This is a genomic window from Bacillus sp. FSL W8-0848 (assembly GCF_038007805.1).
GTDB lineage: Bacteria > Bacillota > Bacilli > Bacillales > Bacillaceae > Bacillus > Bacillus glycinifermentans.
The window spans coordinates 980,001-1,031,962 of the sequence record NZ_JBBOYB010000001.1 but is presented as its reverse complement, the minus strand read 5'-3'; the positions used below and the strand labels follow the sequence as shown (position 1 = coordinate 1,031,962).

General features: G+C 43.0%; 74 protein-coding genes, 16 tRNA genes, 2 rRNA genes and 3 pseudogenes (2 of these 95 cut by a window edge). 12 read left to right on the top strand and 83 right to left on the bottom strand.

Annotated elements, in window-relative coordinates:
* The 9 genes from NSQ39_RS05545 to NSQ39_RS05505 form a co-directional block, all read right to left on the bottom strand.
* Nucleotides 1–317, bottom strand: partial view of a sigma-70 family RNA polymerase sigma factor gene (locus tag NSQ39_RS05545; protein ID WP_175076314.1) — the 5' portion only. Its footprint begins 187 nt before the window's first position; only the first 317 of its 504 coding nucleotides appear in the window; it begins with the start codon at nt 315–317; its stop codon lies off the left edge, out of view.
* A gap of 116 nt (nt 318–433) precedes the next feature.
* A complete protein-coding gene (locus tag NSQ39_RS05540) occupies nt 434–643 on the bottom strand; it encodes an XtrA/YqaO family protein (protein ID WP_175076315.1) in 210 nt (69 codons plus the stop codon).
* Nucleotides 634–975, bottom strand: a complete 342-nt coding sequence (locus NSQ39_RS05535) for a hypothetical protein (RefSeq protein ID WP_175076316.1) — start codon at nt 973–975, stop codon at nt 634–636. Before NSQ39_RS05535 ends, NSQ39_RS05540 begins: the two co-directional genes overlap by 10 nt.
* A 100-nt stretch (nt 976–1,075) precedes the next feature.
* On the bottom strand, nt 1,076–1,246 hold the full coding sequence (locus NSQ39_RS05530; protein ID WP_175076317.1) for a hypothetical protein: 171 nt from the start codon (nt 1,244–1,246) through the stop codon (nt 1,076–1,078).
* Nucleotides 1,246–2,046, bottom strand: coding sequence for an ATP-binding protein (locus NSQ39_RS05525; RefSeq protein ID WP_216899182.1), 801 nt, complete (start codon nt 2,044–2,046; stop codon nt 1,246–1,248). Before NSQ39_RS05525 ends, NSQ39_RS05530 begins: the two co-directional genes overlap by 1 nt.
* Nucleotides 1,946–2,785, bottom strand: a complete 840-nt coding sequence (locus NSQ39_RS05520) for a phage portal protein (protein WP_175076319.1) — start codon at nt 2,783–2,785, stop codon at nt 1,946–1,948. The genes NSQ39_RS05525 and NSQ39_RS05520 overlap by 101 nt, the downstream gene beginning before the upstream one ends.
* On the bottom strand, nt 2,782–2,952 hold the full coding sequence (locus NSQ39_RS05515; RefSeq protein WP_175076320.1) for a hypothetical protein: 171 nt from the start codon (nt 2,950–2,952) through the stop codon (nt 2,782–2,784). The genes NSQ39_RS05520 and NSQ39_RS05515 overlap by 4 nt, the downstream gene beginning before the upstream one ends.
* On the bottom strand, nt 2,949–3,092 hold the full coding sequence (locus NSQ39_RS05510; RefSeq protein ID WP_164918146.1) for a hypothetical protein: 144 nt from the start codon (nt 3,090–3,092) through the stop codon (nt 2,949–2,951). The genes NSQ39_RS05515 and NSQ39_RS05510 overlap by 4 nt, the downstream gene beginning before the upstream one ends.
* A 16-nt stretch (nt 3,093–3,108) precedes the next feature.
* Nucleotides 3,109–3,345, bottom strand: coding sequence for a helix-turn-helix transcriptional regulator (locus tag NSQ39_RS05505; protein WP_175076321.1), 237 nt, complete (start codon nt 3,343–3,345; stop codon nt 3,109–3,111).
* Between the two features lie 174 nt (nt 3,346–3,519).
* Between NSQ39_RS05505 and xre the strand changes: the two genes are divergently transcribed.
* Nucleotides 3,520–3,873 (top strand): HTH-type transcriptional regulator Xre, encoded by a 354-nt coding sequence (xre, locus tag NSQ39_RS05500; RefSeq protein ID WP_046131145.1) that lies wholly within the window; start codon nt 3,520–3,522, stop codon nt 3,871–3,873.
* A 212-nt stretch (nt 3,874–4,085) separates the two neighbouring features.
* The gene (locus tag NSQ39_RS05495) at nt 4,086–4,706 is read left to right on the top strand and encodes an ImmA/IrrE family metallo-endopeptidase (protein WP_419761774.1); all 621 of its coding nucleotides are present in this window, start codon (nt 4,086–4,088) and stop codon (nt 4,704–4,706) included.
* Between the two features lie 2 nt (nt 4,707–4,708).
* On the opposite strand, the gene NSQ39_RS05490 is transcribed toward NSQ39_RS05495, so the two are convergent.
* Nucleotides 4,709–5,338, bottom strand: coding sequence for a poly-gamma-glutamate hydrolase family protein (locus tag NSQ39_RS05490; RefSeq protein ID WP_175076323.1), 630 nt, complete (start codon nt 5,336–5,338; stop codon nt 4,709–4,711).
* A 322-nt stretch (nt 5,339–5,660) separates the two neighbouring features.
* On the opposite strand from NSQ39_RS05490, the gene NSQ39_RS05485 reads away from it, so the two are divergent.
* On the top strand, nt 5,661–6,344 hold the full coding sequence (locus NSQ39_RS05485; protein WP_341014386.1) for a hypothetical protein: 684 nt from the start codon (nt 5,661–5,663) through the stop codon (nt 6,342–6,344).
* 147 nt (nt 6,345–6,491) lie between these two features.
* On the top strand, nt 6,492–6,812 hold the full coding sequence (locus NSQ39_RS05480; RefSeq protein WP_341016872.1) for a YolD-like family protein: 321 nt from the start codon (nt 6,492–6,494) through the stop codon (nt 6,810–6,812).
* A 23-nt stretch (nt 6,813–6,835) separates the two neighbouring features.
* On the opposite strand, the gene NSQ39_RS05475 is transcribed toward NSQ39_RS05480, so the two are convergent.
* Nucleotides 6,836–7,066 (bottom strand): DNA-binding protein, encoded by a 231-nt coding sequence (locus tag NSQ39_RS05475; protein ID WP_268372378.1) that lies wholly within the window; start codon nt 7,064–7,066, stop codon nt 6,836–6,838.
* A 251-nt stretch (nt 7,067–7,317) separates the two neighbouring features.
* On the bottom strand, nt 7,318–7,461 hold the full coding sequence (locus NSQ39_RS05470; protein ID WP_268372376.1) for a hypothetical protein: 144 nt from the start codon (nt 7,459–7,461) through the stop codon (nt 7,318–7,320).
* A gap of 191 nt (nt 7,462–7,652) precedes the next feature.
* Here NSQ39_RS05470 and NSQ39_RS05465 point away from each other — a divergent pair, with 191 nt between their 5' ends.
* A complete protein-coding gene (locus NSQ39_RS05465; RefSeq protein WP_341014385.1) occupies nt 7,653–9,302 on the top strand; it encodes a ribonuclease YeeF family protein in 1,650 nt (549 codons plus the stop codon).
* Between the two features lie 11 nt (nt 9,303–9,313).
* Nucleotides 9,314–9,730, top strand: coding sequence for an immunity 70 family protein (locus tag NSQ39_RS05460; RefSeq protein ID WP_048355050.1), 417 nt, complete (start codon nt 9,314–9,316; stop codon nt 9,728–9,730).
* 34 nt (nt 9,731–9,764) lie between these two features.
* Here NSQ39_RS05460 and NSQ39_RS05455 read toward each other — a convergent pair.
* From NSQ39_RS05455 to NSQ39_RS05310, 30 genes and pseudogenes are all read right to left on the bottom strand, one after another.
* Nucleotides 9,765–10,058 (bottom strand): annotated as a pseudogene (locus NSQ39_RS05455) (peptidoglycan-binding domain-containing protein); the annotation flags it as partial.
* 72 nt (nt 10,059–10,130) lie between these two features.
* Nucleotides 10,131–10,760, bottom strand: a pseudogene (locus NSQ39_RS05450) (peptidoglycan recognition protein family protein); the annotation flags it as partial.
* A 137-nt stretch (nt 10,761–10,897) separates the two neighbouring features.
* Nucleotides 10,898–11,161, bottom strand: a complete 264-nt coding sequence (locus NSQ39_RS05445) for a phage holin (RefSeq protein WP_216899085.1) — start codon at nt 11,159–11,161, stop codon at nt 10,898–10,900.
* A gap of 17 nt (nt 11,162–11,178) precedes the next feature.
* Nucleotides 11,179–11,448, bottom strand: a complete 270-nt coding sequence (locus NSQ39_RS05440; RefSeq protein ID WP_341014384.1) for a hemolysin XhlA family protein — start codon at nt 11,446–11,448, stop codon at nt 11,179–11,181.
* 61 nt (nt 11,449–11,509) lie between these two features.
* Nucleotides 11,510–11,692: an XkdX family protein gene (locus tag NSQ39_RS05435; RefSeq protein WP_341014383.1), complete on the bottom strand. Its 183-nt coding sequence runs from the start codon at nt 11,690–11,692 to the stop codon at nt 11,510–11,512.
* On the bottom strand, nt 11,689–12,006 hold the full coding sequence (locus tag NSQ39_RS05430; protein WP_268365884.1) for a hypothetical protein: 318 nt from the start codon (nt 12,004–12,006) through the stop codon (nt 11,689–11,691). Before NSQ39_RS05430 ends, NSQ39_RS05435 begins: the two co-directional genes overlap by 4 nt.
* 13 nt (nt 12,007–12,019) lie before the next feature.
* Nucleotides 12,020–13,516 carry a phage baseplate upper protein gene (locus NSQ39_RS05425; RefSeq protein WP_341014382.1) on the bottom strand — a complete coding sequence of 499 codons (1,497 nt, stop codon included), beginning with the start codon at nt 13,514–13,516 and terminating at the stop codon, nt 12,020–12,022.
* Between the two features lie 12 nt (nt 13,517–13,528).
* Nucleotides 13,529–16,093 (bottom strand): peptidase G2 autoproteolytic cleavage domain-containing protein, encoded by a 2,565-nt coding sequence (locus NSQ39_RS05420; protein ID WP_341014381.1) that lies wholly within the window; start codon nt 16,091–16,093, stop codon nt 13,529–13,531.
* Nucleotides 16,094–16,127: 34 nt separating this feature from the next.
* Nucleotides 16,128–17,840 carry a phage tail protein gene (locus NSQ39_RS05415; RefSeq protein ID WP_341014380.1) on the bottom strand — a complete coding sequence of 571 codons (1,713 nt, stop codon included), beginning with the start codon at nt 17,838–17,840 and terminating at the stop codon, nt 16,128–16,130.
* A gap of 13 nt (nt 17,841–17,853) precedes the next feature.
* The gene (locus NSQ39_RS05410) at nt 17,854–18,690 is read right to left on the bottom strand and encodes a phage tail family protein (protein WP_341014379.1); all 837 of its coding nucleotides are present in this window, start codon (nt 18,688–18,690) and stop codon (nt 17,854–17,856) included.
* On the bottom strand, nt 18,690–23,156 hold the full coding sequence (locus NSQ39_RS05405; RefSeq protein ID WP_341014378.1) for a phage tail tape measure protein: 4,467 nt from the start codon (nt 23,154–23,156) through the stop codon (nt 18,690–18,692). The genes NSQ39_RS05410 and NSQ39_RS05405 overlap by 1 nt, the downstream gene beginning before the upstream one ends.
* A gap of 208 nt (nt 23,157–23,364) precedes the next feature.
* A complete protein-coding gene (gene gpG / locus NSQ39_RS05400; protein ID WP_216899697.1) occupies nt 23,365–23,721 on the bottom strand; it encodes a phage tail assembly chaperone G in 357 nt (118 codons plus the stop codon).
* A 56-nt stretch (nt 23,722–23,777) separates the two neighbouring features.
* On the bottom strand, nt 23,778–24,395 hold the full coding sequence (locus NSQ39_RS05395) for a major tail protein (protein WP_216899695.1): 618 nt from the start codon (nt 24,393–24,395) through the stop codon (nt 23,778–23,780).
* Nucleotides 24,396–24,409: 14 nt separating this feature from the next.
* Complete coding sequence (gp17, locus tag NSQ39_RS05390) at nt 24,410–24,793, bottom strand: tail completion protein gp17 (protein ID WP_216899693.1); 384 nt, start codon at nt 24,791–24,793, stop codon at nt 24,410–24,412.
* Entirely contained in the window at nt 24,790–25,188 is a 399-nt protein-coding gene (locus tag NSQ39_RS05385) for an HK97-gp10 family putative phage morphogenesis protein (protein WP_216899691.1), read from the bottom strand. The genes gp17 and NSQ39_RS05385 overlap by 4 nt, the downstream gene beginning before the upstream one ends.
* Nucleotides 25,188–25,496: a phage head closure protein gene (locus NSQ39_RS05380; RefSeq protein WP_216899689.1), complete on the bottom strand. Its 309-nt coding sequence runs from the start codon at nt 25,494–25,496 to the stop codon at nt 25,188–25,190. The genes NSQ39_RS05385 and NSQ39_RS05380 overlap by 1 nt, the downstream gene beginning before the upstream one ends.
* Complete coding sequence (locus NSQ39_RS05375; RefSeq protein ID WP_216899687.1) at nt 25,486–25,788, bottom strand: head-tail connector protein; 303 nt, start codon at nt 25,786–25,788, stop codon at nt 25,486–25,488. Before NSQ39_RS05375 ends, NSQ39_RS05380 begins: the two co-directional genes overlap by 11 nt.
* 20 nt (nt 25,789–25,808) lie before the next feature.
* On the bottom strand, nt 25,809–26,228 hold the full coding sequence (locus tag NSQ39_RS05370; RefSeq protein ID WP_216899685.1) for a collagen-like protein: 420 nt from the start codon (nt 26,226–26,228) through the stop codon (nt 25,809–25,811).
* A gap of 24 nt (nt 26,229–26,252) precedes the next feature.
* Nucleotides 26,253–27,536, bottom strand: coding sequence for a phage major capsid protein (locus NSQ39_RS05365; protein ID WP_341014377.1), 1,284 nt, complete (start codon nt 27,534–27,536; stop codon nt 26,253–26,255).
* A 38-nt stretch (nt 27,537–27,574) separates the two neighbouring features.
* A complete protein-coding gene (locus tag NSQ39_RS05360; protein ID WP_175076748.1) occupies nt 27,575–28,306 on the bottom strand; it encodes a head maturation protease, ClpP-related in 732 nt (243 codons plus the stop codon).
* On the bottom strand, nt 28,251–29,534 hold the full coding sequence (locus tag NSQ39_RS05355; RefSeq protein WP_175076775.1) for a phage portal protein: 1,284 nt from the start codon (nt 29,532–29,534) through the stop codon (nt 28,251–28,253). Before NSQ39_RS05355 ends, NSQ39_RS05360 begins: the two co-directional genes overlap by 56 nt.
* A gap of 28 nt (nt 29,535–29,562) precedes the next feature.
* Nucleotides 29,563–29,754, bottom strand: a complete 192-nt coding sequence (locus NSQ39_RS05350) for a DUF1056 family protein (RefSeq protein ID WP_057957701.1) — start codon at nt 29,752–29,754, stop codon at nt 29,563–29,565.
* An 11-nt stretch (nt 29,755–29,765) separates the two neighbouring features.
* A complete protein-coding gene (locus NSQ39_RS05345) occupies nt 29,766–31,475 on the bottom strand; it encodes a terminase large subunit (RefSeq protein WP_175076749.1) in 1,710 nt (569 codons plus the stop codon).
* Nucleotides 31,472–31,987, bottom strand: a complete 516-nt coding sequence (locus NSQ39_RS05340) for a phage terminase small subunit P27 family (RefSeq protein WP_175076776.1) — start codon at nt 31,985–31,987, stop codon at nt 31,472–31,474. Before NSQ39_RS05340 ends, NSQ39_RS05345 begins: the two co-directional genes overlap by 4 nt.
* 227 nt (nt 31,988–32,214) lie before the next feature.
* Nucleotides 32,215–32,589 (bottom strand): HNH endonuclease, encoded by a 375-nt coding sequence (locus tag NSQ39_RS05335; protein WP_175076750.1) that lies wholly within the window; start codon nt 32,587–32,589, stop codon nt 32,215–32,217.
* Nucleotides 32,590–32,616: 27 nt separating this feature from the next.
* Nucleotides 32,617–32,931 (bottom strand): hypothetical protein, encoded by a 315-nt coding sequence (locus tag NSQ39_RS05330; protein WP_175076751.1) that lies wholly within the window; start codon nt 32,929–32,931, stop codon nt 32,617–32,619.
* Complete coding sequence (locus NSQ39_RS05325; RefSeq protein WP_175076752.1) at nt 32,928–33,482, bottom strand: hypothetical protein; 555 nt, start codon at nt 33,480–33,482, stop codon at nt 32,928–32,930. The genes NSQ39_RS05330 and NSQ39_RS05325 overlap by 4 nt, the downstream gene beginning before the upstream one ends.
* A gap of 377 nt (nt 33,483–33,859) precedes the next feature.
* Entirely contained in the window at nt 33,860–34,042 is a 183-nt protein-coding gene (locus NSQ39_RS05320) for a hypothetical protein (protein WP_175076753.1), read from the bottom strand.
* 231 nt (nt 34,043–34,273) lie between these two features.
* Nucleotides 34,274–34,951, bottom strand: a complete 678-nt coding sequence (locus NSQ39_RS05315; RefSeq protein WP_202049364.1) for a hypothetical protein — start codon at nt 34,949–34,951, stop codon at nt 34,274–34,276.
* 4 nt (nt 34,952–34,955) lie between these two features.
* Nucleotides 34,956–35,681: a hypothetical protein gene (locus NSQ39_RS05310; RefSeq protein ID WP_175076754.1), complete on the bottom strand. Its 726-nt coding sequence runs from the start codon at nt 35,679–35,681 to the stop codon at nt 34,956–34,958.
* 146 nt (nt 35,682–35,827) lie between these two features.
* Between NSQ39_RS05310 and NSQ39_RS05305 the strand changes: the two genes are divergently transcribed.
* Both NSQ39_RS05305 and NSQ39_RS05300 read left to right on the top strand, forming a co-directional pair.
* Nucleotides 35,828–36,010: a type II toxin-antitoxin system HicA family toxin gene (locus tag NSQ39_RS05305; protein WP_048356389.1), complete on the top strand. Its 183-nt coding sequence runs from the start codon at nt 35,828–35,830 to the stop codon at nt 36,008–36,010.
* Between the two features lie 59 nt (nt 36,011–36,069).
* Nucleotides 36,070–36,486, top strand: coding sequence for a type II toxin-antitoxin system HicB family antitoxin (locus NSQ39_RS05300; RefSeq protein ID WP_043054106.1), 417 nt, complete (start codon nt 36,070–36,072; stop codon nt 36,484–36,486).
* Nucleotides 36,487–36,792: 306 nt separating this feature from the next.
* On the opposite strand, the gene NSQ39_RS05295 is transcribed toward NSQ39_RS05300, so the two are convergent.
* The 18 genes from NSQ39_RS05295 to NSQ39_RS05215 form a co-directional block, all read right to left on the bottom strand.
* Nucleotides 36,793–36,981 carry a hypothetical protein gene (locus NSQ39_RS05295; protein WP_175076755.1) on the bottom strand — a complete coding sequence of 63 codons (189 nt, stop codon included), beginning with the start codon at nt 36,979–36,981 and terminating at the stop codon, nt 36,793–36,795.
* A 234-nt stretch (nt 36,982–37,215) separates the two neighbouring features.
* Complete coding sequence (locus tag NSQ39_RS05290) at nt 37,216–37,758, bottom strand: site-specific integrase (RefSeq protein WP_046129154.1); 543 nt, start codon at nt 37,756–37,758, stop codon at nt 37,216–37,218.
* Complete coding sequence (locus NSQ39_RS05285) at nt 37,758–38,198, bottom strand: ArpU family phage packaging/lysis transcriptional regulator (protein WP_046129153.1); 441 nt, start codon at nt 38,196–38,198, stop codon at nt 37,758–37,760. Before NSQ39_RS05285 ends, NSQ39_RS05290 begins: the two co-directional genes overlap by 1 nt.
* Nucleotides 38,199–38,213: 15 nt before the next feature.
* Nucleotides 38,214–38,342, bottom strand: coding sequence for a hypothetical protein (locus NSQ39_RS05280; protein WP_099047076.1), 129 nt, complete (start codon nt 38,340–38,342; stop codon nt 38,214–38,216).
* A gap of 114 nt (nt 38,343–38,456) precedes the next feature.
* Entirely contained in the window at nt 38,457–38,591 is a 135-nt protein-coding gene (locus NSQ39_RS05275) for a hypothetical protein (RefSeq protein WP_269081994.1), read from the bottom strand.
* A 33-nt stretch (nt 38,592–38,624) separates the two neighbouring features.
* A complete protein-coding gene (locus tag NSQ39_RS05270) occupies nt 38,625–39,434 on the bottom strand; it encodes a DNA adenine methylase (protein ID WP_046129152.1) in 810 nt (269 codons plus the stop codon).
* Between the two features lie 73 nt (nt 39,435–39,507).
* The gene (locus NSQ39_RS05265) at nt 39,508–39,759 is read right to left on the bottom strand and encodes a hypothetical protein (RefSeq protein ID WP_175076756.1); all 252 of its coding nucleotides are present in this window, start codon (nt 39,757–39,759) and stop codon (nt 39,508–39,510) included.
* Between the two features lie 6 nt (nt 39,760–39,765).
* On the bottom strand, nt 39,766–40,089 hold the full coding sequence (locus NSQ39_RS05260) for a hypothetical protein (protein ID WP_175076757.1): 324 nt from the start codon (nt 40,087–40,089) through the stop codon (nt 39,766–39,768).
* Complete coding sequence (locus NSQ39_RS05255; RefSeq protein WP_175076758.1) at nt 40,086–40,388, bottom strand: hypothetical protein; 303 nt, start codon at nt 40,386–40,388, stop codon at nt 40,086–40,088. The genes NSQ39_RS05260 and NSQ39_RS05255 overlap by 4 nt, the downstream gene beginning before the upstream one ends.
* Complete coding sequence (locus NSQ39_RS05250; RefSeq protein ID WP_175076759.1) at nt 40,385–40,618, bottom strand: hypothetical protein; 234 nt, start codon at nt 40,616–40,618, stop codon at nt 40,385–40,387. The genes NSQ39_RS05255 and NSQ39_RS05250 overlap by 4 nt, the downstream gene beginning before the upstream one ends.
* A gap of 34 nt (nt 40,619–40,652) precedes the next feature.
* Nucleotides 40,653–40,853, bottom strand: coding sequence for an XtrA/YqaO family protein (locus NSQ39_RS05245; RefSeq protein WP_175076760.1), 201 nt, complete (start codon nt 40,851–40,853; stop codon nt 40,653–40,655).
* Between the two features lie 72 nt (nt 40,854–40,925).
* Nucleotides 40,926–41,075, bottom strand: coding sequence for a BH0509 family protein (locus NSQ39_RS05240; RefSeq protein ID WP_128748284.1), 150 nt, complete (start codon nt 41,073–41,075; stop codon nt 40,926–40,928).
* A 104-nt stretch (nt 41,076–41,179) separates the two neighbouring features.
* Nucleotides 41,180–41,728 carry a hypothetical protein gene (locus NSQ39_RS05235; RefSeq protein ID WP_175076761.1) on the bottom strand — a complete coding sequence of 183 codons (549 nt, stop codon included), beginning with the start codon at nt 41,726–41,728 and terminating at the stop codon, nt 41,180–41,182.
* On the bottom strand, nt 41,725–41,883 hold the full coding sequence (locus tag NSQ39_RS23045) for a DUF6906 family protein (RefSeq protein WP_445662405.1): 159 nt from the start codon (nt 41,881–41,883) through the stop codon (nt 41,725–41,727). The genes NSQ39_RS05235 and NSQ39_RS23045 overlap by 4 nt, the downstream gene beginning before the upstream one ends.
* Nucleotides 41,880–42,038, bottom strand: a complete 159-nt coding sequence (locus tag NSQ39_RS05230; RefSeq protein WP_017475015.1) for a hypothetical protein — start codon at nt 42,036–42,038, stop codon at nt 41,880–41,882. The genes NSQ39_RS23045 and NSQ39_RS05230 overlap by 4 nt, the downstream gene beginning before the upstream one ends.
* A 13-nt stretch (nt 42,039–42,051) precedes the next feature.
* A complete protein-coding gene (locus NSQ39_RS05225; protein WP_175076778.1) occupies nt 42,052–42,885 on the bottom strand; it encodes an ATP-binding protein in 834 nt (277 codons plus the stop codon).
* Nucleotides 42,869–43,744 (bottom strand): phage replisome organizer N-terminal domain-containing protein, encoded by an 876-nt coding sequence (locus NSQ39_RS05220; protein WP_175076762.1) that lies wholly within the window; start codon nt 43,742–43,744, stop codon nt 42,869–42,871. The genes NSQ39_RS05225 and NSQ39_RS05220 overlap by 17 nt, the downstream gene beginning before the upstream one ends.
* Nucleotides 43,737–43,955: a hypothetical protein gene (locus NSQ39_RS05215; protein WP_175076763.1), complete on the bottom strand. Its 219-nt coding sequence runs from the start codon at nt 43,953–43,955 to the stop codon at nt 43,737–43,739. The genes NSQ39_RS05220 and NSQ39_RS05215 overlap by 8 nt, the downstream gene beginning before the upstream one ends.
* Before the next feature lie 53 nt (nt 43,956–44,008).
* On the opposite strand from NSQ39_RS05215, the gene NSQ39_RS05210 reads away from it, so the two are divergent.
* Entirely contained in the window at nt 44,009–44,383 is a 375-nt protein-coding gene (locus NSQ39_RS05210) for a DUF2513 domain-containing protein (RefSeq protein WP_175076764.1), read from the top strand.
* Nucleotides 44,384–44,385: 2 nt separating this feature from the next.
* Here the strand turns inward: NSQ39_RS05210 and NSQ39_RS05205 are convergent, their stop codons facing one another.
* From NSQ39_RS05205 to NSQ39_RS05185, 5 genes are all read right to left on the bottom strand, one after another.
* On the bottom strand, nt 44,386–44,622 hold the full coding sequence (locus NSQ39_RS05205) for a hypothetical protein (protein ID WP_175076765.1): 237 nt from the start codon (nt 44,620–44,622) through the stop codon (nt 44,386–44,388).
* A 1-nt stretch (nt 44,623) separates the two neighbouring features.
* Nucleotides 44,624–44,869 (bottom strand): hypothetical protein, encoded by a 246-nt coding sequence (locus NSQ39_RS05200; protein WP_175076766.1) that lies wholly within the window; start codon nt 44,867–44,869, stop codon nt 44,624–44,626.
* A gap of 70 nt (nt 44,870–44,939) precedes the next feature.
* On the bottom strand, nt 44,940–45,644 hold the full coding sequence (locus NSQ39_RS05195; RefSeq protein ID WP_175076767.1) for a Rha family transcriptional regulator: 705 nt from the start codon (nt 45,642–45,644) through the stop codon (nt 44,940–44,942).
* Between the two features lie 19 nt (nt 45,645–45,663).
* Nucleotides 45,664–45,984 carry a DUF771 domain-containing protein gene (locus NSQ39_RS05190; protein ID WP_175076768.1) on the bottom strand — a complete coding sequence of 107 codons (321 nt, stop codon included), beginning with the start codon at nt 45,982–45,984 and terminating at the stop codon, nt 45,664–45,666.
* Nucleotides 45,960–46,217: a helix-turn-helix transcriptional regulator gene (locus NSQ39_RS05185; RefSeq protein ID WP_106071054.1), complete on the bottom strand. Its 258-nt coding sequence runs from the start codon at nt 46,215–46,217 to the stop codon at nt 45,960–45,962. The genes NSQ39_RS05190 and NSQ39_RS05185 overlap by 25 nt, the downstream gene beginning before the upstream one ends.
* A 199-nt stretch (nt 46,218–46,416) precedes the next feature.
* Between NSQ39_RS05185 and NSQ39_RS05180 the strand changes: the two are divergent.
* The 3 genes and pseudogenes from NSQ39_RS05180 to NSQ39_RS05170 all read left to right on the top strand — a co-directional run.
* Nucleotides 46,417–46,632: pseudogene (locus tag NSQ39_RS05180) on the top strand (helix-turn-helix domain-containing protein); the annotation flags it as partial.
* Between the two features lie 136 nt (nt 46,633–46,768).
* Nucleotides 46,769–47,209: an ImmA/IrrE family metallo-endopeptidase gene (locus tag NSQ39_RS05175; protein WP_175076769.1), complete on the top strand. Its 441-nt coding sequence runs from the start codon at nt 46,769–46,771 to the stop codon at nt 47,207–47,209.
* A gap of 14 nt (nt 47,210–47,223) precedes the next feature.
* The gene (locus NSQ39_RS05170; protein ID WP_175076770.1) at nt 47,224–48,342 is read left to right on the top strand and encodes a tyrosine-type recombinase/integrase; all 1,119 of its coding nucleotides are present in this window, start codon (nt 47,224–47,226) and stop codon (nt 48,340–48,342) included.
* Nucleotides 48,343–48,502: 160 nt separating this feature from the next.
* Here the strand turns inward: NSQ39_RS05170 and NSQ39_RS05165 are convergent.
* The 18 genes from NSQ39_RS05165 to NSQ39_RS05080 all read right to left on the bottom strand — a co-directional run.
* Nucleotides 48,503–48,584 (bottom strand) — tRNA-Leu (locus NSQ39_RS05165).
* Between the two features lie 12 nt (nt 48,585–48,596).
* Nucleotides 48,597–48,685 (bottom strand) — tRNA-Leu (locus NSQ39_RS05160).
* Between the two features lie 10 nt (nt 48,686–48,695).
* Nucleotides 48,696–48,766, bottom strand: a tRNA-Cys gene (locus tag NSQ39_RS05155).
* Nucleotides 48,767–48,786: 20 nt separating this feature from the next.
* Nucleotides 48,787–48,861, bottom strand: a tRNA-Gly gene (locus NSQ39_RS05150).
* Nucleotides 48,862–48,916: 55 nt separating this feature from the next.
* A tRNA-Gln gene (locus NSQ39_RS05145) sits at nt 48,917–48,988 on the bottom strand.
* Between the two features lie 14 nt (nt 48,989–49,002).
* Nucleotides 49,003–49,075: transfer RNA gene (locus NSQ39_RS05140), tRNA-His, on the bottom strand.
* 20 nt (nt 49,076–49,095) lie between these two features.
* Nucleotides 49,096–49,169, bottom strand: a tRNA-Trp gene (locus tag NSQ39_RS05135).
* A 7-nt stretch (nt 49,170–49,176) separates the two neighbouring features.
* Nucleotides 49,177–49,261 (bottom strand) — tRNA-Tyr (locus NSQ39_RS05130).
* 7 nt (nt 49,262–49,268) lie between these two features.
* Nucleotides 49,269–49,341: transfer RNA gene (locus NSQ39_RS05125), tRNA-Thr, on the bottom strand.
* A 3-nt stretch (nt 49,342–49,344) separates the two neighbouring features.
* Nucleotides 49,345–49,420 (bottom strand) — tRNA-Phe (locus NSQ39_RS05120).
* A 10-nt stretch (nt 49,421–49,430) separates the two neighbouring features.
* Nucleotides 49,431–49,507: transfer RNA gene (locus NSQ39_RS05115), tRNA-Asp, on the bottom strand.
* 72 nt (nt 49,508–49,579) lie between these two features.
* A tRNA-Met gene (locus tag NSQ39_RS05110) sits at nt 49,580–49,656 on the bottom strand.
* A gap of 23 nt (nt 49,657–49,679) precedes the next feature.
* A tRNA-Val gene (locus NSQ39_RS05105) sits at nt 49,680–49,755 on the bottom strand.
* A 103-nt stretch (nt 49,756–49,858) separates the two neighbouring features.
* Nucleotides 49,859–49,933, bottom strand: a tRNA-Glu gene (locus tag NSQ39_RS05100).
* 13 nt (nt 49,934–49,946) lie between these two features.
* Nucleotides 49,947–50,038, bottom strand: a tRNA-Ser gene (locus NSQ39_RS05095).
* Between the two features lie 7 nt (nt 50,039–50,045).
* Nucleotides 50,046–50,120 (bottom strand) — tRNA-Asn (locus tag NSQ39_RS05090).
* Nucleotides 50,121–50,129: 9 nt separating this feature from the next.
* A 5S ribosomal RNA gene (gene rrf / locus NSQ39_RS05085) occupies nt 50,130–50,245 on the bottom strand.
* Between the two features lie 100 nt (nt 50,246–50,345).
* Nucleotides 50,346–51,962: ribosomal RNA gene (locus tag NSQ39_RS05080) — 23S ribosomal RNA — on the bottom strand (it continues 1,315 nt past the right edge of the window).

Below are 51,962 nucleotides of genomic sequence, written 5' to 3'. Positions count from 1 at the left end.
TCGATCCGGGCTTTGTCGGCTGCCGGCACCTCATGGGCTGGCTCAAAACGGATTCCCTTAGAAAACGTGTCGATGATTTGCGGATCTTTGATCAGCATCCGTTTGTAGGAATCCCGTCTGTCGATGGACCGCCTGATTCCCGGTTCTCTTCCGTGTTCAAGCCAGTCGACGACATATTCCAAATCGGTGATCATGCTTCTGATCAGCTTTTTATCTTTCATCTGCTCATCCGTCAGTCCCTCTTCGCCCTGAAGAGGCCGGTATAATGCTTTTGTTGTTTTTAATGTCCTTTTGTATTCAAAAAGCAAATCTTCCATTGTTGTTATCCTCCGTTTTTTGAAATAAAAAAGGACACCAATCAGCTGCACGCTCTTTCCGTGCATACTCTGATCAGTGTCCGCAGGCTTTCCGTCTTGGACTTATGATGTTTTCACTAAAACTTATAGCCGATTTCAAACTCGACTCTTGCAAGGTCCCCTTTTCTCGTTTCGATCACGGTTTTTCCGTGTTCAGGCGCCTCGGTCTGCCATGCCGTGCCTTTTACGCCGTCAAGCACGATCACCGTCACTTTGCCTTCTTCAATCCGGCTTCCGACAGTTGTTTCATGAATTGCTTTTAGTAGTGTCGGCTGTTTCAATTGCATTCCTCCTCTTCATGATCTTCCGCTTTGGCGATCACCTTTTGTAAAACGTGCGCCAATTTGTTTTCAATTGCGCCGGGACCGGCCGGCTCCTTTTTATTGAAATAGGCGAGTGCCAGCTTTGCCGCAGTCAGGAGTTCCGGCGCAGCAGCGATTAGTTGAGCGTTTTTCTTTTGTGAAAAAGCCGTATAATCGCTGACCGTTGCGATTAATCTTCCATTTGAATAGGGAAACCGTTTTTTCTCGGCTTCACTGTATGCGGAATAAATATATACATCCTTATCCGTTTTGACGACGCGCCACGGCAATGGACTGTACGCCGAAGATTTTTTCACGCGTTTCCTTCCTCACTTTCCGTCTTCTTCATGCCATCTTCTGATTTGCACGTCTCTTTTCGCAGACGTCAGCACGATCAGAATCAAGGCTTTCAAACATTCAAGCACCTTGCTTCACCCTTGTTTTCATTTTTGCGATCAGCGCTTCAAGCTTTTTGATCGACTCGGTTAAATCGCCGCTTTGTGTTCGGCAATGCGGGCAAGCTCTATAGGACGCTCCCCAGCCGATGTCCTGATGAACGGAATTCCGCCCTTTGCACAAACGGCACATTAGACCATTCCCTCCAGTCTATGATTGATTTCAAAAGAGTTCCCTTTCAGGACGACGAGAAAGTCCCGGCACATTTCAAGGAGCCTCGTTCCAAGCGCTTCGTCAATGCGGACGATCTCTTCGGCATCAAGCTCGCTTGAAAGCAGGATCGGTTTGTGGTTCAAATACCGGTAATTCACGATCGAATACGTTTGCTCGATCTGCCATTCGGTGGCCCTCGGCTTTCCGCCTGCAGGCTTAAACAGGTCATCGAGAAACAGAACCTCGATCTGTTTCATCCGGTTCAGTTTATCTTCAAGCACCGCAAAATCCCGCTTTAAATCGTTGAAGCCCTCGACAAATGGAAAATAAAGAACCGGAACGTGAAGCCTCCGCATCAGGTCGTTGGCCGCCGCCGTAAGCAGATGCGTTTTTCCTGATCCCGGGTTCCCTAAAAGCGAGATGCTGTTTCTGCGGCTCTCGCAAATGTCCGGATAGGCTTGTACGTATTCAAGGGCGCATTCGTATGCGTCTTTTACAGATTGATGCTTGCCTGCTGTCCGAAAGTTTTCAAAGCTAAGCTTTTTAAATTCCTCCGTAATCTCGCTCGATTTTAAAAGCCTTTGCGCCCTCCTCCATTCCAGGCAGGCGCAGGCCACCCATACTTCCATGTCCCCGCGCCGTTCGATAAATCCGAGTTCATCTTTGCACCTTGGACAGTCAAACGCGTTTAGAGCGGATTCGTCCGGTTTGTCCGCTTGTGATAAACGGCTCTTGTTTTTCAGCTCTTTCAAAACGTCGTCGATCGTTCGCCTTGCCAATGTGTTCCCTCCTTGTTTCCACACTCGTTTCCATGGCTGTGATGCGGTCCATGATGTATTTCTCGCAATAACCGAAGACCTTGATCGTCTCCCGCCTGCTTCTTCGCCGGCTTTCATACTCGATGAAGCACCGTTCAAGCCATTTGATTGTTTGCGGCAGCGGCACGCCGCGGGCGACAATCCGGGCGATGGCCTGATAATCCTTCGGCGAAGGGTGGACAAGGCGTCCTTCCTGGGCCGACCTGAGGGCGGCAAAACGTTCGACTATCGCCTCAACAGGGTCTGTAGTATTATTTGTGCTGATCTGTGTCATATCTCTATTCAAGCGGACGGGCCTGTCCGAACCGGCGGACTCATTTGCCCGTTCTTCCGCTTCTGAACGGACACGTCCGGCCCTTCGCTGATGAAGAAATTTTTTCGAATGTTTGACGGACAGAATGAAGCCGTAAGGCGCTCTCCTTACCGATATGTAGCCATTTTTCTCAAGAAGGGAAAGCCATCTTCTGACCGTTTTTTCGTTCACGCTGAAAACGAGCCCGAGCTCTGCCGCTTTCAGCGGCTTATGTCCGAGAACGATTCCCCATGTCACTCCATCCCGTTCAACCTCCCGCGTCGTTGAGCTGATGCACCATAAAAACAGCCAAACCGCATGTCCGATCTTTTCAAAATGTCCCGGAGTCAAAAGGCCCGAATAAATCGAAAATGGATAGCTCCCTTCACTGCTATGATGCCCGGTCATTTGGCTTCCTCCTGTCGTTTAAGCTTGACATACCGCTCATATTGACCTTTATTTTCGAATTGAAATACGGGCATTCCCTCCTTCGTAAATGCAATGGAGCCTCCCGCTTCACCGAGCCTCCATTGATCGAAACGATTCCCGCTGTATGGAATCAAGATCCTCTTCATCCGGTCTCCCTCCTTCCGTCAGGGCCTCCTGAAATAAAAACGCTTGTCCAAAATGGTCCTTTCGGATATGCTTTTCGCACTGACTCTTTCAGATAGCCGTATGCCCGTATCTCGGTAATCATTGGATGTTCGATGTTCATCCCTGGCGCCTCCCTCTTAGATCGATTTATTAACGATACGAATTTTATCAAAATCTATCTGAAAAAGATCAGGAAACAGCTCGCGGTCTGATACGGAATAGAGCGTTTCAAACTTCAGCATCGTGTTCCTGCCGAGGTTGCACGCGCCCCTTTCGATTTTGCGGACGTAAATTTCGGAAGTATTCAGCCGTTCGGCAACCTGCTTCTGCGTCAGCCTCCGCTTGAGGCGCTCTTCTATTAAACGTTTCCGCAAAGGCTTCACCCCCTGTTCCCTGATACAATTCGTATCTGTTTGACTACGATTATAAACGATACAGTTCTTATCATCAATACTTTTTTGATACTTTTTTTATCATATGTTTATTTCGATACATTTTGTATCTATAATAAAATCATAATGCCGAATTGAGGGAAGAGAGGTCATTGTATGTTAGGCGGCAGACTGAAACATTTGAGAGGAAAACGGACACAGGAAGAAGTGGCGAAACAGATCGGCGTTTCAAGGGCGCGCTATTCCCATTATGAAAACGGAAGAAGCGAGCCGGACTATGAAACCTTGAAAAAACTGGCTGATTACTATAAAGTGACAATAGACTATTTATTGACCGGAGCGGAGCATGACCGCTCTCTTAAAGATACGTTTGACGATCCAGATCTTCAAATTGCTTACCGGGACATGAAAGAGTTTTCTCCTGAAAGCAGGCAGCAGGCGATCGAGTTTATCCAATATTTGAAGGAAAAAGAGAAGAAGCGGAAGCCCGGGGAAAAACAAAACGGATAAATGGGGAATTTCCATCAAAAAATAACTGATGAGTGCGATAAAACAACAAAAAAAGGAAGGATTTGCCTAAATGGGTGCTCATCGTTTATATTTTTGTATAGGCGTACAGAGCCCTCAGTGGGCTTTTCTTTGCCGAAAAACAGAACACTTGTTCGAAAGGGTGTCTCGTATTGAAATTTTATTTGTCACATCTAGAAGAATACATAAAAAATATGTATCTAAAGTTTGGTTTTACGGAGCCTTATCACATTGATATGAGCCGCATCGCCTCATACCTTAATATTTGGGTGCACTATGAAGACGTGAACAGCATGATGATCAAGCATGACGGCATGTACAGCATCATACTCAACAGCAGGCTCTCCAAAGAAAAGCAGTGGGAAGACTTTGCCCACGAGCTGTGCCACGTATTAAAGCATGCCGGAAATCAGTTGAACATGAACAAAATGTTCAGAGAGCTGCAGGAATTTCAAGCGAATCAATTCATGTATCACTTTTGCGTTCCGACTTTCATGCTTCTGAAACTGGATTTTCCCGAGCTTCGCTGCCACGCGGCAAACATGATCGCCGAGCTCTTTAATGTAACGGAAGAGTTTGCCGCCAAACGAGTCGAACTATTTGAAAAAAGGCAGATCGGAATCCAGTTTCACCAAGCATGGACGGCCAGCCTTCGTAAAGCAGATCCTTCTGAAGACCGGATGATTGACCTTCATGATGAGGAAGACGAATTCACGCGCTATCGAAAAAGCGCCCGACGCCCTTACCCTTTTGGAAAAAACGCAAAAACGTGCATCGCCGCCGAAAAGCGGACACCGTATCTGCTGAAAAACTAAGCTCAGCCATAGGCAGCCGCGGCCCCTTCTTTGACTGCTTTTATATATTGATGGAAAACGTCGTTTTGTGAACCGTCTCTTCCCTTTAAGCTGAAGCGGCCGAACATCGCCTTCCGCTGGGCTGTGCTGATTTCAAACTGCACGCTCAGCCCTGTTCTGCACCGGTTGTTGATGCTTTCCGGGGATGTTCCCGAAAAACGGGCGCCTCTTTCCTGCAATTCCGCTGAAAAGCCGTGCCTTCTCAGCGCATTGACGAAGATCGCCGCGCGTTTTCGGTCCGTCCCCCCGACTAATGTATGGCAATGTGACGGGTCAAAATAGCCGTGAAAAGCCAGCACGTATTGATGATCCGCAGCCATCTTGACGGCAAGCGGATCATCAAAGCAGGCGCTTGTCACATGCAGATCCTTGTTCCCGCGCGGTTTGATTCCCTCAAACAAATATACGGAAGCGCGATCAGCAAAAGCCCGTACAATTTCGCTGATTCCAGGCTCAATGCCGCCGCCGTGAGGAGACATCACAAGCAGGCCTTTCCCCGCAGTGCGTGCAAAAACACTGTAATCAACCCCTTCGGTTTCATTTTGTGACAATTCCTTGAAATTTGCGTATCGATCAGCGGAAGCCCTGTTCATTTCTTTGTTTTTCCCTTTCCTGATTGCCTTTTTTCATGTAGTTTATCGGGAGTTTTGATGATTGTAAATTATAATATTATTGGTTTTTAAAATGTCGGGACAAAATCGCCTAAACCCCTGATATATCAACAATTATAGCATCATTCAATTAGATTTTGCTTTGTAGAATAATGTATTATCCCACATACATTTGGGGGAAGATTGGGGGCATATTAGACAAGTGGACAGACGCAACTCCTCTAAAATTTAAGCATATAGAAATTCCCCCTCTTTTGTTTTAAAATGTAAAGTGTTCGTTTAAAACAAGAGGGGGTTTATTATCATGAAAAAATATGGGGTCTTATTTTTTGCTCTTCTTTTATGCTTTGCACTTTCAGCATGTGGAGGCAATTCAACAAATGCAAATTCAAAAGAGCAAGAAAAAGATACAAAAGCCACAGAGAGTGAAAACGATAATTCCAATAACAACACTCAAGAAGAGAGTAGCAAAAAGACATTAAATAAAGTTGGTGACAGTTTATACGACCCTAATACCGGGACAGTCACATTAAATGCCATGAAAGATATCAGCAATAAAAAACTGATCATTGGTGATCTAAAGGTGAATTTTCTCAATGCCAAGGTGATTACTGTCACAAATCTTTCTGACGCTTTTAAAGCAGAGTTAAAAGAAAATTTTGGTGGTGAACCAAAGGAATTTACATATGCTCAAATTCTTTATAAAACTGAAAACACCGGAAATGATGAAATTTCATGGAGTGGATTTCAAACAGCTGTAACGAGTGATGGTCGGCAAATGGATTTAGATTTTAATTTAAGTTTTGGCATTCCTAATCCATCTTCAATAGATATGATGTCAAATTCTAAAATGGATGACAATATGGTTTGGGTGCCTGTAAAAAAGGATGTGAAGAGCGTTAGGCTAAAAGCTGATGATGTTTTAAAACGAGATAACTCTAAAAAGGACTTTATTGTTTATGGTAAAGAAATAAAAATTGACCTTTAAATAAGCCCTTCTCTTCGGAGAGGGCTTTACTTTTAATGGGTTATTTTTCTTGTTGAGAACAGAACAAATGTTCCTATGTAATCATCTCAAGGAGATGACACCATGAATGACAACTTGAGAGATCGGGGAACGATTAAATGGACAGCTATGATGCTACCGGAGCATGTCTGTTTGCTTCGAGAGTTAGAAAGCAACCATAACAGAGTGAAAAGGCCGGTGCTCGACATGGCTCAAATAGAAGACATGGAACGGGTCATATGCGAGGCGATGGAATTCAATTCTACAGTCCAGTTTTCAGTATTTAAACCGCTGCCGTTTTTGAATGGAGCAGACACCGGGGAGATCGTTCAAATAGAGGGCCATATTCATTACATAAATCAGATACGCAAGGTTTTTCACGTCGTGGATTCAAAAGGAGACACCAACCTCATTAAATTTGAAGATGTCGTCGGCGTGGAAATAAAATAGGCCCTCTCGACGAAAGAAGGGCCCTACTCATCATACGGCCGGTATTTTTTCCGGCCGGCCTCTAATTCTTTTTTCAATTCTTCCACATGACTCAAAAGGAACAAACTCACCGTGCCTACCTTCTTTACGGGTTTAAGTTTAGCGGAAGTCACCAGGGCGCTTAATCGCTGTCGTGTAATGCCAAGCAGCTCCCCTGCTTCCGCTGCTGTCAAAACCTCTTCCTGGATAAATTTAATTTTTTCGTTTTCTGTCATGTTTCTTCTCGCTCCAAATCAAAATAAATCCTTTTAGTAGTGTGACGATTACAGCCAGGTATAAAATGATGCTGGTAATCTTGCCAAGAGTATCGGCTTTTTCAAAGTCGATTACGACAATACCTGCTATTAGGATGATCATAGTCGTCATGTCTAATGTACTGTAATGCTTAAAATATTGTTTCATAATTCGTGGACGTGATATACTATTGAAGAGCAAGGGGATTTCTCCCCTTGTCACCCATTATGTTTTAGCGCTTCTTGCTTGTCCGGCGGGAGCGCTTCTTCTTTTTCTTGCCTCTTTTTTTGCTTTCGTTTTGCCATATGTCGTATATATGTTTGACTATGGTCATCGCTCCAGCAGTAGCAAGAATCCAGTTTCTTACCTCGTCCACTTCAGCACCTCCTTTCTATACATTAATTATACCAAATCTATTTACAATGGTCAATAGGTTTCGCTCAACAAATAGTTAAATTTATCTATATCAAAAGATTCATTTTCATGGATGAACAGGATTTATTCACCAATCATTTTCCGTATAGTGGTAAACTCATTACTGACTAAGACTTAGGAAGGGTTTGATGAATGAAATTCTATGAGTCAAAAACTTTAATAGCCGCTATGGAGAAACGGTCCAAGGAATACCAAAGCACCAGAGAGCAGTTTGTCAACCTGAAAAAGGCGTTTCAAGGGATGGCTGATTTGGGCGATGACTTAGAGGGAAAAGGCGCGGACAACATCAAAGCTTTTTACAGGGATCAGGCAGGTATCGTAGACGACTGGGTCGATCTAATTGATATGCAGATTCAGTTTCTCAACGCCGTTTCTGCAGCTGCAGAAGATGCCAACCTTTCCGGAGACACGTTTGTCGACATGGTGTTTCTTGAGAACCAGCTTGCCAATGCTTATAAAAATTCTAAGGCAATGGTTTCGCAGCAGAAAAAAGACATGAAGGCCATTTTGCAGGACATACATGATATACTGCCTTTAGAAGTCTTTTCAACTGACACGTTTAAACAACATTTGAACTCCGCGAATGATGAGCGCAAAGACACAATCAAAGCTGTCGATGATCTGGACGCCGCTCTCAAAGAGGAATACGCCGCATCTGAAATCAACCAGCAGATGGTTACCGCTGACTATACCGCTCTAATCGGTGCAACTGGCAAAGGGAAAAGTGCTTCCCCGATTCACTATGATGCCAAAGCTTACCGGGCCAGCGAAGCCTATCAACTGAAAGACGACGTACATAAAAATGCTGAAAACTATATCCAGTTTAAAAAAGATCAGGCCGAAGCTCGGCGAATTGCCAAGGAGCAAGAGGAACTTGCCAGGAAACAGGAAGAGCTTGCAAACCGGCCATGGTATGAAAAAATGCTTGATGCCGGCAGCACATTTGTGGGCGAAATCACTGGTTATTATGATTACAAGAGAGCTTCTGAAGGAGTCGACCCCGTCACAGGTGAGAAGCTGACATATGGGCAACGGGTTGCTGCGGGAGCGATGGGTGCCGCCGGATACATCCCGGTTGTCGGGTGGTTCGGGAAAGGTGCTAAAGGGATCAAAGGCGCATACAGCATGTACAAAGCCGAGAAGGCGGTCACAACAGTTGATAAAGCCCTGGCTGCCTATAGAACGCCGAAAACATTCCAGGCTTTGAAAAACTCTGAAAAGGGTCTATACGGTCTAGCCGCGGCCAACGGGTTCAGCGAAACAATCACCGGCCGGGATATGTTCGGGAATAAGATTTCGGATGAGCAGCGCCAAGATAGCTTTAACCGAGCTCTATCCATGATTGGGGCATTTGGTTTGCGTGGAGTTAACACCAAGTTAAATGTTAAAAAGCCGACGGGTTCCAAAAGACCTTCTTGGCGTCAATCAGAAGTCGATGTGGGAAAAGATTATCCTGGATACAAAGATCAAGTATCTTTCAAAGACCGAATCGAAGTAAAACACGGAACAAAGGACAGCTCCCGTCCTGATTTTTACAATACAGGGCACAGTATTGAGGTTAAAAATTATAAATTGACCACTTCATCAGGCAGAAGCAACCTGGTGCGAATTGTATCAAACCAATTTAATAAGAGATTAAAAGACTTGCCAGAAGGAACAAAACAAACTGTTATAATAGATGTACGTGGGCAACAAGTATCAAGAGAAATTTTAAGAGATGTTAAGAGAAAAATAGATGAAAAAACAGATAATAAAGCTGAAATAATATTTAAGATGGATTAGAGGTGACTGATATGGCAGTAGGTTTTATGGTTGACTGTTTCTTTTATGAAGCTGGACACGGCGACTTTGTTCATTCATTTTTTTCGACCATTTCATATCATTTAGAGAAAGATGGTTGGGGAACAAAATACCCTTTGCTAATGAATGATTTATACCATGATAAGCTAAAATGGAGCGATGTTCCGGCAGCGCGAGAGAATTTAAAAGAAATTGAAGCAAAGCTTTCAAAACTCCCACCTGAAAGCGTTATATGGGATATTGAAGACTTATCAAAAAATCCTCCTTGGGGAAACAATATAAGTCCTCAAGTAACAGATTTATCTAATTATTTCGCAACAAGCGACGGCAAAACTTTTTTTGAAGTATTATACAGAGCAATGGATGCTTCAGAGGAAGATAAATGCGATATGACTATTCAAAATGTATAACAACAAAAGCCCTCTTAACAGAGGGCCTTCTTTATTATTTTAATAGAGCTTCAATTTTTGCTTTCGTTTTAGGACCGTAAATACCATCAGCAGACAGCCCATGCATCAGCTGGAACCGTTTGACCGCATTCGCTGTCTTCGGTCCGTAATAGCCATCTATGCCGTTATTCTTTGCCCCTTTGTCTGGATAGAAATAGAGGGCAGCTAAAGCCTCCTGAATCTGCCGGACGGCCGTTCCTTTCATCAGTGGGCTTTTGACCTTATAGATGCCGGACGGCAGCGTGTAGGATGATTTTTTACCGCTTGATGATGACTTTTTCTTTTTCGCTTCAATAGATGCTAGGGCTTTTTCTGTTGCTGGTCCGTAAATTCCATCAACCGCAATTCCAGCCTTCTTTTGAAGGGATTTGACAGCTTGTACCGTTTCATCCCCGTAAGAACCATCCGCCCCGTATTTCAGCAATGAGAAGCCCGCAGCAACCAAACGTTTTTGCAGCTCTTTTACTTTGGAACCTGACGATCCCTTTTTGAGGATGGTCCCTGTTGATTTGCTCGACTGGCTGGTGGGTGCCGTCGTGTTTGACACAGTTTTATTCCCAAGCAAGGCGGCGACTTTTTTCCGAAAAGCTGTAAGCTGGCTGGAATCGCTCACCCAAGGCGCCGGACAGTTTTTGTTTGTCACATCGTAATGCCGGACAATTCTGTCTGTAGAAAGGCCGTAACGCTTGCACAGATCGGCAACCAATTCAGCAGCATTTTGAACGGTTTCGCTGTGAATCTTGCCGTCTTTTTCAACGCACATTTCAACACCGATTGCCGTCGTGTTGGCATTCGGCTTTAGGAAGCTCACAAAGCAGCGGTTCCCGTCATGTGCATGGTATGCGACTTCATTTTCAGGAATAATCAGTTGCGCTTCTTTACGGTCCACAAAATAATGAGCTGAAGCTTTGCGTTTAATGGCTATACATGTGCCATTGAAGTAATCCCTCTCATTCAATGCAGAAGCGCCCGGCGTCGCCGTATAGTGCATAACAATCCCTTTCACTCCCGCCAACTTCAGCCCTGGCCGGGTATACTGATTGACTTTCACATAATTCTTCACAACTTTAACCATCTGAACCACTCCTATTTTGTTTTAAATAAAAAAAAGGCTGTCAGCCGGCAACCTCATTTCGTCAATCCTTTATCTTTCAAGACCTCTTTTTGCAGCTTCCCTTTGCTTGTCACATAGTTGTTTTTATACCAAGAGACAAGAGCCGTGACGATGGTAAACACCGTGGAGCCCGCCAAATACAAAGCGTCTGCCAACGTATTGACTTGATCCTCGTCGATCGGTAAGGCCGCCTTTCCGAACATGATCAAAGTTTGGTTAACCAATGCAATAAAAAGAAGCACCGTGCGAACCACCGTGCCTTTGTCAAAGTTTTTCATAATGTGTTGTTTCCTCCTTATTTTTGCAATAGATTGTAAAAAACGGCGATGGCACCGCTGATGATGCCGGTGCTAACCGCCGTGATGATCGCACCCGTAATGCTGCGCTTGATCCATGTTGTGTTTTCTTCAATTTTGTTGAGTTTTTCATTGATAGAAATAATCTGCTGATCGTGACGGTCAGACGTTCTCTCTAAGGTGCTGATCCGTTGATCTTGTGTTTTTTGTTCTGTTTTGATCTCTGCAATTTCCTTTTGCAAAACATCATATTCATTCGCTTGTGGCATGTCCCATAATCCTCCTGTTCTCACATCTTTTTCACCTCCTTCGAGGCAAAATAAAAACACCCTATAGGGTGTTGGCCGTGCCTAAATCCACACTGACAGGCGGCTTATCATAGAGCCGGCCTGTTATTTCTTCATATTCGGCCGTAGTGATCCAGTTAATTTTTACGTATTCTCGCATTTCTTCATCTGTGTAACACCCCCAATCATAAAACTGTTTTATATCTGAGAAAGTTGGATACTTCATGAAGCCCCGCCGCCTTTCAGTGCTGAAACATCTGCCTGTAGTTTCGCTATTTGTAAGGAAAGTAAAGCATTCTGTTTTTTTAGCAGATCGGTAGGGTTCGGCTCCGGCGCGGGCGGCGTTACACTTTCTATATATTCTTTGGTAGCTGATTCGAACCACTTGTCTTTTTCGGGATCATATTTCGGATCGTATAATCCGGCAGGGATTAAAGCCGTTGTACAATTTGGCGGCAACTCTTCCCCTTCTTCGATGTTTAATTCGATATCATCTTCTCCGGCATATTTAAAATTCTCATCATAAAAAAGAACGTGCATGATAGTCCCTCCTTTACCATAATGGAATAGGCTCATTCATAGACACTCTCGTCACCTTTGATTCATCATTAGCCAGCATACCGTCGTATTTCAAGTCTCCATCGGTTGTTAAGGAGAACCGCGCAGTTCCATAAGAGCCTATCGTCGGCACAACAAAATCGACTGTCTGCGTCGGCTTATTCGTAAATTTCGCGACGACTGTTCCAGGAGCCGGCAATGTACCGAATGATCCGCGCAACCACAAAACGTTGTTGCTAACGGAAAATTTCAACGGATATACCGAATCCTGCTTCGCTCCATTTATGAGTGTTACGGAGTTCCAGGCCGGGGATAAATCCGCATCCGTCAGAACTTTTTTCCAGCCTTTAAAAATTCCATCTGTATGAATGGTTGAATGCCACAAAGTATTATCATAGCTGCGCCATGCAAATATTGTTTTTCTACCCATTCCAGTCTCAATCACATCATAATTAAACCAGGAGGCATCATTTGGTGCAGGATTGTTTTTCACTTGGGTACCTGACGCATAATAAAAACCAGTGGGTAAAGATAACAAGTCAGTTCCATCCACCAATTTTGTACGATTTCCGTTGTCACCAGTTATTTTGTATAACTGTGCGCCATTCCATTTTTCTTTGTCTGACTGCGTGACGTGGATCAACCCGTTTTTTGCATGGGAATCCGTATAGGCTTTGGCATCGCTCAGCGCTTTATTTGCTTTCTCCTGCGCGCCGCCCGTCGACTCCTTTGAGTTCCAGGCTTTCCTTTCGTCAGCGGTTATATGCTTCACCGTATCGGCTGCATGGTTATCTGTATAGGCTTTGGCATTTGATTCAGCCTTGTCCGCCTTCTCTTGAGCGCCGGAAGGCGTCTCCTTTCCGTTCCACCCCTTTCTTTCATCGGCAGTGATATGTTTCACTTTGTCAGCCGCATGGGCGTCCGTGTAGGATTTCGCATTTGACTCCGCAGCGTCCGCTTTTGCCTGGGCACCTTCTTTTGTTTCGATGTTCTCAAGGTCGGCAAACTTGGCCTTGAGCTCCTCAACGGTTTGACTAATTTCATCCACAGTTTTGTTTATGCTAGCCCGCAAAGTTTCAAAATCGGCAATGTAGTACTCAGCAACCGGCACAATGTTCTGATCTTCGAGCGTTTTCGCAATGGTGAAAGTAAAAAATACTGTGGCAAGCGCTTGACCGTTCGTATAATAAAGCTTGATTTCGGCCTTAACTTCACCGTAATGCTTGAGCTCTTCATCAGATAGAACATATTCTGCTTTCCCGTTTACCTTGTCCGTCAGCGTCAAGCTGCGTTTATAAAATGAGTCATCCGCATATAGAAGAACGATTTTTGCGTCTACGGCCGAAAGGGGCAACGGAGCGCCGTCTTTTGTAAAAGAAAAGGACAGCTTTGCGCTGCCCGTATCCTGGGTGAAAAATTGTATATTGGTAGAGTTGGCTGCGGATTTCCGCGCGTTAATATCAAAAGATACTTCGCCTTCCTTATAGATCATCGCTGAACCTCCTTACATCTGTGGGTGCATGAAGACCAATGCGACTCCATACCCTTTTTCGGCGGAATATGGCTGCTTAATTCGCATCACATAAAAGCCTGTGCCATCCTCTGTTTTTGTCCCGATTCCGTCAGCTGGGACGATGTAGTCTCCTCCCCGGACAGTCTCATCAATCCTGACATATACCTGACCAACCAAACCGACGACATGCCACTCGTCCCGCTCTTCCCGTGGAATGTATTCAAGGTCAGGGTTATAGTTTGGATTTTCCATAGGTACTATGATTGCTCGACCATTATCATTAATGGTTTCATAGATAATGCCGCCAAATTCATTTCTAAGGTAACGGTCGTTCCAATAAAATGCTGCACCGCCCATAACGACCCCGGCAGTCTCAGAAATAACACCAAGGACCCTGTCCCCTTTTTCGGCTTTCCTGATCTTGTCCCCGTCCAAGGTCACCAGATAACCAGATTCAATTTTACGGCCGTCTTTAGACTCAAAATATTCCGCAAGGTCTTTGAAGTCGGACACGCTTTCGACACGGCCGACACCTTGGATATTTCCGTTTGTGGAGCCGATTTTCCATTTAATATTATCCTTCGATGGTGATCCGGTGCCGTATCCGCCAACTACAGAATAACTGTCGTCGTTAACAACCGCTTGGGCAGCCATTACGACTCTTGCAGGCCCGTCCCCTTTCGTTTGCGAGTTGTTCGCTGCAAAAATGGCCTGCCGTGATCCTTCTGTGGAGGAGCCGCCAGAAACGCCACCCATGAAATTCCTTGGGCCTTTTGCTATGTTGTCACCTGTAGCCGCGATAATCGCACTTGTTGGATCTAAAGGAGCCCCGGAAGTCGTCGCCCCTCGGAATCCTCCTTTGAAATTCGTTGGTACAAATTTGTACTTGTTCCCCTTAATCATGGCCGCGTAGGAGTAGCCGGATGTCTGAACATTATTAATGTTCGCCTGTGAATTTGGTGACGTGATCCCGTACGTACCGCCTTCTCCTTCCATGATTCCATTGGAGATATTCACAGAGTACACCCCGCCGCCGATTCCGATTCCCTGCTTTGCAGACTTATAAAAAGTAAAATTGGACAGGTTGACATTATCCGTTTTTTGCGGACCGCCATATAGACGAATATCAAAGCCCGCTTTTTTGAATCCCCTGATCGTGATATTGTTCAAGGAAATGTTTCGACTTCGATACTGCAAGGCAATGACCGGGTTATCCTTATAGTCATATGAAGGATCACCTATTGCAGTAAAGTTGCTGACAGTTACGTTTTTATAAGCTGAAACAACTAAAGCACGCGGTGACAGCCCTGCATACATGTCATTGAATACCGGTTCGATGGCTGTACAATCCGTCAAGGTGACATTATAGGCCGTCGTGCTTTCCGGATCGGTCGCCAGATGGTGCCCGATATGTCTTAAATCATAGCCGCGCACATCACGATAGGACACATGCCCAATGACATGAACGTTTTGGGATGCAGGCCATTCAGTATGTGCTTTGACTTCTACACCCCGGATATTACCAGACGTATGGTTATTTAAAAGCCAAACATGCTTTGATCCGTCGTCCACTTCAATACCGTTTGAATTTGACTGTCCTTTCGCGTGGGCCGTACCTCTCGGATCGAAAGAATGACAGTTTGAAATAAAAAGATATTCACTATAGTGCGTCGTAATCCCGTCATCTCCTGCCCCATAAGCAACACAGTTGTCGAGCCAAATATACCGGCAGCCGTCTTTTGTATACTGTGTGGACGGCAGATGATCATATGTGGGCGCCGTAATATCGAAACCGTGCAGCCCCGCATTGATAGCCTCGACATCCTTCACCCATCCAAATTGTACATTTGCAAGGGTCAGACAGCTGGAATGCTGACCGCCAGTAGCCCCGACGCCGCCTTGTCTGTCCGGGTTCCAATCAAGTGTCATCCCTTGTACGAAAATATTTCTATTCCCCTTTTCGTAATCGGTATTGGTGATCACCCATTCACTGGCCGGTGTGTCCTCGTGTAATTTCAGGATCGTCACACCTTTGCCCTGACCGACAAGGTAGGTCCATGATGGGAGCTTAACCCCTTTTACAATATACTCTCCAGCGCTTAATTTAACCCTTACACGGCCGTCCCCCACCGCTTTCCTAAATGCCTCAGAGCTGTCGGTTTTTCCATCCGGCACGGCGCCGAAATCATCAACATTTACTTCTCTTTTTATTTTCTGTTCAAGCTTATTAAATTCTAAATCCAGTCGGTCTTTCAACGTTTGTGCGATTTCCCCGGAAGTCGTCACCCTGGCGTCCACAACCTCCTTTACATCCGTCCCGTCGTGATTCACGATCAGGTTAGTAAACCGCGAATATAGATTTTTTAATCGGTTAGCAACAGAAAAACCGCCGTGGTCGATTTGTTCCGACGTGTGGGCGGTTTTAGAAGATCTATGGCTTTTCAAATTATATTCATGGTCGTTTAACGCATTTTCAATACTCTGCATGTCCCCTCTTAATTGCGATTCATAGAGGGAATTACGAGTCGTATTGTAGTTTTTGGTAAGCCGCACCATCTTACTCACTCCTTTTTGACAAAATAAAAAACGCTTATCTGAGCGTTTTAAACAACTGATCCATATATCTTTTTTGATTCCTCAACCTTTTTGCCTGGTCAACATTGATGTCCTGAATGTCTTTACGGAAATTTGCAAACGTCAGCTGCGGGCTGCTGTATGGATCCAATGGATTGTACTGAATTGAAATCAGTCTTACATCATCTTCAAATGTGATGCCTTCTGCTGTATCGGCCAAGACATGGATTGTGTCGCCTTTCCAGAAGTCTTGTTCAATTTCTAAAAGTTTCGGCTCATAGATTTTTTGAAAATCAGCTTCGATCGTCATTTCCGGATAAGGGTTCACATGCTTTTTCAGAGCAGAAACCATGCGGCTGGATTTTTTTATTGTTTCATCTTTTATCGGTTCAGCCCACCGCGGCTTTCCTTCAATTAAGAATTTCTCTTCATCAGGGTGAACATATAAAATAGGTTCAAATTCATATTTTGGATCCTTGTCAGTACTATTGCTGCCTTCTTTTAAGGCACCGTATCCCCAGGCTCGTGTGGTACTATTTTGGGAACTTGTTTTAATTGTAATGCCTGGCATGTTATAACGGGAATCCAGAGTAAAATCAATGCGCTTTCCCATCTTTTTATAGACGTAGATTTTGTAATTATCGACATCTATTTCAAGCCCATAATCTTCAATAATTTCATCCATCAATTCCGTAGAGTTTTTATCACCAAAATTCTCATGATCAGCGCTTGGAAACTCGCTTTCTGGCGCCTTCAGAATGTATTTGAAATCTGTATCTTTCAAGGCAATATCCAACGCTTCTCTAAGCTTTAATTTCTTTGTTACGGTATCATTCACGTAATTATTGATCAGTAGAACAGAAAAAATATGAGCTGCTGTGACGGTTTTTGAAAGGATATTATTTTCCTGCCTTACTTCTACATCCGTAATATAGTATTTTTGATGATTGAATTTTTTCTCATCCAGATAAAGTATGTTGTCGTTCACCAATAAATCGAATTCTGTGCCGTTCTCCTGCGTTTTTGTGATCGTGAAGGTAAAACTCTTCTTACCTGTCGTATCGTCCGTCAGATCAACGGAAACCCCGGTTATTTCAACAACACTTTTACCATCCTTCGTTGAAACATGCAGCTGTGGAAAATCAACATCTGAAGGCAAACTCTGATTGAGTGTGATGTCTTTGCCGTCATACTCCTTACTCGGAAATTCCGGCTCCGGTATCGGTGTGTCAGGTTGATCAGGATCATCAGGAATACCGTCCACAGAATCATATTGTGTAAGATTATACGTTTCAATTAGATTGTTTAATTTCGTTGCATAAGCCGGATCAGTAGCATAACCGGCTTTTACAAGGGCTGCTGTCGCTTTCTTGTAATCTTTTTCACCTACTATGGCTTTATAATGGTCGGGATCCCAGCTTGTTCCGTTAACATAAAGTTTGGCTAAATCTTGCAGAGAAGCATACCAGGATGGGTACTTGCGGAATTTGGCTTGTACCCGGGTCGCATTCCCTTTCCGATCGTATTCAGTCGTCCACATGAGAACATATTGCCCGTTATAAGTCCCCTTAATTCCGAATAGATTTTTTCCTTTCTGAGCGAGCCCGCTTGTCCCCCATGCGCTCTCTAAACAGGCCTGAGCAATAATAAGAGACGCAAGAATATCATATTTTTTGTAAACCCGTTGTGCATCTGGTGCAATTTCTTTTATAAACTCTAAATTTGCCATTCTACTTGACCCCTTATGCGTAATAGAATCGTGTATCAAAAGTGATTTCAAAATCATCAGTATTTTGTATTTCAAAATCATTGCTCCCTATATCAAGCCCCGGGAGCCTGCCGGAGGTTTTAACCGGCTTATTATTGATCACGGTATACTGTTTGATAAAAGTGACAGGCTGTGATTTTTTCAATTCCTGTTCAATTTTCAGCTTCTCCCCATTTGTATGGTTGATGATCGTCACGTTTTTACCTGAAGCCCGTAAGGTCACACTGTAGTCATGCTGCATGGGATTGATAAAAGCATCCCCCGTATTGTAAACCTGAAATCTTTTTCGATTTTTAAACACATATTCCAGGTTGTCGTGCATCTGAATATTCATGCCTGGGCTCCAGTATTCTCCGTGAAAATTCTGTTTTGTCAAAGTAGTAAATTTTGACTCAGCCAAACCAGTGTAGTTGTTAAATTCCACAGTAAAAGAAACATGGTTTTTTTCTTTTTCCTTTGGAATACTGAAATTCCCATCACATGTGACACGAAAACGGAGATTCGGCAGCAAGTCAGTTGAAATATAGTAAGGGAACGGTTTAACCAAAACCGCGTATAGTTCTCGCCGATACTGATAAAAATTTTCGGCAATAACTGAATTCATATAGATTTCAACCGATATTTTTCTTTCTTTATATTTGACATCGCGGGGATGCTGCGGCAAAACGACCCCATTTATTCTTGGGATATTTGTTGTTTCCCGCTCAATGCCTGGTGACTCAGGTGTAAAACTTAAAGGTTCGAAAAAAGGAAGCAGGCTGCTTAAACTCTGCTCCCCCAAACCATTATCATAGTCAATGTACAATTCCACTATCTCACCCCATTCAGGTATGAAGTTCGATTATACCGATCGCCAGATGATTGATCGATTTTCTTCCCATCAAGATAAGTGTTGTTATCTTTTAATAGGATCTGTTGCAAAAGCTGCACATTTTTGTTCAGAAAATCTATTTGTTTTGCCATCATACTAATTTGTTTTTCTTGATTCTGCACAACACGGCTGATATCCACAGATATGTTATTGGATGGTTGCAGCTCATTCTCCGGTTTCGCCGATACCTTTTGAAGCAAAAGGAGTGCTTTTGAAATCATTCCGTCTTGTAGTGACGGGAGTACACCAAGCTTGCTACCGACACGAGCCCATAATCCAATATTACGCTCCCGATAAGCCGGATCTTCCGTGATCGTGGTTTCATCATAGCCGCGCTCATTTAAAATTGCCCACTTTGAACCACCACGGCCGGGCGAAATACCGCCTTTTGCATACCCGACATATCCGCCGCCTCGGCCCATTGATTTTAAACCCGGATGATTGTTTATGTCACCATATCGACGTTTGATATAGTTAATGGCAGCCAAGATATTGTCGATCGGATTCAAAATGTTATTATGTCCAGGAAACTTGTTCGCGTTGAACGTGCTTGGAATCGTCTGCATCAGCCCTTGTGAAGGGTGCCCAGCTTTCGCATTAGAATCCCATAAATTGATGGCGTTAGGATTACCGCCGCTTTCTTTCATGGCGATAGTAACAAGCCCAGGGATCCATGAAATCGGCACACCCGCGATGCCGACTGCTTCAGTCACCCATTGGTTTACAGCTTTTGTTCCGCCGGTTCCTTTAAATGTACCTGGATCCGGCATGACACCTTTCAGGAACTGAGCTGCCCCATCCTTCAATGTCTTGAGTATACCGGTCCCTAACGAGTCAATGCCTTTTCCAGTTTTGTAGGGGATCAGCCCACTAAACAGTTTTTTGATTAAGTTGCCGGGACCCTTTGTAATCAAGTCCATTGCGGTTGAGCTGACATCCCCGATTTTATTTACAACACTTTTTCCAAAAGACACAGCCCCAGTAATCATTTTTTTAGATCCTTCAGCTGCTTTTTTGAAGAAGTCGCCGACACCGCCTGCATAGCCAGGTAGCCCCGTAGCTACTAACTCTTTAGACTGATCGTGTGGGAGTACGGAGGTGCCTCGTGGAAGATCCCAAATTTGCGGGCCCCCTGCCCCTACAACATAAGTTCCGATGCCTGGTGTATGGGCCAACTCCCACCCTTCTTCACCGACAATCGCTTTTCCTCCAGGGTGAAAGTCTGTTCCTTTTGCATAAGCGACACCAGGTGCAACTTGCATTTTAGAAGTATCTTGATAGCCTTTGGGTTTCCACTCCGGTATCGTTGGCGCGTGCAGAAATTCAAGAACTTTATTAATATAGCCGGTGATCTGATTTATTACCCCCGCTAAATCAATTAGGTGTTGATCCCATTCATCAAGGATATCACCTGTTTCAATATCAACCTGATCAAGATGGCCGGCAGCTTGAAGTTTTGCCTCCTCGACTACGCCTTTATGTGTCTCTTTTGCTTTTTCAATTGTTTTTTCGGTTTGGCTTCTAGCTTTCTCAACAATGTCATCGTGCTCTTTCTTTGAAATTGTGCCTTTTACATAATACTGATCATCAGCAGCATCAATAACAGCCTCGCGCTGCTTTTCGGCAGCTTTAATTGTTTTTTCTTTTGCTTTGTTGCTGTTTTTCACAACAGCGGCTGCCTGTTTGGCGGAAAGGTTTGAAGATTCTTCTTTCAACTTTCTCGAAATTTTCGTTTGCTCATCTTTACTACGAGTAAGTGCTGTCTCCATTTGGGCGAGCATTTTCCCTTGAATTTTAGTAACTTCTCTATTTTCTTTATCCGTAAGTTTACGATGTTCTTTTGCGGCGTTTCGATAAATCTCATTTACACGATCCACGTATCCTTGTATTTTCTTTTGTTTCTTTTGGTTTCCAACTTCAATTTTATTTAGAATCTTAGCTGCTTCCTTATCTGAAGTTTTATCATTAGAAGCATAAAATTCCCTTAATACCTTGGTAGCTGAATCAGCGCTTGTTTCAAACCCTTTCTTCAAAGTCTCTCCCATCGCTGTAAACCTTGTTTTGACATCGTCCGCTATTTTCTTGGTGATTTTCGCATTGGTTAAACGAAGATACTCAAGCTTAGCTGTGACTTTTGTATTCATATCTTCATAAGCATTCACAGCCTTTGCAGTAGACTTCGATACTCCCTCACCAAAGTCAATAGTCGATGGAAGAACCCTTTTCTTCAGGTTATCATAATAGTTCATACCGGCTTCCGTGAGAAGCGTTACACCTGTAACGGCAAGGCCAATAGGACCGCCCAGAAGGCTCAATCCACCGCGTAAAAGACCGACAACTCCTGCGCCCTTTTTAAGAATGTTAAACAGACCAAAACCACTTTTCGCTAAACTCAAAAAGCCGCCAGCACCTTTAATTGCATTGGCTCCGACCTTTAAAATATTGCCGCCGAATTTTAAGAGCTCAGGCGCAAAGGAAAGAATAAGACCGGCGATTGTCCCGACGGGGCCGCCAAATAAACTTAGACCAAGCCCGGCAACACGTGAAGCACCACCCAGTCCCCGCATAGCTCTTGTACTTCTACTAGATGACTGCTCAAGCCGCCCTACTCTCGTTGTTGCGACCGCGGTTGATTGATGGAAACGTCCCATCCTTGTAGATGCTACAGCCGCCGCCGTGGAGGTCGTGTTCATTCCTGCAGCCGCTGTCCTGGAAGCTGCTCCCGCCGCAATAGCTTCTGTGGAATAAACGCTGAGGCTTGCTGATGCTCGGTTTACATTACCTGTTAAATAGCTCCCGGCAGTACGTAACATGTTCCAGCCTGCTGCCACTTTTGGCAGAGAGCCTAAAATCAATAAGAATGCTCCACCCAAAAGTGAAAAAACAGTTACAGCTCCGCCAGTGATCGCAATGGTACTCGCAACAGAAGGGGGTAATGAATCAAACCAGGTAACGAATTTTGTTAGGCCGTCAGTGGTTGCACGAATCACAGGGAGAAACTGATTCCCCAAAGTGATAAGAGCGTTGTTCACAGCTGATTTCAGATATTCAACAGATCCAGCGAGGTTATCCATTTGCTTTTTGGCTACTTTGTCCGCGGCGCCCCCGCTATTTTCTATCTCTTTGGTAAAATCTTGGAGCTTATCTTTCCCTGCGTGCATTAAAGTAATAAAACCAGACAGGGCGTGTTGCCCCGCCAATTGTTTGGCAATACGGATTTTTTCAGTTTCGGTATAATTTTTTGTTTTCTCATTGATCTGGCCGATTATATCCGAAAGCGGACGCAATTTTCCGGTTGAATCGGTTACCTGCAAACCTAATTCATGGATCGCATTTCCGGCCTGTTTTGGCGGAGATGATAAGCGGGTTAGTGTAGCCCGCAAAGCCGTTCCTGCCATATCAGCCTTAATCCCGCTGTTTGCCATAATACCCGTTGCTGCGGCTAACTCTTCCATGCTGAGCCCGGCCGTTTTTGCCGCCGGAGCCGCATATTTCATCGTTTGGCCGATCTCTTGAAGCGTTGCGTTTGAATTGGTGAACGTGTACGTCATCGCATCCGCAACACGGTTTGTATCTTCAGCTTTGATATGAAATTCCGTCAAGATATCGGAAACGATGTCAGCTGTGACTCCGAGGTCTGTTTGACCAGCTGCGGCAGTCGAGAGAAGACCAGGCATAGCTCCAATGATTTGATTCGTTTTATACCCAGCCATCGCAAGATACTGCATTCCTTCGGCAACTTCTCCGTCAGTAAACTGAGTTGTTGCACCCAAATGACGCGCCGTTTCTGTCAGCTTAGCCATCTGGTCGTTTGTTGCATTCGCTAAAGCACCAACACGGCTCATAGCTTTTTCAAAATCAGCTGCGGCTTTTACACTTACTCCAATCCCCAACGTTCCCGCTGCGCCAACAGCCGAAAGGGCTGTTCCAACCTTAGAAGCAGAATGGTAAACAGCGTTTAGCCCTTCAGATACTTTCCCTGAATCCCGTCTGAACACAGAAAAAACACCCGAAGCGCGGCGGGTGCTGTTTGTCGTATTTTCAAATTCTCTTGTTACACGTTGCAGTTCGTTTCCAAGGCTTTGGTGAACTGCAATAGCATCATTTAACCGCCGCCCTTGAATTTGAGTCTCGCGGTTGTCAATTCCTTTTTCTCTCGCTAATTTTTCGTATTTCGTCCGATGCTCTTCCACCAAGCGACCTTGGATACGATATTTGTTATTGAGACCTTCTACTTGGGATTGGAGAAATTTAGACTGATTACCCGCCGCTTTATAGATAGACCCGGATGCTTTCATTTCAGAATTTGCTAAACGCATTTGCCGCTTTAAGCCTTCAATTCCTCGGTTCAAGCCAGTATCATCAAGGCCTACTTTAACGATCATATTTCCGATAGGTTGCGCCATATGTATCCACCCCGCTTCCCTGGCATAAACTCAACTAAAAAAGACCGGCTGTTAAACCCGCCTTAGAAAAACACTTGATCTATTGGCACAACTTTTGGTTTATTTTCATGTGCCAAGACTTCTAAGTAATGGTAAATATCCATCTCATCAATTTCAGTCATGGTCCAACCCTGCTTTAAAAGGGCTGCGTAAATATCATTGAGCTGCTCTATTCCTTTTTCTGCTGAAAGGCCTCCGCCTCCGGCAAAAAATCTTCTTCCTCCTTAACTTCCTCATAACCCATAATTTCGCCCATGATTCGCCTTACTTCGTCTGAAACTTCAAAAGACTGTAGACCTTCTTGAAATTCCTCTAAAGTAAATTGATTGCGGAATACACGCACAATGAATTTCATACGATCTTCAAGACTTTTGAGCACTTCTTTAATATTCTTTGTTTTTATAGCTGCCTCATCTAACTCCAAAGCTTCATACAAAGTTTTTGTATTTGTACGAGGTGCAATAAACGTTTTGTATTTTTCTTCTTTTTCAAACCATAATTTAACCGAAATTTGTTTTTGAGCCATGTTGACTCCTCCTTTATTTTGTTAGATATAAAAAAAGAGAAGCACGCTGCTTCCCTTTATACTGTTTTACCAATGTCTACACTGGATTTATCACCAGAACCAGAATCTGGATTTTTATAGACATTGCCAAATACTTTTTCATAAAACTTGTCCAAATCGAAATTCGGGGCATCTTCATCAGCCAATACTTTATAGGCGTTGTCTTGTTCGCGCTCCATAAATTCAGCAGAAAGTTTGACCGTCTGAAAATCTGTCTTTTCTTCTTTTGTTTTCCATTCATCATCCGGCAAAGAAAAACGCCCTTTTACAAGTCCCACATGGCGATTCTTACCGTTTGCTTTTGGCCCAAAGAAGGACATAGCAACCCACGGTGGAATTATATTTTTCTTAAATAAATAGAGGCCGTCTGTTTCCTCAATTCCTAACAGTTCGGCCAAGATTTCCATTGGTAAATCTCGCATTTCTAGCTCCAACTTTGTGGAACCTGTTGTAACGGCCATATCAACTAATTTGTTGTCTGCATACTGCTTTTCTGTTGATGTATCCGTATTGACCTTCGCGTTAATTGCGAAAGGATAATCAATAATTTTTGTAGCCACATAAAAGCCATTTTCCTTTTTTAAAGGCGCAAATTTAACGCCTTCCAATCCGGTAACTGAACTGTATTCAGCCATTCTAAAACCTCCAATTATATTAAAATATTGGCCTCAAACCGGTAGCCTTTCCGAATCAGCCCTTCATCTTTTAAAAAGCCATTGATTAAAATTCCTGTTTGAAAATCTAATCGATTCATGACCCCAACCACGGCAGCCAAAATTTGATCGCAGGAAGAATCGTTATACACATCGATTTGATATACAGCGCTGTCCTTGATCGGCTTTCCGTCAGCCCACCCTGTAGTTCTGTAGTCTAATTCCTGTACGACGATATAGGCTGGTTTGCTTTTAATGCCAATCGGTACCGCAAGCTCAAAAATGTTTGCAGGATCGACCAATAATAAAAGCGCTGGATTGGTTTCCAGCGCTTCAAATATTCTGTTTTTTAGTTGTAATGCTCTTTCTGCCACATTCATAGCTTGTACCCTCTTTTTATAACGGTTGCCATCGCCTGAAGCATCCTATCATTGGCACTTAGCATACTCTGCTGAATGAACGGGTTAGCCGGCTGATGAATGGTTCCGAATTCAGGCAAGTGGACACGGAACTTCGTATCTTTTGTAGGACCGACAACCGCATATATTTCACCGTCGGGATCCTTGCGTGTCCTGTTCCCAACAATGATATCTTCATCAATGTGGGGGTGATTTCCGCCAATGTCTGATCGGGGTGCATTCTTGTCAATTTCTTTAGCAAGGACCGCACCACCAGCTTTTACAGTGGCTTTATTTATCGATTCATTTTCCCTTGCAAGAGAGCTTAAATATGAATCTAATTCTTTAAAGCCCTGCATTTCCATTTCGATCTTCATTATTCCACCGCCTTTGCCCTAATCATGGTGAAATTTTTCCGGGAATAGTTCGGTATGATAGATTCAATTTCATACGCTTGATTCTGAAAAAGGATCCGCATATGTTCATCGATATCCTCGCGGTGTCGGATCGTGAATTTTACTGTCCTCTCCTTCTGCACCGCGGCCGCCGCGTAATATTCTCGGCCTTTTAACCCTTCGGCTTTTGCCCAGCATTCAACGACCGTTTCATAGTTACCTTCCACAGGGAGACGACCGCCTTCTTTTTTCTCTTGAAACTTGATTCGATACCGCATGTCATTCAGCATAAGAATCAGTCTCCGGAACTGTATATTTTAATTGATTGATCATCATCGTAAGCACCCCATCAAGATTTGAAGTCGTGCCGGCCACTTCCCGGTTTTCATACCAATGCGTAACAAAAGCCTTTACACACATATCAGCCCGCGCTGAATTATTAGGAAACTCCAACCCGGTTGCGGCCGTAATGTATTCTTTTGCAGAAGCGATAAACCCAAGAATTAAATCATCCTCCAGATCACCATCGACCCGGAGGAATTTTTTCGCCTCTTCAAGCTCTTTTTGTTCCATTTCAGTCATAAGGCATCACCTATCCTTCGTTAGCTAGATGTTCCGCCACCTTTTAATTCATCAATTTGCTTTTGTAAACCGTCTAAAATGGCCTTTACTTCACTGTTTAAGTTAACCATCATGATGCTTCCAGTTCCGATGTTGTTACTTCTGACAATGTTTTCACCAAGCATTTCATGAGTGATGCTTTTTTCTTCAATGACGGCCGGATCACCTTTGTCGCCTTTGGGGCCTGGTTCTCCCTGTGGGCCTTGTGGACCGGTATCTCCTTTTTCCCCTTTTGGTCCTTGTGGTCCCTGGGGCCCTGGTTCACCTTGCATTCCTTTAATGTACAAAGGGTTGTCTTCACTGTTATTTTTCAAATAAACAGCTGTTACGGGCTTACCTGTGCCGTCATCCTCTGCGGAAGTGAAAACACCATTACTTTGGTTTAAAAATTGATCTGCCATATTTCATCATCCTTTTCAATTTTTTTATTTTCCTACGTCAACTGATTTATCTTCTGTGTCGCCGGTACTTGGAGTTTCATTGTCGGGAACAGCGTCTTTAATAGATGCAAATTCCGCATAAACAACAGCATCCGTGTCCCAAAGAACGACGTCCTCACGTTCAATGATTCGCATATCTGTAGAGTTACGATAGAATGCTTTACCACCGACATTTGTCGTTAAAATGGAATATTGCTGACGATCAAAGAGTTTGACAGCTTCTTTAAGATCTCCAATGATTAATGGATATTTTGGAGTCGTTTTTGTACCGCCGTTTGGCAAATACTTGTCAGAAATGACGGATACCGGCTTACTGAACAATAATTTTTTAGTTGGATCAGTAGGGTTCGGCTGAAGCAAGTAACGGCCGAAAGCGTCTTTCAGTTTATCTAACACGTTAAATCCTGATTGGTTCGTGACAACTTTAGTCGTGGCATTAATAGCCGGATCAAGTTTGACATTGAGAATGTCTTTAATGTCGTCCTGTTTTGAAACCGTTGTTTTTGCAAGTGTTCCTAATTGATTAAGAATCAACGTATTACGGGTCACGGCTGATTTTTTGGCAAGCCAATTAGAAAGGTACTGCAAAAGCGCCTCTTGTGTATCTGCAAGCAAATCATTAGAAAGAACCAAAATCCCGGCATAGTCTTTAATGCTATATTTAATGTTTTCAAATTTAGGGTTCTCTAATTCTTCAATATCCGCTAATTCCTCAAGATTTACTAACGGGGTGATATCCGCTAGTTTTTCAAGAACCCTTGACCCTTTGTTTGTTGATACCGGAATGACATCGACGAGATTTGCCAGCGTATCAAATTGACGTCGTTTTTCATTAATTTTCGTGGAGATATCCTGCGGTACAATAAGGCCGCCGTCCTCATCCACACCTTCTTTCATCGCGGCAAGAGGTTGCGGTACTTTGCCTGTTTTAAGGGCAGATGCGAAAAGCTGAACATGGTTTTTCGCATCTGTTTTGGCGATATCATCCGTTGGCTGTTGCGAGTTCTTTGCCTCTGGATCTTGCTGCGGCTCTTCCTGTGCATATGAAACCTGCATGTTTCGTAAATCCTCATATGTCTGAATTTGATCTTTAATTTGCTGAGCTTCTGCAAGTAGTTTTTTGGCTTCATCAAGTTTTCCCTCATCGGTCAATGCTTCAATTTCCGTACGCTTTTCCGCCAAAGCCTGACGTAATGCTCGTTCTTGTTTAGACATTCCGCCCCCGGCGAAAAATTGAATATCGAGTTTCAAAAGTTCTTTCTGTTTCAAATGCTTATCCTCCTTAAAAATGGCATAAAAAAGAACCCTTAAAGATTTAAGAGTTCAAGTTTCATATTGATCTTTTGTTTTAGTATTTCATTCGGGCTTGTTTCTTCAGCCGGATTTCCAGCAGCAGATTGAGCAACAATTTTGCCTGGAACATGTTTAAAATGTGCCAGCACCTGATGATCAATGCAGGCTGCTACATCCTTTGATTCTGAAACCATATCGATCAAGCCATAATTTAAAGCTTCATCGGCGGTGAGCCAGGTTTCCTCATCCAGCATCTGGCGTAAAGTCCCGTCGTCCAGTTTGTCTCCTGCTTTCGCAAGATATGTGGAAACGATACTTTCAGTAATCTTATCCAGATCATCGGCTGCCTTCCGGAATTCCGCGGCATTCCCGACCATCCCCATGTATGGGTTGTGAATCATCATCATGGCGTTACTTGGCATCGTAATCTTATCACCGGCCATTGCAATGACGGAAGCGATACTTCCGGCCAGCGCATCCACATAGACATTGATTTTGGCTTTATGACGCTGGAGCATCGAATGAATAGCCTGCCCCTCGAAAACATCCCCACCGGGCGAATTGATGTACAAATCAATAGAGCTCACGTCACCTAAACTTTTCAATTCAGACTGAAAGGCCTTGGACGAGCTCTCGCTAAACCATCCTTCGCCGGTAATAGAACCGTAAAGCGTGATTTCAGCGGTCGAATCATCCAGAACCTTCATGTTCCAATACTTGTTTTTCTTCTTCTGTTCCGTTGCCATCACCCCCTTTCAGTCGATCTGAAGACCGTTTCGTCTTGCTGAGCTGATATTCTTTCATAATCGAAAGGGGAACAAGGTTTAAGTTTCCATAATGCTCATCACCGATCTCCCCGATACCTGTCATATCCTCTTTTTGAAGAATAGTATTGACACTAAAGGCGCCGACACTTTGCATCGTTTTATAAAATTCAGCACGTGATTTACTGTCCCCACGGAGCTCCGATTCCAGGTTAAATTTAAAGTAATAGCCATTGTTTCGCTGATTCTCTGTCAAAACCTTATCGTTCAACTCTTGTTCAATATTTGTGACGATTGGCTGTAAAGTGGTTTTGACATAATCTAAGGACTGCTGTTCAATATTTGAGAAAGTCGCCCGATCAAGTTCACCAATTTTATGCGGTGGCACCTTGTAAATAGATGCAATCTGTTGGCGATTCCATTTCATCGATTCAATAAATTGGGCATCTTTCATAGGCATGGTTACTCGTGAATAATCAAGCCCGGCGTCTAAAACTGCAATAGACTGCCCCGCATTCACCCGCTCCCAGTCTTCCCTAAGAATTTGTTTACTTTTTCGGTCTAAAAGGGTAGGCGCTTTGACAACACCGAACGGTGCACCGCCATTCTTGTAAAATTTCGCGTTGAATTTTGTGGCAGCTCTATTTGACCCTATATTGTCCCGAATAACTGAAATCGGGGTTTGCCCTACAATTCCATCAAGAGACAGATTTTTAAAATGTAGCACCTCTTCATAAAAAAACTCTCGGTATCTGCCATCAATCGTTGTGGAGTACCAAACACGGCCGTTATTAGGATCAATATTTGTATTTGTTGCTTCCGGATCCAAGGGTCTGATCCCCGTCACATTCCCGTCTTTATCAAAAAGTAAAAGGTTGTAGCTGTTTCCCCAAGTGCAAAGTCTTGTAACCAAAAGCCGCTTCCACACAAAGCTTGTCATATAGTCATTGACTTTGTTCAGAATGATATTGCTAACACTATTTTGAACCTGTTGTATGTTTGCATTTTTGTTCTGAAAAAGTTTGATCGGAAGTTTGGCAATATCGTCCGCCAAAACAATCACACAGGCATATACATCCGGATGAAGAACGGCCGTTTTAGTTGATACCCTTTCACCAGATGAGCTTTCAGATCCAGCAAAAATATTTCTAAACCACGTAGCTGGATGGAGAAGGGAACCGCTATCCTCTTCAGCAATTTCATTTTTTATCCCGCTCTTTAAACGGGCTTAATAGCATCTATTTCCCTCCCCCATCCTTATTTTTTTGACGAGCGAACCCTACCAAGCTCGCAAGCGAAAATAAAAAAACACCGGTTGCAATTAAACCCGCGTTTACGTTTATTCGGTATATGGCTATTGAAATGAATACCATGCCTGCAATAAGCAAAATATCTTCTAAAAATAGCTGTAAGGCTTTTAAAATTTTCAAGTTCTCACCCCCTACAGGCTGAAAGATCCAGACTGAATATAAGCGTTTAAGTCGATCGCTGTATCAATCTGAGAAGCCCGAACATGTGCATTAATAAGTGCAGCCGCCGGGTCAATCCGTTGTGTGGACTTGGACTTGTCCAGCATTATATTTTCCTGGGCATCCACTTTTGTAACGGCGTTCCCCATAGCCCAAGTCAGCAGATCGTTTTTATTATGGATGATCTTTTTCGCCTTCACTTTTTCTCGGAAGTCTTTCGTAGGTTCTGAAAGTGTGGCTACACCCTGCCGAATTTCAACCATCACATATCCGTCTGCCTCCATCTGTTGGGCAAACTGTGTGGCATTGTACGGATCGTAGGCAATTTCTTTTATCCGCCAGCCTTTTTCTTTCTCCATTTTTTTAATGTAGGTTCTGATATAGTCATAATCGACAACAGCGCCGTCGGTAACGGTTAGCCAGTTCTTTTTTCTCCACAGATCATAAGGTACGTTATCAGTCTTCATACGCTCATAGAAAGTATCTTCAGGCATAAAGCCGTGACTCTCAACAGCAAAGCTCCCATTATCCAATGGGAAAATAAACGAGACAGCTGTCAGGTCAATTCGTTTTGACAAGTCAATCCCTACATAGCACTCACGGCCGGATAGATTAGGGAACTGATCAGATCCGCAATCCTTCCAAGCCTGCATATCCATGTATCCACCGTCGCGCATATTAACCCAAACATTCATATTCTTGGTCAGGAAATCCCTCATCTTTTCAGGAACAGCCAGAGCCATTTCAAGACGATCTCGCAAATATTTTTTCCCAACTTCATGAGAAGCTAATATCGGATTAGCCTTTATCCAATTCCTTTCATCCTTTATGTCATCGTCTTTATCTATTTCGTTCACCATGACAAAATACTGTTCATTTGTCTCTACTTTGTTTGGATCGAGAAGACGTGAAACATAATCATACTCCACACGATAGGCCGGATTGTTTAACTCGTGCCCCGCTGTCGTGATAATAACCATGATCGGCTGCGTTCTTGCGCCCATCCCCGACTCCAGGATATCGTAAATCTCTGACGTTTTATGAGCATGATATTCATCGATTATGCCGCATTGCGGGTTAAATCCGTCACCGGTCTTTCCTGCATCTTTAGATAAAGCTTTGATGGTTGAATTTGTTTTTGGGTGTTCAATGGTGCTGTATGCTATCCTGTATTTTTGCTCAGGTTTGTTTAGAAGTTCGCACCCTTCTATTTGGGCTTTTATCTCCTTCCAGCATATTTGAGCCTGCTCCGTCTTTGTTGCCCCTATATAAACTTCAGACATTTTCTCATTGTTTGCCATTGCTTCATAGGATGCAACACATGCTAGACTCTGAGTCTTTGCATTTTTACGGCCAACCTGCCAATACACTTTTGTAAAACGGCGGTATCCTGTATCTTTATGAATCCAGCCATAAACATTACCGAAAATAAAGATTTGAATACGATCTGGAACTATGTTTTCACCAGCTAATGGCCCTTTTGTATGTTTGAATTGCGTCATCCAGTAAAGAAAGCGACGGGCTTTTTCATCGTCAAACACGTAAGGAAACTCTCTTGTTCCTTCTCTTTTAATATCATTTAAAAACCGCTGACAAGCCCATATATGCTTTTCACACGCAACAATCTCGCCCGATATTACATCACGCGAGTAGTCAATCATAAACTGTTTAATTGTATTCATACATTATTAAACTCCTTTTCCGCTGCTGTTTTTTCGCGTTCTTCTTGGGTTTTGGTGATCGCGAGCTTGGCGCGTGCAGACGGCGTGAGTCCGAAGTCATTAGCAGCCGATTTCATTTGATCATAGAAATTTTTCTGCCGTTTCAGCAGGGGGTGCTCTTCTCCAACCAACTTGATCGGCTCCCCGTTTTCATCTTGACCCTCTGTATGAATCATGATGCCGTCTTCCTCAATAATTTTCGAAATAGAGATGTACTGAGAATACGCATTACAGTAGGCAGCCAACATGCTGATATCCGCCTCCGTCATAATTTCCACCTCAGATAATAAAGCAGCAATCCGCTTAAATTCTTTTTTAGCCACCTTATCCAGCCAGGTAGGCGGTTTGATATTTTCAGAGCGCATTTTCATCTTTTTTTCATGTTTAGCCCTGGCTGCAAGCTCTTTCGTATTCTTTTTATTTGGATTACCCTGTATTAATTGAAGGGCTGCGGATTTTGCAGGTCTCGGCATGTTTTTCACCTCATTCCTTTTAAAAAATCGCAATTTTTCGCTTGTTTTTTTCACAAAGCATGCTATGATGAAAGTAACAACAAAACCAGTCATATCAAGCCCTCTCGGCAAATCTGTCGAGAGGGTATTTTGCGTTTCGGGAACTTTGAAAAGCGGTGTTTGTTTACAGAAAAGGGGGCGCCGTTCCCGCGGCGGTTGCTTTCCAAGGATTTTCATAGGGGGTATCCCTACTTAATCGGTTTGCTCCGGTCGCCGTGAACCTTGTTATGGCAAGCATTACAAAGACTTTCAAGGTTTGAAAGGTCTAAACGCTTGGACCAGTCCTGCTTTACCTCCACAATATGATGGACCATGTCGGCAGGAGTGAATCGATGTTCTCTCAAGCATCGCTGGCAAAGACGATTGTCTCGAAGCAAAACAAGTTCTCTTGTTCGTTTCCAATCTGTTGATTTATAAAAACTTGTTAATGTTTTGTTTCTTGAATGTTTGTTGTATTGTTTCGTTTCCTCCTGCTGGACATGCCTATGGTCAGGACAGTACCCCTCCCTGGTAAGGGCCTTACACCCATAGGCCTTACACTCCCTTAACGGCTTAGGTGGCATTGTTGATCCTCCTTCAATGTCAATCGTTCATTGGTTCAACTCTTTATTTGCCTGATCGATTAACGGCTGCATAAGTAGGCCAATGCGCTCTTTTAAACGTCCATACTCTGCAAGAAGACGCTCAGCCTTCTTTAATCTCTTGGCCTTCGCATACTGATTCTTTACACTTCTGATACGTTTTTGCAGGTCTCTTATTTGTGGGGTGGTCACAGAGAACACGGCCCTATGCTGGCAGGCTGGGCACTGGATATACCCAACGACAACACTATTCTTCCTTCTCTGCTCCTGCATAACGATTGCATGAACGTCTCCACAACGCTCGCATTTACTAAGAGGTTTCATGAGCTTCCCCTCTGATCATGGAAGTATCGATTATAAACGATTGACTTTGTTCCAAACTTGCTTTCCTTATCCTTGTATTCAATATCAATCAACGTGGGATTAATTGCTTTGTCATCTTTTGTTAAGTATGAAAAATCCGCACTTATAATCCCTTCAACCCTTTTACCCTTGTAAAAAATACGTGGTGCTGCTGAATCAATATCCTCAAGTTCGATCTGTAGCAAAGGCGTTTTCTTTGCCGATTTTAAAGGTTGTGGTTCTAGGCCGTTTGCATCTCCTGCTGGAATAGCAGTACCAACGCCAATAACAGGCATTGCATATTTACTTCCAACATAATTAACAGCATTTATCACGCCCTCTTCAGGAGAAAAAGACTTCACTTCTGAAAACGGTTCACTAATTTGGAATTCATCAACTTCAATCGTTGATATGTCCAATCCCCTATCAAGAACCATAACACCTGTTTCAATAGCACTTTTAACTTCTCCGCGTATTGCTTCTTTTGCGTCTTTGCTGAGGTGTGCATCTGTTTTAATAACCATGACTTTCATTCACTTCATCCTCCTGTTTTTGGTCATCTTTTTATACCGGCCATGCCCTGTCCTTAGCCCTCTCACCTTTTAAATACCTAGACATTGTCAGCTTTTTCTGACCAGGTTTAATTATTAAGCTCCTTCTAAGAGGTGTACGAAATGGGATATATAATTGACCTAAACTATAATCCCTTTCGCGCCACTGCTTACGTAAATACTTGTATCTCTTCTTACGTTCCCTACTCATACGCCTTTGCACCAATTGCCATCTCCTCCTTCGTACTTAACCTCCGTCGCATTCTCGACTAAGTAACGAAAGTAATCGTTTTTCACTATCGAATTGTCTAAATAGCCCGTCAACAAAACGAGTACCATTCTGTCAGGACTAAGACCGTCTAGGCTTGAAGCGTTGCGCGAGATAAATATCGGGTTTTTGTGCTGCGGATAACGCGACCGTATGTTGCGCCATTGTTTTCATCTATAACCGTTCGACCAACCACATACACATACTTGCGCGAGCCAGACCGAGTTATATTATGACAGTCATTAAGTAATTTCAATGCTTGACCAAATTTCATCGTTTGTTCCTCCTTAATAAAAAGCGCCCTCCCGTTTGGGAAAGCGCTTGGATATATTCCATCTAAACCAGGCCCATACTCAGAGGCCCCTTATGCCGCCAATCGTCTGATCTGAGATTCACTGGACCCGGTTTACAGAGAACATAAAAAAACGCTCTCCCGTTTGGAAAAGCGTTTTGAATTTGATTCCCAAGTATGTAATAGCATAAAAAATATGCTTTTTAATCGATTTTATTCAATGCTTAACAAGTCTTCAACTAAATCCAGAATTTCAAAATCACTCAAAGAATTATATAGAAGAACGGTCCCGTCAACATTTATTTTAAATGTTACGGCTGCCTGAGGCATATCATAATTTATAATTACTGCTGATAATTCACCTCGTCTAAGCATTTCTGAATAATACTGAGTATCATGAACTCTAGTACCTCCCATACTTACAGAACTGACTGTTTCAATTTTCACTTTAAATCTTGCATTTCTAACATCGGACGCAGAGTCTATAATCTTAAGGATATCAAATTTGTGCTGTTCATATTCGTCGCCAAAATTTTCTTCTAAAATTTGTTTTGCTTTTAAAGAACTGTCTTTTCTACAAAGAGTTACTAGATTTCCTACCCCTCTCTTTCTTTTATTTCTTACCTTAATATAGGCTTGATACATATCCTGTTTTATTACTTGATGAACCACTTCACCTTTAACTCGGACTGTTTGCGCAAATATTTCATCATTTATTATTTGGATATTTTGATACCCAGTCGGAGAAATATTGTTGAGTAGAATATAGGTTTTTAATTCTTCATTATAGCCATTAACTAGCTCATGTTTTTCATGCGAGAACACTTTAAGTTCCTCATCTTCCCCAGTATCATTAAGCTTATCGTAAATGTTTATGCTGATAATGCTCATCAAATCACCCCTCCAATAAAAGACATTTTCTTGTAACGTCTTCTATTGTATCATAATTATGGTGATTTATAGCTATATAATCTTTAAATACTGTCAATTCTTGATCGATTTCTTCATTTTCTGTTCTCTTTCCTAATGTTTTTTGAGTTAATTTATTTATTGAAAATGTGCATTCGAAATAGTCTACATGCTCCGACCCAAGTCGTTGTATCATTAAACCGTAAAAAGGATTCTTCATAGTTGTAAAATAGACTCTCATGCTATAATTTTCATTACTTAAAGCTATTCTGCTATTTAATGTACTAAAGAACCTGCGTAAATTCCTTAACTTATCTACAGCTGTTGATTTAGTTGCGGTTATTGTCCCAAATATTAAATCTACAGTAACGTATTCAGTTTGACTACAATCCAGATCGTATTGAACAGTAAGTGTAAAGTCTGCGAATTCATACTGCTTTTTATTTTTTAAGTTGAATACTTTCCGTTTATTTTTATAAATTTCATTAATTACCTCTTCAAAAGCCCCGAAAAAATCGACACTTTTATGCACCTGAAAACTAACTGCTAATTTCCACTTTGTATCTCGCCACTTCTTGAATCTTTTGACCCAAAAAAAATAGTACTTCGGATATTTGTTATATAAAAATTGATGTAGGGCACCTACACTTAATATCCATGGCAATGCGGAGAAGATTATTTTTAATACTTTAAAAATCGCAATCCAATCCATGAGGATACCTCCGAATTTGCTATTGTTATCATTTTACACTAATCAAGTCATTTTTAGGCGTTTTTAAAGAAAAAAACAAAAAGTTCTTTACACGTATTTTAATACGTGTTATAATAAATTTGTAGAAAGGAGATGGTAACCATCAAATGAACTCAAGAGAGCTAATCAAGAAAATCGAGCAAGATGGTTGGTACCAAGTAAGGGTTAAAGGAAGTCATCATCAGTTTAAACATCCAACAAAACCCGGAACGGTTACCATCCCACATCCTAAGAAAGACTTTCCAAAGAAAACAGTAAAATCAATCCTAAAGCAGGCAGGGCTTCAATAGCCCTCCTGCCAAAAGAAAAATTTAGAATATAAAATTTAACAAAAAAGGGGTTATAAATTATGAAAAAAGATCGTTACATTTATCCAGCCCTTTTCGATTATGACGACGACGGAATCACAGTTACTTTTCCTGATCTGCCTGGCTGCATCACTTGTGGTGACACAGATGAAGAAGCTCTTACAATGGCTAAAGAAGCTATGGCTCTCCATCTATATGGCCTTGAACAAGATGGTGATGAAATTCCTCAGCCTACATCTTCAAAAGATATCGAAACAGAAGATAGCCAAAGTATCGTATTAATCGAAACATGGATGCCGCCTTTCCGTCATGAAATGGAGAATGCGGCAGTTAAGAAAACATTAACTATCCCGCGCTGGATGGACGACATTGCAAAAGAGCATAAAATTAATTATTCGCATCTTCTTCAAGATGCTATTAAAGAACATCTTGGTATTTACAAAAATCCTAGATCATAAGACAAAAGAGCAGCCAGCCGGTTGCTCTTTTTTTAATTTCACTTTCGTTGTTTTTGACCTATTACCATATTAACTGATCTAAAACAAAACAGAGTGCCAACGTTGCGCCAAAATTGTGCCATTTTTAAATCTCTGTCATTTCTCCCTCAAGTTTGCACCTGCTTTTCGAATTAACCATAAGGATCAGGTTCATCATAATAATGAAAGTCATCCTCAATTTTTTTATTACAATCGTTGCAACAATACCAATAACCCCATTCATTAAGCTGCGTATGTGATCCTGAACTATTTTCACATTGGCAAAAATCATCTTTCTCGGGCATACCTGCGCTCCTTTGCAAATTCTTTTTTTAATTCGCCCCATGTCATATTGATGACATGATGATCAGCAAGCTTTAATTTCTTTTTTAAACCGGAATAAAGTTTGTATTGGCTGTCTGAAAGCTGAATTTTTCTGATAGAATCCATTTCTTTTTCAGTTATGAAATCAGACATATTTGATCGGCTCCTTCGATTTTTTTCTACATTATACCATGCAAAAGTTTTTATTTATCCACACAATCCACGAATTAACCATATCTTATATTGTGTCCAATTCACGTAACCGCTGAACCCTTTGCCCTGCATAGTTTTAAGCCATTTCCTTAAAATGAGTTAGACACTTTCTCGTTATGGTTAATTCGTTAAAATATCCAGAAAAAAACTCATCCGTTTTGAAGACAGATGAGCTTACAAGCTGAATGAGTCCATTGTTTGGTCCATTGTGTCTTGAGTGATCCCGATATATCGAAGCGTGACGTCAGGGCTGGAATGGTTGAATATCTCTTGCAGCAGGGCCACGTCTTTGAATTTTTTATAGTGCCAATAACCGAACGTTTTCCTCATGGTGTGGGTGCCGATGCCATCAAGCCCGACGTATTCCGCCGCCTCTTTCAATATGTTGTATGCCGTGCTTCTGCTGATCGGTTTATTTAGTCCTTCGCGGCTCTTAAATAAAAATTCCTGGTCATCTCTACCTTTAATATAGTCGGCCAGGGCCTTTTTTAGGGCCTTATTTATTTTGATCCGTTTCTGCTTGCCGGTTTTCTTCTCGCGTAAATCGATGTACATTCGTTTCGCGTCACGGACTCTTAAACGAAGTAAATCGGATATACGCAAGCCCGAGTTTATGCCGGTGACGAAAAGCAGATAGTTTCTTTCACTCCGTTCTCTCAGGAATTTCTTAATATAATAAATCTGGTCCTTGTCCCTGATAGGCTGCACAAAATTCATTATGAAGCACTTCCCTTCACGTACACTTCCTCTTTCAATGCAAAAGCCAGGTTATAAAAAGCGCGCGATTTTATCCGGAAGTATGTGCGTGAGCTCATCCCTATTTCGTTGTAAACTTCATAATCAAAACGGTGATCTTGGGACATATACTTCATGATGATGATCTGCCGTTCATTGGCTGGTAAACGATTCACGGCCTTTTGAATTTTTGAAAGAAAGGCATGTCGTTCCTGTTCCATTTCGACTCTTTTGATGGCCGTATCTTCGGTAGATGAATGAAACGCGTTTGTATTTGACGGTGGAACGATGTTGAACCCTGCCGTTACTTTCGGCAGCAGATCATCCGGCACTTGTAAGAGAACCACCCTGTAATTATCGAGAATGGTTTCAATTTTCTTTTTCGTCGCTTCTCTATCGATTTCGGGTAATTGAAATAGCATGGTTTATTCCTCCTTTTATTTGCGCTTATAAGCGCCGCCTTTGCCTCGTTTAAGAATCTGCTTATTTTGCCCCATAATCTCTCGCCAAAAGCGCTCAGAGCGCTCCTGCGCTTTTTCAGGGCGTTTTCTTTTGTTGGGTTTCATGTCTATTTCTCCTTTCACTAAACTGCCGTCGGGTCAAATAAAAAACGGACACCAAACAAACAGCGTAAAAGCTGAAAGTTCAGTGTCCGCAGGCATTCCATCTAGGACATTATTCTATTTCCGTCCGCCGACGGTTTTCATCAAATTGTCTTGCAGCCAGAACATGAGGTATAATCTGCCGTTCACTCCATACTTTTGATCAAAAATATCGATGGCTTGCCGCAGAAATGGCTTGTAATCCTGTATCATAACATTTCCCCTTCCCGGCGCCCGCCGCGCCTCCTAATCAAATAGACTAAGCTGAGTGATTTTATAATTGAACAACAGCATTTCTTCGGCCCGGTTCCCTTTTCCGGATCCACCGACAACCTGCTTATATGCTGAAAAAGTTTCCCTTTCCCAAGTCGGATAGAGCTCGAGTATCAAAGGATCGTCATAATAGGAGAGAACCACTTTTCCTTTTACTTGATTCAGCAGCCGCGCCAGATCCCGGTGATCCTGCTCTGTAAACCCGCCGGCATAAAACTGTTCTCGGCCGACATACGGAGGATCAACATAAAAGAGAGTATCCGGGCTATCGTATTTTTCAATAATCGTCCGGAAATCCTTACACTCAATCATGACACCTTTCATACGGTTGGCGAATAATTGAAAAGCTGTACAGGCGCTTATGTAGCCGCCCGCCGGATTCTGACCGCTTTTCGTACTGTGGCGCCAACCGGTTTGTGGAACATTCTCCGCGTTTCCCTTGCTGATCCCGGACCGGTTCATATAAAACCACCGGACAGCCCGGTCAAAGTCGTCTGTTGGGTAATCCTCAGTCTTCCATTTCTCGTAAAGCGCCCGGCTGTACGGGATGGACTCACAAGCCTTTTGCATTGCCTTTGGATCCTTTCTGACTTGCATTAGGAAATTGACCACATTTCCGTCAATATCGTTGTACACTTCATGGGATATTTGCGGCTTATTTGCTATGACATGGGCCGCACCGCCGAAAGGCTCGACATAAACCTTATGGGCGGACATTTTGTTTATGATGTGTTCGGCATATTTGGCCTTGCCACCGAACCAGATTAAAGGTGATCTGGCCATAAAAGCACCTCCTTACCCTTTTCTTGTTATTTACTCATGTTTGAGATGGTCCATTCTTTCCCCGGGTGTCCGGTTATCCCCCTATCAGCATCGGCAGAATCACGATTGCCGCGAACACCCCAGCAACCCCCAGCAACGGCAGCAGAAACGATTGTTTTGGAGCATAGACGACGTTCCCCTTAATCGCCAGCCCGTCCATTCGTTCAACGAGAGATTTCACGTGTTCCGGGTGTAGCGCGTATATATTGGCCAGCTCGTCAATGGTCATCATGTTATTCCGCTGTGCCTTAATTGTATGGAGTAAAGAAGATTGTAAAAGTGTCATTATTCGTCACCCCCAATCATTCCGTTCTTTCATGACGTTGTATTGCGCTTCTGTCAGATTGACATGAACAGGATCATAATTTTCTTTGATATCATCGACGCTCGGGCCATACGAAAACCCTTCGCTTGATAAAAGATGAATCACATCAAAAAAGTGATCTATGTCATCATCCGTCGGCCTTTGTTTGTCTTTTCTCACCAAACATAAGGCATCCTCTATGTCTGAAACGTCCAAATTTTCATCTGACCAGTCGCCGCAATCCGGGCCATCACACAAATACCTTTTTTCCTTATCCTTCGCTTTAAATGCTATTACTGGAATTGTTTTCATTCTTCATCATCCTCCAATCCAAAAGGGAATTTTCCTTTTAACGCTTGTTGCACAACACCGAATGGATCAAATTCGTCATCTGCAAAGGTAGAGAGTAGTTTTTTCAGTTGTTTATTTTCAGCAGCCAATTGTTCGATCTCTTTTGACTGTTGTTTCATAAAATCAATCATATATTCCACATAAGATTTTTCGATGATATAGCAAGGTCCAGCATTAATGTCGAACGGCTGCAGCTCTTCTTCGGAAGCTAAATACCATAGTGATAAGTCGCTTATAATTTCTCGCAATTTTTCATTCATTTTGCATCACCGCCCGTCGGCTCCCAATGGATAACAACATCATTTGAATAAATCCGTAAGAAATCCCCTGTATCAAATCGGACATCAAAGCCGCCTTCTTTATGCGACCAAGCACCACGATTGTCCACAATATTTATGACTGTCGCCGCCTTTGTGAAGCCTGGCGGCTGATATTTTTGACCAAGCTCATAGGTTCCAGAATTAAAGGTAATTGATTTTGCTCTTAACATTCCGTTCACTCCCCCCAGGGGAACCCCCCTGCTATTAATTGAATTTGTGTGATGATTCAAGATGAATCCGAGAAAAGTCACCTTTAAATGTTTCGATGATCGTTCTGCCATGTTCCGGGGCATCTGCTTCATAAGCCTTTCCGTTTCGACCATCTAAAACAATGACAGTGACCTTCCCGTCTTGAATTTTGCTCGATAAATCTTGATTGACGTTGATCTTTTTAGGACTGTTCACCAGCCGCACCCCCGTGATAAAATAAAAGTGTCAGGTTTTTATTTTCCGGGGCTTTTAATAGCTCTGGTTTTTTTATGCAAACACATCGTCTGTTTGCCGGAGCATTGCCAGGTTATAAAGCTTTTCAATTTCCTCATCGCTCTTCTGCTTAAGTGATTCCTTGCCGTACCTTTCAATCAAATTGATCCATTCGATTTTTTCCAAACGCTCCTGTTCCGTCATGAAGATTTCACCTCTTTAAAAGATTTTTCATAGCAGCATTTTTTAAATGCTTGGGACAAGATTCAAACCTGATAATGACTAAAAGCTGCTGTAAAGATGCTTTATCAAACGATAAGCCTGAACTGCCTTTTTTCGTTTTCTGACGCTTCCGCACCTAAAAGTCCCCCATTTCGCGGCCGAATCATTTCCTTGTTCCCCTGATCGATCACAAGGAATAAAACTTCTTCAATCTCTCTCTTAAAGACTTTTGCCATTTTGATAATAGACTGGCCGTTATTCCACAAAGCTCTGAATTTAAGAATGTCACTGTTATACCAAATGAAATTATTGTCTAAGAACGGGATATACACAGGGCTGTCATCGAAAAGCTGCCGCAACCCATTCTTTTTGGCTTTCATTCTCGATGGGAAAATACATATTCTCTCATTCGGCCCTATTCCGTTTCTCCGGTGCGGCAGAATGGTTCTTTTTGCAAGGTCCACAATCAGAATTAAAAGCTCGTCCGGGTTTCTTTTCAGAAGATCGGCAGCGTCATACAATGATTTGCCGTCGTACCAGTAATCTATCAATTTACAAAGCTGGACGTATGACCATTCATAATTCAAGTTATCAAGTGCAATTTCTAAACGATCAGCGCGGGCAGCCATTTTCATGCCCAACACTCCCGCACGGTCCCGGTGTGACGGTGAATAATGATCAATCTTTGTTCATGCTGTAGATTCTTTGATATAAGCCAGTTCTCAGGGTTTAAACCATTCTTTTTGATGATTTGCTTTTGCGTGCGTGTTGGTCGCTTACCGTGTTTCATGCGTTATCCCTCCGTACATTTGACCAATAGGCCAGCAAGTTTTCGAGCTTCGTTTCTAGTTCCTTTAATCCTTGTTTGAGTTCCTCGGGTGTTTTATTGGTTTCCACATGCCCCCAGACACCCGGCATGATCGGTTTTAAGTTGGTGTCCTTCACTTGTTTTCACCTCCTAAAAGGTTAGAGCCGGAGCCGTCCGCCCCTTTTTCTCCGTTTGTTTTTCTAAAAATTTGATAGCCTCAAGGTGTGCTGTCAATCGGCTAACAGTCTTTTTGTCATATAGTTTTGTTAACGCTACGCCTGAAAGGTTCGTCGTGATGATTGTCACTTTTCCTTGACGTCCAGTAGAAACCCCATACCATACACGATGAATAAAATCATTTGCGGCTCTGTTTTCGTTGTCTGTGTCCCCTACTTCGGCGCCCAGGTCATCGATTACGAGATAATCAACCCTTGTAAGTAGCTCGATTGCAAAAGCTTCTGTCAGCTTTTCGGAATCATCTTTAAATGATTTTTTAATTCGCCTTATGAGAGCGTCACTGTTAACAAAGAGGGCTGACTTCGCGTACTCTTCGGCATCATTTTTGTTTAGTTCTTTAAGGGCGGCCATTGCAAGATGACTTTTTCCGGCGTTAGATTCTCCTGTCAAAAAGATGTTCATCACAGCGCCTGCCTTGATTCGGCTGACAAGTTCCATCATCCTGCGTTTATTCTGCTCGTCCTCTTGGTTGTAGCTGCGGAACGTTTCGAACGTTGCTTTTTTAAGGGTAGGATCGGCAATAAGGGAATAAGTCGATAGAATCTGTCGTTCTACCTGACGGCGCCATATCTCGGCTTCATGCTCGATTTCCTTATTACGTTGTTCTCTTTCGCACATGGGACACTTTGCAGATCCGTCCCACAGTTTAATGAGCTGCACTTGATAAGGCTTTTCTTCTCCGCCGATGATCCTTGTATGCTTGTTACAATAGACAGGCTTTCCGTTCTCATCAGTATGGAATGTCATCCTCCGAGATATTTCGCCCTTGACTGCGGCCGCTTGCTCCTTTGTGAAATCCTCCATGCGTTGCTCCTCCTTTTTGGTTTAGGTAAGATTCAAATTTTGTACCGAACAATGTTTGAGGGCGTAAAAACTTATTCATAGCAGGATCATTGAGCCATTCCTCTGTTTTTACAAGAATGACATGTTTGAAGTCTTCAAAACGAAAACCTTCGTTCCAGCGTGCTTTGATGTCTTTTTTTGTTTTTTCTGTGGTATATCGGTATCGTGTCCCCGCCACTTTGTTCAGCAGATCAATGATCAATTTGTAAGGAATCTCATCCTTTTCGTTTTTAGAAGAAGATGCTTCGTCGAGTTTACTCGACAATATATTATTTTCTTTATCTATATCTTTATCTAATTCTTTATCTATATCTGTACCGTCACGTGACGTCACGCTAACGTCACTTTCGTTTTTAGGAGAAGAAAGCTGCAATTGTTTTTTTCTTTCCCTGTATCTCTTGTTTCGTTCGGCGTTGAGTTTTCGAACCCGGTCCATGCCCTCGACATTCTGATGCTTTTCCCAGTTCGAAATACTAATGAAGTTGTGTTCATCTATCTCAATCATGCCGAACCGCTGAAATGTCTGTAACGCCATTCTTACGATCGGTAACGGACGATTGAAAATAGTCGCCAGCATTTCGTCTGTATACGGGATATTTTTGCTCAGGTAGATATAGCCTGACGCATTCGTCTTGCCAGCCTGGGACAGCAGCTTAACCCATATGATCAAAATGGTGTCCGCCTCAGGCATCTGCTCGATTAACTTGATTTTTTCGTCTTCAAACATTTGCGTACTTAGCTTAATCCATTTGACCTCAGCCATTTGCTCTCAGTCCTTCCGACTTGGTCAAAGGCCAAACTGATTTTTTCCCGTTTACGATCACAGAGCCGAGAGTATTGTCTTTGTGTTCATTTTGGATGATGGTGCCACCCTGTTGTCTTAGTTTGTCCAAAGCCTGATTGTGCGTTTTGACAGATTCACTGATTACGACATGAATTTGGTTATGTAGCCATACATAGCTGACAAAAAACATGTTTGCTCCTCCTTTTTGGTATAATGTCCCTGTATAAGACAGGAGGTAAAACTATGAAACTTGATCATGATTGTGTCCGATCTCTACTGTTAGAACTAGAAGAGAAGCTTGGTTTGAATGATGCTATTGGAAACGAAGTTATTAAAGCTTCTAATACCGCCGAGAAGTTTGGAGAAAGCCAAACCATGTATTGCGCAACTAAACTTGTTGAAGCTAAATTGCTAATTGGTTCAAAAATAATAGCGGATATGGAAACCTTGTTGCTTATTTCGTCCCTTTCCTTTGAGGGTCATCAATTCCTGGATAATATTAGAGACGATGGTATTTGGAAAGACACTAAAGCAAAAGTTTCCCAACTTTCCAGTGTGTCATTACCTATCTTGTCTCAGGTCGCAGCTGCGTATATAAAGTCTAAGATTGGGTTGTAATGTTATTTGTTTTGCTCATCAATAAATTTCTTTAAATTCTTAAAAAAAACATTGAACTTTTCAACATCTGAATTGTGGCTAATGAATAGGAATTCGACATTTAAAGTGCTTTTTAGATTATCTGTTGGATTTTCACTGATCCTTCGCTGTTTAATTTCATAACCAGCAATATCAATCGAGTGAAAAAGCTTTTGATCAACCTCTGTTGCCGCAGGGGTTGACTTATTTTGTTTGTTCATTTCACAAATTCCTTTCTAATGGGATTCTGTTTATCTCTTGTTTAACAAGTCTCTTAGCACACTCGGCAATTACTTGTTCAGTTTTTGGCTGATAAATAAATTGATCTAAACAATGTAGTAAGTCTCCATATGTCTGACAAAATGTTTTGAGTTGTCTAATGAGGTCTTTTGCTGTATTCTCCAAAGCCTCTTCATATTCAACTGATTTGATTTTTACTTTTTGCATTTCCAATCTAAAAGGCTTCATTTTCTTTCTCCTCCCATGTGTGTCCAGTTTTATCGGCTTCCTTTCCCCACTTTCGGGGAATCCGCAGCACTTATGCCGATTGACTTCCGTTAAAAATCGGTCTCCATCCTTCAATGAAGCTCATCGCTTCTTCAAAGTCTTTTTGCAGAATGTTCGGATAGGCATTGACTCTGTACGCATCTTTTAGGTTCTTCCATAATGCTGCATAAACTCTTCTCGTCGTTTCATAGAATGTTTTGTCGACTTTATTTTCATTCCAGAGCTTATGGACACGTTTGTTCACTGCATTCCTCATGGCTTGCTGCTGAGAGTAATCGAGTGTCAATTTTTTATCGAGATCATGACGAAGTTGCTTTATGTCTTCCTTCATCCCGTCAACATCATCGTTAAGCTGGATGGTTAGTTTCATGTTTGCAAGTATGCTTTCTTTTGCATTCATTGCCTTTGGCTGCTGCTGTTTCTGGATGTATTCTTTCATCCGCTTAAATTCTTGAATGAATTTAATTTTGGTTTGAACAGCTTCTTTCGTGTTGTAACCGAACACAACCAATGTAAATGCCTCTTCGGTTAGGTCGTATTTTTTCTGTGTGCGATTGAATTTGTCTTTGTATGAGGTGCGCTGAAAATTCAGCGCACTGAATTCTTCCCCTGCATAGTCCATTTGTTTTTCAATATCCGCTGTTACATTTTTATGCTCTTTCCCAAACATCTCCGCGATGGTCAGGCTGTCCGTTACTACTTCTTTTTCCTTAACAAAAACTAATTGATTTTCCATTGATGAAACCTCCTGTTTTTTACTTGTTGAAAATGTCAGCAAAATGCTTTTCTAAGAAGTCAGCCATCTTCGTGGCTTGAAAGCTCCATGTTTGCCCTTTGCATTTTGGATAAAATACAAACCCGCCATTTTCAGTATCAAGCAGCCTGCGGAAACGGCTTGGATACAAGATATTTTCTTTTATCCACTCGCTCTTTTTTGAGGTCTTCTTTTCCAGGTCTTTCATGCTCCAGTAGACACCCTTTAATTCGTTTGCTTTTAATTCTTCCAGCTCTATTTTTTGAATAAGAACCATATTTTCCGGAACCGGAATGCTCAAGCTAACATTGAGTTGTTGCATTTCATCTCTTCCTTTCTATTGTCCAAATGCTTGTTTTCATCATTTTCAAAAAGATACTCAATGTCGCACTGCGGAAAAAAATGACGTTTGATTTTCAGTGCTTCATTAAAGTAAAATCGATATTTTCCATTAACCTTGTCATTAACAGTCGCATAACGAACACCTAAAAATTTCGCAATGTCCACCATTGTAATACCGTTTCTTGCCATTTCAGCTCGCAGGTTTTTATGCATTATTAAATATCACCTCTCAATGGACGAAAATGCGTCCGTCTTTAATCTCAATATAGACTCATTTTCGTCCATTGTCAATAAATTTTTTAAAAAATGAACGATATTTCGTTCAAAGAATATTTACATACGAATTTTCGCATAGTATTATTAATGCATGAACGATTTTTCGTTTGTATTTGCAAGAAGGAGTTGAAAGAAATTGGATAAAAGAACGAAAATCTTGGAACGTTTGATATGTGAAACGGGATTAAGTAAAAGAGCTTTTGCTGAAAAGATAGGGATACCTCCAACAACATTACGCTCAATGCTCTCAAGAGGAATTGGAAATGCAACAGTTGATAATGTCATCAAAGTTTGTAGAGGGCTTGGGATTACAACGGATGAGTTAGAAAAAATGGCTTTTGGCGAGGAGGATATAACTACAATTGCAGCTCACCATGATAATGAAGACTGGACAGAGGAAGAACTTGAGGAAATAGAAAAATTTAAAGACTATGTAAGATCAAAAAGAAATAAGGGGTTGTGATAATGTACGAGGCTCTTCTTAATGAATGCAACAGAGAAAGAATCATTGCAGAGAAAGAATCATTGTAGAAGAAAAAATTATAAAAGGGTCAATAAAGGGCCTCTATTCAGATAATGTGATATGGATTAACAAAAGGCTGAAAAATCAGGCTGAAAAAAGTTGTATTTTAGCTGAAGAATTAGGACATCACCATACTTCCTTCGGAGACATATTGGATCAATCTGATCTCCCCAAGAAAAAACAAGAATTAAGGGCACGCTGGTGGGCTTATGAACGGCTTGTTCCCTTAAATAAAATAGTACAAGCACAAAGAGAAGGAATAACTAACCGGTTTGAACTTGCTGAATATCTTGGGGTTACAGAGGATTTTCTGCAAAATGCTCTTGATCGTTATAAAGAGAAGTATGGAATTTACACCTTTGTCAATGGACACCGCTTATTTTTTGACCCCCTTCGTGTTGGATAAGGAGAGAAAATTTTATGGCAAGCTTCAAAAAGAGAGGAAAAACATGGCAATATTGTGTTAGCGCGAAACCGAAGCCGATCCGTAAAGGCGGATTTAAAACAAAAAAAGAAGCTATGATAGCTGCTGCTGAGGTTGAGGCTAAATTAAGCAAAGGCATCGATCCCGTCGTTAAAAAAACTATTCCATTTGATGAATACTTTGAAAAATGGGTAAATCTCTATAGATCACACTTAAAAGGTCCGACACTATCACATTACGGCTACACCCTACAAGAAATTAGAGACTATTTCGGGAGTAAGCCGATACAGGAAATAAAGCGGCATGATTATCAGGAATTTTTGAATAATTATGGATCGACAAAAGGACAAGAAAGCGTTGAAAAACTACATTCACACATTAAAGCATGTGTTGAGGATGCCATTGAAGAAGGCATTATAAAAATAAACTTTACACGAAAAGCTGTAAAGACATGGACTGTACCAGCCAAAAAAGATGAAGAGAAATATTTGAATTATTCAGATTCAATAAGACTGACCAGGGAATTATATAAAAGATTAGACAGCGGCCTGGGCTATTACCTTTTATTATTAGGATTAACCTCAGGCCTTCGCTTCGGGGAGTTGGTCGGCCTCACAAGAAAAGATTTTAATTTTTTTAATAACACAATTACTGTCAATAAGACATGGGGCTATGCGAAAAGGCATCAATCAGGATTCGGACCAACTAAGAATGAACAATCAAACCGAGTAATAAAAATGGACAAGCATACAATGATGGCTTTTCGCCATTTATTCGAAAAAACGCCAAACAATATCCACGGACTCGTTTTTTACAGTCCCTCATCAAAATATAAAGTCATCAGCAATACAAATGTAAATAAGCTACTTAAAAAAGTTTTAACTGAATTGAATATTCAACCGATTACAGTTCATGGATTAAGGCATACTCATGCAAGCGTGCTGCTTTATCGAAAGGTGTCAATTTATTATGTAAGTGCAAGGTTAGGGCACGCTGACATAGAAACCACCTCAAGCACATATGCTCACTTAATTAAAGAGCTTCGGGAAAGAGATGAAAATGAGACTGTAAACATTTTTGAGGAAATGGCTATCGAGGAAGCTGAAATTGCATAGGAAATTGAGGAGATGCTTGTGCAAAATTTGTGCAAAAAAGTTTCAAAACGTACCGTTTTCTAGCCAGTTCTTATAAAATGCAAAACGCTCATAAACGTTGATATTTCAACATTTATGAGCGTTTCAGAAAATCTTATCGGCTCTTAAAAAGAGCTAAGGATACCGGTGGTCGGGGTCGAACCGACACTCCCGAAGGAACACGATTTTGAGTCGTGCGCGTCTGCCAATTCCGCCACACCGGCATGTGTGAGCTATGGTGCCGAGGGCCGGACTTGAACCGGCACGGTAGTCACCTACCGCAGGATTTTAAGTCCTGTGTGTCTGCCAATTCCACCACCCCGGCAAGGGCACTAAGGCGACACCCGGATTCGAACCGGGGATAAAGGTTTTGCAGACCTCTGCCTTACCACTTGGCTATGCCGCCATCATTTTAAGTTAAGAAATTGGAGCGGAAGACGGGATTCGAACCCGCGACCCCCACCTTGGCAAGGTGGTGTTCTACCACTGAACTACTTCCGCATTCTAATTATGAACTCATTTTAACATATTCAACTTATTGATAAAAGATGAAAAACTGGGCTAGCTGGATTCGAACCAGCGCATGACGGAGTCAAAGTCCGTTGCCTTACCGCTTGGCTATAGCCCAATATGATCATAAAGGGCGGTTGATGGGAATCGAACCCACGAGTGCCAGAGCCACAATCTGGTGCGTTAACCACTTCGCCACAACCGCCATACGTTTCAATACGTAATTGGCAGGGGCAGTAGGAATCGAACCCACACCGGAGGTTTTGGAGACCTCTGTTCTACCGTTAAACTATGCCCCTATAGAAATGGTGGAGGGGGACGGATTCGAACCGCCGAACCCTGAGGGAGCGGATTTACAGTCCGCCGCGTTTAGCCACTTCGCTACCCCTCCAGAACAGTGCCGGCCAGAGGACTTGAACCCCCAACCTACTGATTACAAGTCAGTTGCTCTACCAATTGAGCTAGACCGGCAAATGGTGGCTCGGGACGGAATCGAACCGCCGACACACGGATTTTCAGTCCGTTGCTCTACCAACTGAGCTACCGAGCCTTTATTTAAATGGCGGTCCGGACGGGACTCGAACCCGCGACCTCCTGCGTGACAGGCAGGCATTCTAACCAACTGAACTACCGGACCATTTTTGAATTTTTATTGCATGAACTATTTTGGTTGCACCCTTCGGGCACTCCTCATTTAATGAGCAATTTTTGGTTGCGGGGGCAGGATTTGAACCTGCGACCTTCGGGTTATGAGCCCGACGAGCTACCGAACTGCTCCACCCCGCGATAATGTTTTATATTAGTAGATATGGTGGAGGATGACGGGATCGAACCGCCGACCCTCTGCTTGTAAGGCAGATGCTCTCCCAGCTGAGCTAATCCTCCGCAGCACAGGACGTGCAAGTGCATGCGTTGCAACAGGATGTTGCGATCTTAGCATGCCTTCCTTTAAAAGCTCCGGTATACCCCTTCTGCTTCTAAAAAATAATGGTGACCCGTACGGGATTCGAACCCGTGTTACCGCCGTGAAAGGGCGGTGTCTTAACCACTTGACCAACGGGCCATATATTTGAAAGTGGCGGAGAGCAAGGGATTCGAACCCTTGAGACGGCGTTGGCCGCCTACACGATTTCCAATCGTGCTCCTTCGACCACTCGGACAGCTCTCCAATCATATGGCTCCGCAGGCAGGATTCGAACCTGCGACCGATCGGTTAACAGCCGATAGCTCTACCACTGAGCTACTGCGGAATGATGTCTGCCTGGCGACGTCCTACTCTCGCAGGGGGAAACCCCCAACTACCATCGGCGCTGAAGAGCTTAACTTCCGTGTTCGGCATGGGAACGGGTGTGACCCCTTCGCCATCATCACCAGACAATTTAGTGACAAAGATCATTATACTATGTATTTTCAAAAATGCAAGAGTTTTTTTGGAATTATTCTCTCAAAACTAGATAACGATATGACATTCATGTTTGGTTAAGTCCTCGATCGATTAGTATCTGTCAGCTCCATGTGTCGCCACACTTCCACCTCAGACCTATCAACCTGATCATCTTTCAGGGATCTTACTTCCTTAACGGAATGGGAAATCTCATCTTGAGGGGGGCTTCATGCTTAGATGCTTTCAGCACTTATCCCGTCCGCACATAGCTACCCAGCGATGCCCTTGGCAGAACAACTGGTACACCAGCGGTGCGTCCATCCCGGTCCTCTCGTACTAAGGACAGCTCCTCTCAAATTTCCTGCGCCCGCGACGGATAGGGACCGAACTGTCTCACGACGTTCTGAACCCAGCTCGCGTACCGCTTTAATGGGCGAACAGCCCAACCCTTGGGACCGACTACAGCCCCAGGATGCGATGAGCCGACATCGAGGTGCCAAACCTCCCCGTCGATGTGGACTCTTGGGGGAGATAAGCCTGTTATCCCCGGGGTAGCTTTTATCCGTTGAGCGATGGCCCTTCCATGCGGAACCACCGGATCACTAAGCCCGACTTTCGTCCCTGCTCGACTTGTAGGTCTCGCAGTCAAGCTCCCTTGTGCCTTTACACTCTGCGAATGATTTCCAACCATTCTGAGGGAACCTTTGGGCGCCTCCGTTACCTTTTAGGAGGCGACCGCCCCAGTCAAACTGCCCACCTGACACTGTCTCCCTGCCCGATAAGGGCAGCGGGTTAGAAGGTCAATACAGCCAGGGTAGTATCCCACCGATGCCTCCACCGAAGCTGGCGCTCCGGTTTCCAAGGCTCCTACCTATCCTGTACAAGCTGTACCAACATTCAATATCAGGCTGCAGTAAAGCTCCACGGGGTCTTTCCGTCCTGTCGCGGGTAACCTGCATCTTCACAGGTACTATAATTTCACCGAGTCTCTCGTTGAGACAGTGCCCAGATCGTTGCGCCTTTCGTGCGGGTCGGAACTTACCCGACAAGGAATTTCGCTACCTTAGGACCGTTATAGTTACGGCCGCCGTTTACTGGGGCTTCAATTCGCACCTTCGCATAAGCTAAGCGCTCCTCTTAACCTTCCAGCACCGGGCAGGCGTCAGCCCCTATACTTCGCCTTACGGCTTCGCAGAGACCTGTGTTTTTGCTAAACAGTCGCCTGGGCCTATTCACTGCGGCTCTCTCGGGCTTGCACCCTAACAGAGCACCCCTTCTCCCGAAGTTACGGGGTCATTTTGCCGAGTTCCTTAACGAGAGTTCTCTCGATCACCTTAGGATTCTCTCCTCGCCTACCTGTGTCGGTTTGCGGTACGGGCACCTCTCACCTCGCTAGAGGCTTTTCTTGGCAGTGTGGAATCAGGAACTTCGCTACTATATTTCACTCGCCATCACAGCTCAGCCTTTGCGGGAAACGGATTTGCCTATTTCCCAGCCTAACTGCTTGGACGCGGATATCCAATACCGCGCTTACCCTATCCTCCTGCGTCCCCCCATTGCTCAAACGGTGAGGAGGTGGTACAGGAATATCAACCTGTTATCCATCGCCTACGCCTTTCGGCCTCGGCTTAGGTCCCGACTAACCCTGAGCGGACGAGCCTTCCTCAGGAAACCTTAGGCATTCGGTGGAGGGGATTCTCACCCCTCT

Coding starts and splice junctions, on each gene's coding strand:
- NSQ39_RS05175 (WP_175076769.1), top strand. CDS start 46,769: ATGCAACAGAGAAAGAATCATTGCAGAGAAAGAATCATTGTAGAAGAA.
- NSQ39_RS05260 (WP_175076757.1), bottom strand. CDS start 40,089: ATGAAAACAATTCCAGTAATAGCATTTAAAGCGAAGGATAAGGAAAAA.
- NSQ39_RS05385 (WP_216899691.1), bottom strand. CDS start 25,188: ATGAAGATCGAAATGGAAATGCAGGGCTTTAAAGAATTAGATTCATAT.
- NSQ39_RS05330 (WP_175076751.1), bottom strand. CDS start 32,931: ATGAAACCTCTTAGTAAATGCGAGCGTTGTGGAGACGTTCATGCAATC.
- NSQ39_RS05195 (WP_175076767.1), bottom strand. CDS start 45,644: ATGGAAAATCAATTAGTTTTTGTTAAGGAAAAAGAAGTAGTAACGGAC.
- NSQ39_RS05250 (WP_175076759.1), bottom strand. CDS start 40,618: ATGTTAAGAGCAAAATCAATTACCTTTAATTCTGGAACCTATGAGCTT.
- NSQ39_RS05310 (WP_175076754.1), bottom strand. CDS start 35,681: ATGGATTGGATTGCGATTTTTAAAGTATTAAAAATAATCTTCTCCGCA.
- NSQ39_RS05315 (WP_202049364.1), bottom strand. CDS start 34,951: ATGAGCATTATCAGCATAAACATTTACGATAAGCTTAATGATACTGGG.
- NSQ39_RS05270 (WP_046129152.1), bottom strand. CDS start 39,434: ATGGCCAGATCACCTTTAATCTGGTTCGGTGGCAAGGCCAAATATGCC.
- NSQ39_RS05295 (WP_175076755.1), bottom strand. CDS start 36,981: ATGTCTGATTTCATAACTGAAAAAGAAATGGATTCTATCAGAAAAATT.
- NSQ39_RS05530 (WP_175076317.1), bottom strand. CDS start 1,246: ATGTGCCGTTTGTGCAAAGGGCGGAATTCCGTTCATCAGGACATCGGC.
- NSQ39_RS05215 (WP_175076763.1), bottom strand. CDS start 43,955: ATGTTTTTTGTCAGCTATGTATGGCTACATAACCAAATTCATGTCGTA.
- NSQ39_RS05540 (WP_175076315.1), bottom strand. CDS start 643: ATGCAATTGAAACAGCCGACACTACTAAAAGCAATTCATGAAACAACT.
- NSQ39_RS05285 (WP_046129153.1), bottom strand. CDS start 38,198: ATGCTATTTCAATTACCCGAAATCGATAGAGAAGCGACGAAAAAGAAA.
- NSQ39_RS05275 (WP_269081994.1), bottom strand. CDS start 38,591: ATGATACAGGATTACAAGCCATTTCTGCGGCAAGCCATCGATATTTTT.
- NSQ39_RS05420 (WP_341014381.1), bottom strand. CDS start 16,093: ATGGTGCGGCTTACCAAAAACTACAATACGACTCGTAATTCCCTCTAT.
- NSQ39_RS05280 (WP_099047076.1), bottom strand. CDS start 38,342: ATGAAACCCAACAAAAGAAAACGCCCTGAAAAAGCGCAGGAGCGCTCT.
- NSQ39_RS05225 (WP_175076778.1), bottom strand. CDS start 42,885: ATGACATTCCATACTGATGAGAACGGAAAGCCTGTCTATTGTAACAAG.
- NSQ39_RS05305 (WP_048356389.1), top strand. CDS start 35,828: ATGAACTCAAGAGAGCTAATCAAGAAAATCGAGCAAGATGGTTGGTAC.
- NSQ39_RS05415 (WP_341014380.1), bottom strand. CDS start 17,840: ATGGCAAATTTAGAGTTTATAAAAGAAATTGCACCAGATGCACAACGG.
- NSQ39_RS05210 (WP_175076764.1), top strand. CDS start 44,009: ATGAAACTTGATCATGATTGTGTCCGATCTCTACTGTTAGAACTAGAA.
- NSQ39_RS05405 (WP_341014378.1), bottom strand. CDS start 23,156: ATGGCGCAACCTATCGGAAATATGATCGTTAAAGTAGGCCTTGATGAT.
- NSQ39_RS05300 (WP_043054106.1), top strand. CDS start 36,070: ATGAAAAAAGATCGTTACATTTATCCAGCCCTTTTCGATTATGACGAC.
- NSQ39_RS05435 (WP_341014383.1), bottom strand. CDS start 11,692: ATGAAGTATCCAACTTTCTCAGATATAAAACAGTTTTATGATTGGGGG.
- xre (WP_046131145.1), top strand. CDS start 3,520: ATGTTAGGCGGCAGACTGAAACATTTGAGAGGAAAACGGACACAGGAA.
- NSQ39_RS05460 (WP_048355050.1), top strand. CDS start 9,314: ATGGCAGTAGGTTTTATGGTTGACTGTTTCTTTTATGAAGCTGGACAC.
- NSQ39_RS05345 (WP_175076749.1), bottom strand. CDS start 31,475: ATGAATACAATTAAACAGTTTATGATTGACTACTCGCGTGATGTAATA.
- NSQ39_RS23045 (WP_445662405.1), bottom strand. CDS start 41,883: ATGAAACACGGTAAGCGACCAACACGCACGCAAAAGCAAATCATCAAA.
- NSQ39_RS05490 (WP_175076323.1), bottom strand. CDS start 5,338: ATGAACAGGGCTTCCGCTGATCGATACGCAAATTTCAAGGAATTGTCA.
- NSQ39_RS05360 (WP_175076748.1), bottom strand. CDS start 28,306: ATGGCAACGGAACAGAAGAAGAAAAACAAGTATTGGAACATGAAGGTT.
- NSQ39_RS05340 (WP_175076776.1), bottom strand. CDS start 31,987: ATGCCGAGACCTGCAAAATCCGCAGCCCTTCAATTAATACAGGGTAAT.
- NSQ39_RS05445 (WP_216899085.1), bottom strand. CDS start 11,161: ATGAAAAACTTTGACAAAGGCACGGTGGTTCGCACGGTGCTTCTTTTT.
- NSQ39_RS05290 (WP_046129154.1), bottom strand. CDS start 37,758: ATGAATTTTGTGCAGCCTATCAGGGACAAGGACCAGATTTATTATATT.
- gpG (WP_216899697.1), bottom strand. CDS start 23,721: ATGGCTCAAAAACAAATTTCGGTTAAATTATGGTTTGAAAAAGAAGAA.
- NSQ39_RS05395 (WP_216899695.1), bottom strand. CDS start 24,395: ATGGCTGAATACAGTTCAGTTACCGGATTGGAAGGCGTTAAATTTGCG.
- NSQ39_RS05325 (WP_175076752.1), bottom strand. CDS start 33,482: ATGAAAGTCATGGTTATTAAAACAGATGCACACCTCAGCAAAGACGCA.
- NSQ39_RS05430 (WP_268365884.1), bottom strand. CDS start 12,006: ATGCACGTTCTTTTTTATGATGAGAATTTTAAATATGCCGGAGAAGAT.
- NSQ39_RS05370 (WP_216899685.1), bottom strand. CDS start 26,228: ATGGCAGATCAATTTTTAAACCAAAGTAATGGTGTTTTCACTTCCGCA.
- NSQ39_RS05440 (WP_341014384.1), bottom strand. CDS start 11,448: ATGCCACAAGCGAATGAATATGATGTTTTGCAAAAGGAAATTGCAGAG.
- NSQ39_RS05240 (WP_128748284.1), bottom strand. CDS start 41,075: ATGACGGAACAGGAGCGTTTGGAAAAAATCGAATGGATCAATTTGATT.
- NSQ39_RS05200 (WP_175076766.1), bottom strand. CDS start 44,869: ATGAAGCCTTTTAGATTGGAAATGCAAAAAGTAAAAATCAAATCAGTT.
- gp17 (WP_216899693.1), bottom strand. CDS start 24,793: ATGAATGTGGCAGAAAGAGCATTACAACTAAAAAACAGAATATTTGAA.
- NSQ39_RS05220 (WP_175076762.1), bottom strand. CDS start 43,744: ATGGCTGAGGTCAAATGGATTAAGCTAAGTACGCAAATGTTTGAAGAC.
- NSQ39_RS05335 (WP_175076750.1), bottom strand. CDS start 32,589: ATGCCACCTAAGCCGTTAAGGGAGTGTAAGGCCTATGGGTGTAAGGCC.
- NSQ39_RS05520 (WP_175076319.1), bottom strand. CDS start 2,785: ATGACCGGGCATCATAGCAGTGAAGGGAGCTATCCATTTTCGATTTAT.
- NSQ39_RS05495 (WP_419761774.1), top strand. CDS start 4,086: ATGTATCTAAAGTTTGGTTTTACGGAGCCTTATCACATTGATATGAGC.
- NSQ39_RS05235 (WP_175076761.1), bottom strand. CDS start 41,728: ATGAAAATGGCTGCCCGCGCTGATCGTTTAGAAATTGCACTTGATAAC.
- NSQ39_RS05380 (WP_216899689.1), bottom strand. CDS start 25,496: ATGCTGAATGACATGCGGTATCGAATCAAGTTTCAAGAGAAAAAAGAA.
- NSQ39_RS05485 (WP_341014386.1), top strand. CDS start 5,661: ATGAAAAAATATGGGGTCTTATTTTTTGCTCTTCTTTTATGCTTTGCA.
- NSQ39_RS05375 (WP_216899687.1), bottom strand. CDS start 25,788: ATGACTGAAATGGAACAAAAAGAGCTTGAAGAGGCGAAAAAATTCCTC.
- NSQ39_RS05265 (WP_175076756.1), bottom strand. CDS start 39,759: ATGACACTTTTACAATCTTCTTTACTCCATACAATTAAGGCACAGCGG.
- NSQ39_RS05425 (WP_341014382.1), bottom strand. CDS start 13,516: ATGATCTATAAGGAAGGCGAAGTATCTTTTGATATTAACGCGCGGAAA.
- NSQ39_RS05475 (WP_268372378.1), bottom strand. CDS start 7,066: ATGACAGAAAACGAAAAAATTAAATTTATCCAGGAAGAGGTTTTGACA.
- NSQ39_RS05170 (WP_175076770.1), top strand. CDS start 47,224: ATGGCAAGCTTCAAAAAGAGAGGAAAAACATGGCAATATTGTGTTAGC.
- NSQ39_RS05185 (WP_106071054.1), bottom strand. CDS start 46,217: ATGCATAAAAACCTGCGAGCTGAAATGGCAAGAAACGGTATTACAATG.
- NSQ39_RS05190 (WP_175076768.1), bottom strand. CDS start 45,984: ATGCAACAACTCAATGTTAGCTTGAGCATTCCGGTTCCGGAAAATATG.
- NSQ39_RS05255 (WP_175076758.1), bottom strand. CDS start 40,388: ATGAATGAAAAATTGCGAGAAATTATAAGCGACTTATCACTATGGTAT.
- NSQ39_RS05465 (WP_341014385.1), top strand. CDS start 7,653: ATGAAATTCTATGAGTCAAAAACTTTAATAGCCGCTATGGAGAAACGG.
- NSQ39_RS05510 (WP_164918146.1), bottom strand. CDS start 3,092: ATGAACATCGAACATCCAATGATTACCGAGATACGGGCATACGGCTAT.
- NSQ39_RS05480 (WP_341016872.1), top strand. CDS start 6,492: ATGATGCTACCGGAGCATGTCTGTTTGCTTCGAGAGTTAGAAAGCAAC.
- NSQ39_RS05205 (WP_175076765.1), bottom strand. CDS start 44,622: ATGAACAAACAAAATAAGTCAACCCCTGCGGCAACAGAGGTTGATCAA.
- NSQ39_RS05320 (WP_175076753.1), bottom strand. CDS start 34,042: ATGAAATTTGGTCAAGCATTGAAATTACTTAATGACTGTCATAATATA.
- NSQ39_RS05515 (WP_175076320.1), bottom strand. CDS start 2,952: ATGAAGAGGATCTTGATTCCATACAGCGGGAATCGTTTCGATCAATGG.